Source organism: Acinetobacter pittii ANC 4050 (genome assembly GCF_000399685.1).
GTDB lineage: Bacteria > Pseudomonadota > Gammaproteobacteria > Pseudomonadales > Moraxellaceae > Acinetobacter > Acinetobacter pittii_E.
The window spans coordinates 1,671,870-1,727,818 of sequence record NZ_KB976987.1; the positions used below are offsets into that span (position 1 = coordinate 1,671,870).

General features: G+C 37.0%; 71 protein-coding genes (2 of these 71 cut by a window edge). 15 read left to right on the plus strand and 56 right to left on the minus strand.

What is annotated here, in order from left to right; genetic code table 11:
* The 11 genes from F931_RS11605 to F931_RS11660 form a co-directional block, all read right to left on the minus strand.
* Positions 1–1,562: the 5' portion of a TonB-dependent receptor gene (locus tag F931_RS11605; RefSeq protein WP_016141551.1), read on the minus strand. Its footprint begins 673 nt before the window's first position; only the first 1,562 of its 2,235 coding nucleotides appear in the window; the start codon lies at positions 1,560–1,562; its stop codon lies off the left edge, out of view.
* A gap of 298 nt (positions 1,563–1,860) precedes the next feature.
* Positions 1,861–2,406 carry a glycoside hydrolase family 108 protein gene (locus F931_RS11610; RefSeq protein ID WP_025470342.1) on the minus strand — a complete coding sequence of 182 codons (546 nt, stop codon included), beginning with the start codon at positions 2,404–2,406 and terminating at the stop codon, positions 1,861–1,863.
* 41 nt (positions 2,407–2,447) lie between these two features.
* Positions 2,448–2,837: a hypothetical protein gene (locus tag F931_RS11615; RefSeq protein ID WP_000433918.1), complete on the minus strand. Its 390-nt coding sequence runs from the start codon at positions 2,835–2,837 to the stop codon at positions 2,448–2,450.
* Positions 2,838–3,455: 618 nt separating this feature from the next.
* Positions 3,456–6,893: a host specificity factor TipJ family phage tail protein gene (locus F931_RS11625; RefSeq protein ID WP_016141554.1), complete on the minus strand. Its 3,438-nt coding sequence runs from the start codon at positions 6,891–6,893 to the stop codon at positions 3,456–3,458.
* Positions 6,886–7,248 (minus strand): hypothetical protein, encoded by a 363-nt coding sequence (locus tag F931_RS11630; RefSeq protein ID WP_016141555.1) that lies wholly within the window; start codon positions 7,246–7,248, stop codon positions 6,886–6,888. Before F931_RS11630 ends, F931_RS11625 begins: the two co-directional genes overlap by 8 nt.
* The gene (locus F931_RS11635) at positions 7,245–7,751 is read right to left on the minus strand and encodes a DUF1833 family protein (protein WP_016141556.1); all 507 of its coding nucleotides are present in this window, start codon (positions 7,749–7,751) and stop codon (positions 7,245–7,247) included. The genes F931_RS11630 and F931_RS11635 overlap by 4 nt, the downstream gene beginning before the upstream one ends.
* Entirely contained in the window at positions 7,751–8,149 is a 399-nt protein-coding gene (locus tag F931_RS11640; RefSeq protein ID WP_016141557.1) for a hypothetical protein, read from the minus strand. Before F931_RS11640 ends, F931_RS11635 begins: the two co-directional genes overlap by 1 nt.
* Before the next feature lie 90 nt (positions 8,150–8,239).
* Positions 8,240–8,827 (minus strand): hypothetical protein, encoded by a 588-nt coding sequence (locus F931_RS11645; RefSeq protein WP_016141558.1) that lies wholly within the window; start codon positions 8,825–8,827, stop codon positions 8,240–8,242.
* A 90-nt stretch (positions 8,828–8,917) separates the two neighbouring features.
* Positions 8,918–13,639: a tape measure protein gene (locus F931_RS11650; RefSeq protein ID WP_016141559.1), complete on the minus strand. Its 4,722-nt coding sequence runs from the start codon at positions 13,637–13,639 to the stop codon at positions 8,918–8,920.
* Between the two features lie 68 nt (positions 13,640–13,707).
* Entirely contained in the window at positions 13,708–14,553 is an 846-nt protein-coding gene (locus F931_RS11655) for a BRO-N domain-containing protein (RefSeq protein WP_016141560.1), read from the minus strand.
* 2 nt (positions 14,554–14,555) lie between these two features.
* Positions 14,556–14,759, minus strand: coding sequence for an Arc family DNA-binding protein (locus tag F931_RS11660; RefSeq protein WP_016141561.1), 204 nt, complete (start codon positions 14,757–14,759; stop codon positions 14,556–14,558).
* Positions 14,760–14,881: 122 nt separating this feature from the next.
* Between F931_RS11660 and F931_RS11665 the strand changes: the two genes are divergently transcribed.
* Positions 14,882–15,166 (plus strand): Arc family DNA-binding protein, encoded by a 285-nt coding sequence (locus tag F931_RS11665; protein WP_016141562.1) that lies wholly within the window; start codon positions 14,882–14,884, stop codon positions 15,164–15,166.
* Positions 15,167–15,232: 66 nt separating this feature from the next.
* On the opposite strand, the gene F931_RS11670 is transcribed toward F931_RS11665, so the two are convergent.
* The 21 genes from F931_RS11670 to F931_RS11765 form a co-directional block, all read right to left on the minus strand.
* Positions 15,233–15,685, minus strand: a complete 453-nt coding sequence (locus F931_RS11670) for a hypothetical protein (RefSeq protein WP_016141563.1) — start codon at positions 15,683–15,685, stop codon at positions 15,233–15,235.
* 1 nt (position 15,686) lies between these two features.
* Positions 15,687–16,370 (minus strand): hypothetical protein, encoded by a 684-nt coding sequence (locus tag F931_RS11675; protein WP_016141564.1) that lies wholly within the window; start codon positions 16,368–16,370, stop codon positions 15,687–15,689.
* An 89-nt stretch (positions 16,371–16,459) separates the two neighbouring features.
* Positions 16,460–17,167 (minus strand): hypothetical protein, encoded by a 708-nt coding sequence (locus F931_RS11680; RefSeq protein WP_016141565.1) that lies wholly within the window; start codon positions 17,165–17,167, stop codon positions 16,460–16,462.
* A gap of 89 nt (positions 17,168–17,256) precedes the next feature.
* Entirely contained in the window at positions 17,257–17,370 is a 114-nt protein-coding gene (locus F931_RS22685; RefSeq protein ID WP_080649487.1) for a hypothetical protein, read from the minus strand.
* Positions 17,371–17,631: 261 nt separating this feature from the next.
* Positions 17,632–18,147, minus strand: coding sequence for a hypothetical protein (locus F931_RS11685; protein ID WP_016141566.1), 516 nt, complete (start codon positions 18,145–18,147; stop codon positions 17,632–17,634).
* Between the two features lie 68 nt (positions 18,148–18,215).
* The gene (locus F931_RS11690; protein WP_016141567.1) at positions 18,216–19,133 is read right to left on the minus strand and encodes a phage tail tube protein; all 918 of its coding nucleotides are present in this window, start codon (positions 19,131–19,133) and stop codon (positions 18,216–18,218) included.
* A gap of 95 nt (positions 19,134–19,228) precedes the next feature.
* Complete coding sequence (locus tag F931_RS11695; protein ID WP_016141568.1) at positions 19,229–20,215, minus strand: phage tail fiber protein; 987 nt, start codon at positions 20,213–20,215, stop codon at positions 19,229–19,231.
* Positions 20,215–20,565 carry a hypothetical protein gene (locus tag F931_RS11700; RefSeq protein ID WP_016141569.1) on the minus strand — a complete coding sequence of 117 codons (351 nt, stop codon included), beginning with the start codon at positions 20,563–20,565 and terminating at the stop codon, positions 20,215–20,217. The genes F931_RS11695 and F931_RS11700 overlap by 1 nt, the downstream gene beginning before the upstream one ends.
* 101 nt (positions 20,566–20,666) lie before the next feature.
* Positions 20,667–21,188 (minus strand): SH3 domain-containing protein, encoded by a 522-nt coding sequence (locus F931_RS11705; RefSeq protein ID WP_016141570.1) that lies wholly within the window; start codon positions 21,186–21,188, stop codon positions 20,667–20,669.
* Between the two features lie 107 nt (positions 21,189–21,295).
* Complete coding sequence (locus tag F931_RS11710; protein ID WP_016141571.1) at positions 21,296–21,514, minus strand: hypothetical protein; 219 nt, start codon at positions 21,512–21,514, stop codon at positions 21,296–21,298.
* Position 21,515: 1 nt separating this feature from the next.
* Positions 21,516–21,914, minus strand: a complete 399-nt coding sequence (locus tag F931_RS11715; protein WP_016141572.1) for a hypothetical protein — start codon at positions 21,912–21,914, stop codon at positions 21,516–21,518.
* Position 21,915: 1 nt separating this feature from the next.
* Positions 21,916–22,284 (minus strand): HK97 gp10 family phage protein, encoded by a 369-nt coding sequence (locus tag F931_RS11720; RefSeq protein WP_016141573.1) that lies wholly within the window; start codon positions 22,282–22,284, stop codon positions 21,916–21,918.
* Positions 22,256–22,663: a hypothetical protein gene (locus F931_RS11725; protein ID WP_016141574.1), complete on the minus strand. Its 408-nt coding sequence runs from the start codon at positions 22,661–22,663 to the stop codon at positions 22,256–22,258. The genes F931_RS11720 and F931_RS11725 overlap by 29 nt, the downstream gene beginning before the upstream one ends.
* 124 nt (positions 22,664–22,787) lie before the next feature.
* Positions 22,788–23,141, minus strand: coding sequence for a hypothetical protein (locus F931_RS11730; protein WP_080649698.1), 354 nt, complete (start codon positions 23,139–23,141; stop codon positions 22,788–22,790).
* A 189-nt stretch (positions 23,142–23,330) separates the two neighbouring features.
* Positions 23,331–23,927, minus strand: coding sequence for a hypothetical protein (locus F931_RS11735; RefSeq protein WP_016141576.1), 597 nt, complete (start codon positions 23,925–23,927; stop codon positions 23,331–23,333).
* Positions 23,928–23,968: 41 nt separating this feature from the next.
* On the minus strand, positions 23,969–24,337 hold the full coding sequence (locus tag F931_RS11740) for a hypothetical protein (protein ID WP_016141577.1): 369 nt from the start codon (positions 24,335–24,337) through the stop codon (positions 23,969–23,971).
* Positions 24,337–24,717 (minus strand): hypothetical protein, encoded by a 381-nt coding sequence (locus F931_RS11745; RefSeq protein ID WP_016141578.1) that lies wholly within the window; start codon positions 24,715–24,717, stop codon positions 24,337–24,339. The genes F931_RS11740 and F931_RS11745 overlap by 1 nt, the downstream gene beginning before the upstream one ends.
* A gap of 3 nt (positions 24,718–24,720) precedes the next feature.
* Complete coding sequence (locus F931_RS11750; protein WP_016141579.1) at positions 24,721–25,047, minus strand: HeH/LEM domain-containing protein; 327 nt, start codon at positions 25,045–25,047, stop codon at positions 24,721–24,723.
* 42 nt (positions 25,048–25,089) lie between these two features.
* Entirely contained in the window at positions 25,090–26,040 is a 951-nt protein-coding gene (locus F931_RS11755) for a major capsid protein (protein ID WP_016141580.1), read from the minus strand.
* A gap of 13 nt (positions 26,041–26,053) precedes the next feature.
* A complete protein-coding gene (locus F931_RS11760) occupies positions 26,054–26,809 on the minus strand; it encodes a hypothetical protein (RefSeq protein ID WP_016141581.1) in 756 nt (251 codons plus the stop codon).
* A gap of 205 nt (positions 26,810–27,014) precedes the next feature.
* The gene (locus F931_RS11765; protein WP_016141582.1) at positions 27,015–27,791 is read right to left on the minus strand and encodes an AraC family transcriptional regulator; all 777 of its coding nucleotides are present in this window, start codon (positions 27,789–27,791) and stop codon (positions 27,015–27,017) included.
* A gap of 100 nt (positions 27,792–27,891) precedes the next feature.
* Between F931_RS11765 and F931_RS11770 the strand changes: the two genes are divergently transcribed.
* A complete protein-coding gene (locus F931_RS11770; protein ID WP_016141583.1) occupies positions 27,892–29,025 on the plus strand; it encodes a multidrug effflux MFS transporter in 1,134 nt (377 codons plus the stop codon).
* Between the two features lie 33 nt (positions 29,026–29,058).
* On the opposite strand, the gene F931_RS11775 is transcribed toward F931_RS11770, so the two are convergent.
* The 12 genes from F931_RS11775 to F931_RS11820 all read right to left on the minus strand — a co-directional run bounded on the left by F931_RS11775 (position 29,059) and on the right by F931_RS11820 (position 38,828).
* Positions 29,059–30,162: a minor capsid protein gene (locus tag F931_RS11775; RefSeq protein ID WP_016141584.1), complete on the minus strand. Its 1,104-nt coding sequence runs from the start codon at positions 30,160–30,162 to the stop codon at positions 29,059–29,061.
* A gap of 9 nt (positions 30,163–30,171) precedes the next feature.
* Positions 30,172–31,512 (minus strand): DUF4055 domain-containing protein, encoded by a 1,341-nt coding sequence (locus tag F931_RS11780; protein WP_016141585.1) that lies wholly within the window; start codon positions 31,510–31,512, stop codon positions 30,172–30,174.
* Positions 31,513–31,551: 39 nt separating this feature from the next.
* Positions 31,552–32,844 carry a terminase large subunit domain-containing protein gene (locus F931_RS11785; protein WP_016141586.1) on the minus strand — a complete coding sequence of 431 codons (1,293 nt, stop codon included), beginning with the start codon at positions 32,842–32,844 and terminating at the stop codon, positions 31,552–31,554.
* Positions 32,804–33,322 (minus strand): DUF2280 domain-containing protein, encoded by a 519-nt coding sequence (locus F931_RS11790; protein ID WP_016141587.1) that lies wholly within the window; start codon positions 33,320–33,322, stop codon positions 32,804–32,806. Before F931_RS11790 ends, F931_RS11785 begins: the two co-directional genes overlap by 41 nt.
* Positions 33,323–33,380: 58 nt before the next feature.
* On the minus strand, positions 33,381–34,022 hold the full coding sequence (locus F931_RS11795; RefSeq protein ID WP_016141588.1) for a putative metallopeptidase: 642 nt from the start codon (positions 34,020–34,022) through the stop codon (positions 33,381–33,383).
* The gene (locus tag F931_RS11800; RefSeq protein WP_016141589.1) at positions 33,982–34,419 is read right to left on the minus strand and encodes a hypothetical protein; all 438 of its coding nucleotides are present in this window, start codon (positions 34,417–34,419) and stop codon (positions 33,982–33,984) included. The genes F931_RS11795 and F931_RS11800 overlap by 41 nt, the downstream gene beginning before the upstream one ends.
* Before the next feature lie 51 nt (positions 34,420–34,470).
* Positions 34,471–34,734, minus strand: a complete 264-nt coding sequence (locus F931_RS11805) for a hypothetical protein (protein WP_016141590.1) — start codon at positions 34,732–34,734, stop codon at positions 34,471–34,473.
* 330 nt (positions 34,735–35,064) lie between these two features.
* Positions 35,065–35,217, minus strand: a complete 153-nt coding sequence (locus tag F931_RS22400; RefSeq protein WP_016141591.1) for a hypothetical protein — start codon at positions 35,215–35,217, stop codon at positions 35,065–35,067.
* 279 nt (positions 35,218–35,496) lie between these two features.
* On the minus strand, positions 35,497–35,688 hold the full coding sequence (locus F931_RS11810) for a hypothetical protein (protein ID WP_016141592.1): 192 nt from the start codon (positions 35,686–35,688) through the stop codon (positions 35,497–35,499).
* 29 nt (positions 35,689–35,717) lie between these two features.
* Complete coding sequence (locus tag F931_RS11815; RefSeq protein WP_025470343.1) at positions 35,718–36,146, minus strand: hypothetical protein; 429 nt, start codon at positions 36,144–36,146, stop codon at positions 35,718–35,720.
* Positions 36,147–36,773: 627 nt separating this feature from the next.
* Positions 36,774–38,006, minus strand: coding sequence for a PDDEXK family nuclease (locus tag F931_RS22060; RefSeq protein ID WP_016141594.1), 1,233 nt, complete (start codon positions 38,004–38,006; stop codon positions 36,774–36,776).
* A 174-nt stretch (positions 38,007–38,180) separates the two neighbouring features.
* Complete coding sequence (locus F931_RS11820; RefSeq protein WP_016141595.1) at positions 38,181–38,828, minus strand: hypothetical protein; 648 nt, start codon at positions 38,826–38,828, stop codon at positions 38,181–38,183.
* Between the two features lie 289 nt (positions 38,829–39,117).
* Between F931_RS11820 and F931_RS11825 the strand changes: the two genes are divergently transcribed.
* The 3 genes from F931_RS11825 to F931_RS11835 are packed head-to-tail and all read left to right on the plus strand — an operon-like array spanning position 39,118 to position 40,843.
* Positions 39,118–39,579 (plus strand): CC0125/CC1285 family lipoprotein, encoded by a 462-nt coding sequence (locus F931_RS11825; RefSeq protein WP_016141596.1) that lies wholly within the window; start codon positions 39,118–39,120, stop codon positions 39,577–39,579.
* Between the two features lie 41 nt (positions 39,580–39,620).
* Positions 39,621–40,031: a (deoxy)nucleoside triphosphate pyrophosphohydrolase gene (locus F931_RS11830; RefSeq protein WP_016141597.1), complete on the plus strand. Its 411-nt coding sequence runs from the start codon at positions 39,621–39,623 to the stop codon at positions 40,029–40,031.
* Entirely contained in the window at positions 40,025–40,843 is an 819-nt protein-coding gene (locus F931_RS11835) for an HNH endonuclease (protein ID WP_016141598.1), read from the plus strand. Before F931_RS11830 ends, F931_RS11835 begins: the two co-directional genes overlap by 7 nt.
* 27 nt (positions 40,844–40,870) lie before the next feature.
* Here the strand turns inward: F931_RS11835 and F931_RS11840 are convergent, their stop codons facing one another.
* Positions 40,871–41,620 (minus strand): hypothetical protein, encoded by a 750-nt coding sequence (locus F931_RS11840; protein WP_016141599.1) that lies wholly within the window; start codon positions 41,618–41,620, stop codon positions 40,871–40,873.
* Positions 41,621–42,152: 532 nt separating this feature from the next.
* Between F931_RS11840 and F931_RS11845 the strand changes: the two genes are divergently transcribed.
* Positions 42,153–42,587, plus strand: coding sequence for a hypothetical protein (locus tag F931_RS11845; protein ID WP_016141600.1), 435 nt, complete (start codon positions 42,153–42,155; stop codon positions 42,585–42,587).
* Between the two features lie 40 nt (positions 42,588–42,627).
* On the opposite strand, the gene F931_RS11850 is transcribed toward F931_RS11845, so the two are convergent.
* From F931_RS11850 to F931_RS11895, 10 genes are all read right to left on the minus strand, one after another.
* Positions 42,628–44,157 carry a protein kinase domain-containing protein gene (locus F931_RS11850; RefSeq protein ID WP_016141601.1) on the minus strand — a complete coding sequence of 510 codons (1,530 nt, stop codon included), beginning with the start codon at positions 44,155–44,157 and terminating at the stop codon, positions 42,628–42,630.
* A 209-nt stretch (positions 44,158–44,366) separates the two neighbouring features.
* Positions 44,367–45,869: an SEC-C domain-containing protein gene (locus F931_RS11855; protein WP_016141602.1), complete on the minus strand. Its 1,503-nt coding sequence runs from the start codon at positions 45,867–45,869 to the stop codon at positions 44,367–44,369.
* A gap of 49 nt (positions 45,870–45,918) precedes the next feature.
* Entirely contained in the window at positions 45,919–46,425 is a 507-nt protein-coding gene (locus F931_RS11860; protein ID WP_025470345.1) for a hypothetical protein, read from the minus strand.
* Positions 46,406–46,822, minus strand: coding sequence for a DUF559 domain-containing protein (locus F931_RS11865; RefSeq protein ID WP_016141604.1), 417 nt, complete (start codon positions 46,820–46,822; stop codon positions 46,406–46,408). The genes F931_RS11860 and F931_RS11865 overlap by 20 nt, the downstream gene beginning before the upstream one ends.
* Positions 46,823–46,888: 66 nt before the next feature.
* Entirely contained in the window at positions 46,889–47,854 is a 966-nt protein-coding gene (locus F931_RS11870; RefSeq protein ID WP_016141605.1) for a helix-turn-helix domain-containing protein, read from the minus strand.
* On the minus strand, positions 47,851–48,255 hold the full coding sequence (locus F931_RS11875; RefSeq protein WP_016141606.1) for an HNH endonuclease: 405 nt from the start codon (positions 48,253–48,255) through the stop codon (positions 47,851–47,853). Before F931_RS11875 ends, F931_RS11870 begins: the two co-directional genes overlap by 4 nt.
* 191 nt (positions 48,256–48,446) lie before the next feature.
* Positions 48,447–48,740 carry a hypothetical protein gene (locus F931_RS11880; protein ID WP_016141607.1) on the minus strand — a complete coding sequence of 98 codons (294 nt, stop codon included), beginning with the start codon at positions 48,738–48,740 and terminating at the stop codon, positions 48,447–48,449.
* A complete protein-coding gene (locus F931_RS11885) occupies positions 48,737–49,003 on the minus strand; it encodes a hypothetical protein (RefSeq protein ID WP_016141608.1) in 267 nt (88 codons plus the stop codon). The genes F931_RS11880 and F931_RS11885 overlap by 4 nt, the downstream gene beginning before the upstream one ends.
* 61 nt (positions 49,004–49,064) lie before the next feature.
* Positions 49,065–49,421, minus strand: a complete 357-nt coding sequence (locus tag F931_RS11890; RefSeq protein ID WP_016141609.1) for a hypothetical protein — start codon at positions 49,419–49,421, stop codon at positions 49,065–49,067.
* An 8-nt stretch (positions 49,422–49,429) separates the two neighbouring features.
* Positions 49,430–49,618 (minus strand): hypothetical protein, encoded by a 189-nt coding sequence (locus F931_RS11895; protein WP_016141610.1) that lies wholly within the window; start codon positions 49,616–49,618, stop codon positions 49,430–49,432.
* A 104-nt stretch (positions 49,619–49,722) separates the two neighbouring features.
* Here F931_RS11895 and F931_RS11900 point away from each other — a divergent pair, with 104 nt between their 5' ends.
* The 9 genes from F931_RS11900 to F931_RS11935 all read left to right on the plus strand — a co-directional run bounded on the left by F931_RS11900 (position 49,723) and on the right by F931_RS11935 (position 55,748).
* Positions 49,723–50,388, plus strand: a complete 666-nt coding sequence (locus F931_RS11900) for a LexA family protein (RefSeq protein ID WP_016141611.1) — start codon at positions 49,723–49,725, stop codon at positions 50,386–50,388.
* A gap of 48 nt (positions 50,389–50,436) precedes the next feature.
* The gene (locus tag F931_RS11905; RefSeq protein ID WP_016141612.1) at positions 50,437–51,390 is read left to right on the plus strand and encodes an ABC-three component system protein; all 954 of its coding nucleotides are present in this window, start codon (positions 50,437–50,439) and stop codon (positions 51,388–51,390) included.
* Entirely contained in the window at positions 51,359–51,619 is a 261-nt protein-coding gene (locus F931_RS11910; RefSeq protein ID WP_228681261.1) for an ABC-three component system middle component 6, read from the plus strand. Before F931_RS11905 ends, F931_RS11910 begins: the two co-directional genes overlap by 32 nt.
* The gene (locus tag F931_RS11915; protein WP_016141614.1) at positions 51,616–53,343 is read left to right on the plus strand and encodes a DUF2326 domain-containing protein; all 1,728 of its coding nucleotides are present in this window, start codon (positions 51,616–51,618) and stop codon (positions 53,341–53,343) included. The genes F931_RS11910 and F931_RS11915 overlap by 4 nt, the downstream gene beginning before the upstream one ends.
* 207 nt (positions 53,344–53,550) lie before the next feature.
* Complete coding sequence (locus F931_RS11920) at positions 53,551–53,739, plus strand: hypothetical protein (protein ID WP_000812655.1); 189 nt, start codon at positions 53,551–53,553, stop codon at positions 53,737–53,739.
* A 2-nt stretch (positions 53,740–53,741) separates the two neighbouring features.
* Positions 53,742–54,071: a hypothetical protein gene (locus F931_RS11925; protein WP_016141615.1), complete on the plus strand. Its 330-nt coding sequence runs from the start codon at positions 53,742–53,744 to the stop codon at positions 54,069–54,071.
* A gap of 11 nt (positions 54,072–54,082) precedes the next feature.
* Positions 54,083–55,201: an ATP-binding protein gene (locus F931_RS11930; RefSeq protein WP_016141616.1), complete on the plus strand. Its 1,119-nt coding sequence runs from the start codon at positions 54,083–54,085 to the stop codon at positions 55,199–55,201.
* On the plus strand, positions 55,201–55,344 hold the full coding sequence (locus tag F931_RS22480) for a hypothetical protein (RefSeq protein ID WP_016141617.1): 144 nt from the start codon (positions 55,201–55,203) through the stop codon (positions 55,342–55,344). Before F931_RS11930 ends, F931_RS22480 begins: the two co-directional genes overlap by 1 nt.
* A gap of 107 nt (positions 55,345–55,451) precedes the next feature.
* Positions 55,452–55,748: a hypothetical protein gene (locus F931_RS11935; RefSeq protein WP_016141618.1), complete on the plus strand. Its 297-nt coding sequence runs from the start codon at positions 55,452–55,454 to the stop codon at positions 55,746–55,748.
* An 18-nt stretch (positions 55,749–55,766) separates the two neighbouring features.
* Here the strand turns inward: F931_RS11935 and F931_RS11940 are convergent, their stop codons facing one another.
* Positions 55,767–55,949 carry the final stretch of a phospholipase D-like domain-containing protein gene (locus F931_RS11940; RefSeq protein ID WP_080649699.1) on the minus strand. Its footprint extends 696 nt past the window's final position, so 183 of the gene's 879 nt are visible here — the last part of the coding sequence; its start codon lies off the right edge, out of view; it ends in the stop codon at positions 55,767–55,769.

Here is a 55,949-nt window from a genome sequence, read left to right on the forward strand (position 1 = left end):
GGGTTAGCGGAAGTTGCATAACTTGCATAAATACTACCATTTTCAGTAGGCTTGAAAGTTACGCCTGCATTGTAAGTAACAAAATCTTTATTACTCTCGATTTTAGCGCCAGTTGCATTGGTAACTTGTTCGGTATCAAACTTATCCCAACGAACACCTAAATCAAGTAACCATTGAGGATTAAACTCAATATTATCCAATAAATAGACAGAAGTATTTTTTGTAGTCGTTGTCGTAGTTGCTTTATTGGCGATACGACCACCTAACCATGCATCTTTAGAATTAGGATTTGTTAATGAAGTACACCATGCATCATTAATAGCACAGTCACTATTAAAACCGCCCGTTGTAGAACCTTCATACCCTGGATATGTTGTCGAGTAGCTACCTTTATCTGACTCTTGATCACTGTATTCTGCACCGACATTAAAGCTATGCTTGATAGCTCCAGTATTAAACTTGCCTCTTAAAGATAATTGGTCAGTGAAAATATCAGTATCTGTAATTCGAGAGTTAATACGACGCCAAACTTTACCGTTCGCTACATTCCCTTTTGAATCATCTGGCTGAGTCCAAAGGTAATCATTTTTTGATTTGCTGTAGAGTACAGTGTTAGCAAGAGTAAGATTTTCATTTAAATCATGCTCTACCTTAAAAGTACCAATATGATTTTCTTGTTTTTGGAAATCACGACCTTTTAAACCATAGTAAATACCTTGTTTAACATCAACAGGCTTACCAACAGTTGCCTTTTTAGCCGTATCGTAATTATATGGAACACCTGAATCTGGAGTGTCATCAGATCTTAAGTAGTAATAACTTAAAGTTGTACGTGTTGGTGTATCCAATCCAAATGTAATACTAGGCGCGATACCTACACGCTTGTATTCAGCACCATCACTTTGACCCGCTTTTTCATTTTTATGCCCCATAAGGACAACGCGACCAGCAGTACCATTACCAAAGTCTTTATTACCATCTAACGTGATACGTTGATAATTATCAGTACCTGCTTGAACAGAGCCCTCTAAAGAGTCACCTTTTTTAGCAACTTTAGAAATCATGTTGATGCTACCACCAACAGAACCTGCACCGCCCATAGAAGAAGCAGACCCTTTAGTCACTTCAACTTGCTCGATAGCAAACATTTCACGGTTTTGTGATGATGAGTTACGAATACCATCAACGTACATTGAACTTTCAGAGTTGTAACCACGAATAAATGGGCGATCACCATTTGGGTTACCGCCTTCACCTGCGCCTAAAGTAATGCCTGGGACAGTACGAAGTGCATCACTTAATGTATTTACTTTCGTATCTTCAATAAGTTGCTTTGAAATTACTGAAACTGATTTTGGAGTATTTAATAAAGGTGCTATGAACTTAGTATTAGCTGATTTATCAACTTTAAGGCTCTGTGTAACTTCTGCATCTGCTTGCACATGAATCAATGGAAGTGGTACAGAGTTTTCCTGAGCAGCTATTGCAGTTGTAGCTACAATTGATAATGAAGACGCTATTGCTGATTTAGCAATCTTCTTACGAGACTTAATAAATTCCATATGTATTTTGTGTGTTCATGTAAATATTAGCGCGAATAATAATGATTATTGATTATTAAAACAATAATTTAATATAAAAATCCTATAACTCGCGTTCAGAAAAATTTAATAATCCATTGATTTTCATTAAAAATATTTAACAAAATTATTTTATTTTTCCTCAAAACTTGTTTTTATTATTATTTTTATATAGAAGCCCTTTTTTAAAGGGCTCTTATGTAGATCGAAACCGAAACATTGCTATTAATAGTATGAGCTGTGCATCCTGATAAAAGAATACATAACAATATTAAAGTTTTCATAAAGAAATCCGGTTAGCGACCCAACCATAGAAAAACTGTTCTTGTGAGGGATTACGTTCACAGATTTCAATGTAACGTTGGCCTTGCATGATATTAAGTACTCGCACTAATACTTTTTCACCGTCTTTCCCGCGTTTGGCCAAGTAAGTTTTAAGTGCATTTAATGTCGCTGGACCATAGATTCCATCTACTGATAGATCTGGCCACCCTGCTTTACCCTGGTTATTTAGTAAATTTAAAGCACGCTGTAAAAGTGGTTTTGCAAATCCAGTACCACAATTTACACCGGTATCTAAAAGCTCTTCAGCTACTGCTGAACTAATAGAATTAACCTTATCAAAACGCGGAGCCGTCCAATAATTCTTTCGGTAAATCACTTTGGCCGCATCTAAAGGCAGATTACGCATGTTACCTTTAAACCCGTTTGCACGTGCTACTGCTTCAGTAATGCCGTATTTGGTTGCACCTCCTCGATCTGCTGGGTTATTCACATACCCACCTTCGCGTTTAATCAACTCATCAAGATATTGTTCGATGTTCATTTCAATTTCCTCTGATAATAAAAAACCGCCCGAAGGCGGCATTAACTGTTCTCGATGTCTTTTCTGGCTTTTTTAAACTCTTTGATCACTTCAACGATCGTTTTACCTTCCTGTTTATCTATGAAATTAAAGATCCATCGGACTAAAGCCCAACCGGGTAATCCACATACAAAGAAGAAGCCTCCTAAGGCAATCATCCCCCATACATCAGTCACCCATTCGTGAAGACCCCACTTTACGATAATGAATGAGCCGCCAGCTAGACTTGATACGACTGTACAAATTAGACCTACGGCCCATTCCTGAGGTGATCGTGGCATACGTGTCATTAATACTACTGCTGCAACTAAAGCGACAGCTAAAGTCACCATAATTGCTGCACCATAAAATTTTAAAATTGCTGTTAAACCACTTGTTGAAACTGGTTCCATTTATATCTCCAGTAAAATAAGACAATAAAAAAACCCTCTACTTCTAAAGCAAAGGGTTTTTAAGGTTTCATAAATAAAGCCGCTAAATCAGAATGTATTCAAAAATGTAATACACGCTATTTGGTAGATTGGTATTAAAATAAAAAAGACTTGTCTACTTTACCTTAATATGAATTTGAAAAATATTTTTACTATTGCTTTGATATTTCTACTATCGGCATGTACTTCAAAGTCCTCTGTAATTTTCACAGAATTTCAAAATGAAAGTATTCTTACTATTAGACCAAGATCAGGTCATATATCTCTAACTTTGCGTTGTAATTTAATTTCTAAAAATCCAACACTTAAAATCTATAGTCCAGTAAATCTTGAAAAGAAATTTGCATTTTATACGGATGGAAAATATGAAGTATATTATTCGGGCATAAAAAATGATCGATATGTCTTTTCTCAAGAAAATAGTAAAAAAATTTTAAATAGCATGTACAAGTCAAAAACCTTGGTGATAAAAACCTCCTCTGGGGTTAAAACAAGTATTCAACTTGAAGGCATTAATAAAGTTATTAGAAAATACTTCACTCAATGCCTTTAAGCTTAGTTCTTCTTTCTTTCAAAGTATTAAAGGGTTTGTAAAATTTTCCCTCCATTGATCAATTGTGTTGTGAGTGGTGAAATTCCGACAATTGCGGCACCGCCTGCACCCGGTTGCCCTTCAGTTGTTCCATGGTAATTCCAGTTCCATGTTCCATCGTTGGTAGACTTGGTACCACGTTGGCCCCATCCACCACCATCACCCGACAATGGAGATCCATAACGATCATCATTTGGGGTTCTATATCCTTTACCTGGTATTTCAGCCTCAGCATCAGTCACTTTTACAACCAGTAAATATCCCCCATCAAGATACCAACGCCAGTCCTGAGTATCATTATAGATTGGCTGTCCTGTCATAACCCTGCCAAACGGCGCCCCAGCTCCACCAGGAACACCTTGCACTCCATAGCCGAGTTCAGTGTAAATACCACTAGGAGTTGCACCACCACCTGAACCGCCACGAGCCAGTGTCCCTCCATCAATGATCAGGTTTAACTTACTGTGCCGGTTCATTAGACCTGGTGCGCCTTGGAATCCGTCACGGCGAGTTTTAGTAAAGCTGTAATTTGGATCACTAGACCGACCACCATACGCTAAATGAGGAAGTCCACCATCACCACCACGCCCGACAACAGCTCCTTTAATCGTAAGATTTACGATAAGACCTGAAGGAAACTCCCCTGTATCAATCGCTGGTAATTCAGGTGCAGCTGGAACAATAAACTCTTTAGTTTCTGAATCATAAGTATGTTTATAAATCATTTTGGTTTCTGGCCGAAGTGAACTTGAACTCGATACCAAAGCGCCTGCTTCAACTACAAAACTAATCTCACCTGTCGTTGGCAAATCACCTCTTTGCATTTGATATAAACGCGCTAGATTAATATCTAACTGATCGTATCGAATGTAGATCGGCGAATCATCAACTGGTACATCAATAAAGTCCTTGTCATTGAGGTAGTAACGTACATCGTAATTCACTGCCGTAATGGTATTTGAGAATTGGTCAACCGGATCTTTCTTAGCAACCAAGTAAGGCAATGAACCCTTTGTATCGTCATTCACGACTGTATAAATCGTATTAACGAAATCATCAGGACTTAACTTTAATGCCCCGTTTGGTAAGCGACCTAAAACCACTTTGTTCTTAGCAGACCCAGCAGTGATAGGAATCAAGTCAACGCTACCATCTCCCATTTGTAGATAAATCACATAACTCTTACCTGCAATGAAATCGACATCATGGCTCAATGTAAGAATTAAGCCCTCTTGCTGCACTACCTCGCCGCTTTGATGAATTCCATTTCTATAATCAGCTACAGCGATGCGATCACGTAAAACCAGCAATTCAGACTCAGGTGCTGCATCAAAGGTGATAGATTTGCGCTGAAAACGGAGCTTGTTCCAAAGCCGGTACGCATTGAAATGCGCTTGCCACTTATTACGTACACCTACCGATTTCACCTCTTTAGGGTTCTTGGTTCCTTTATCCGGCAAGTAGATATTAATACGGCTATCATCGGTCGGATCCGTGTATTCATAGATCAACCCATCGTAATCATCCATTATACCAAAGGTCAGATCATGCTTATAACTATCAGGGATGATATTCCTGAAGTTGAACAGCAACACCGAGTTATCTGTTGGTCGTTCAAAGTAGATCTTGAGCTTACTGTTTTGTCGATATGCTGTACAAAACACTGCATCACAAAGGTTAGTAACTAGCTCTTCAAATGAAAGGTTTGTATCATCAATCGTAGTACAAAATTCTGCCGCTAACGGTGTGCCAAAATAATCGACAATATCGTTATAAGTACGGTAGATATTTTCTATATCAATCTCATCAATCGTACGGCGACCGATCTTGTCATCGAGCGCCATTGAGACCAGCGCATCAGCAAAGCTTGAGGTAGGAAATAGCTCAGTCGTCATCGCCCCATTTTTATAAGTGGGTAACATCCGCTGAAGATCAAAATTGATCTTGCGCGACTTAACTGCGAGCGCACCTGTAGTTGCATAAGTACGTGCACGAAAAACCGTTTCATATTCATATTTAGTGCTTTGCAGCGGGAATGCTCCGTAAAGTGCTTGCCACTTCACCTCATCAACTACACTTTCAACAGCCGGTGTAGGTGTTAAACGGCGTGCACGTACGCTGCAGCGTCCTTGGAATGTGACCATATCCAGCGTTGCGCCAATAGTCTGCCGTGACTTTGCTGAACCTTTCAGAATGATCTGTTTCAGCATTGGATTGCCAATGGCTACACCTGATTCATTCACCGGCGTGACCTCAACTTCAAGCGTAACGTTTACAGCTGCCTGATTGCCGCCTGCTGATACCGTATAAAGCCCATTACTGGCTACAAAGTTAAAAATGACACGGCTACGTTCAATGTTGTCCAGGATGAATGGACCAATCCATTTCTCACCAATCGATGCAAGCTTTGGAGATAAAGCAGCTGTTTGTTGGTTAGATAATTCTTTTAGCTTTAACCAGTTTGGATTAACTGCAGCAGGATTTGATAACGTCATGCGATCGTCAGCAACGGATAAGACGCTATAAGTACCGTTTAAATCGTATGTTTGCCCGTTATATGTAAAAGAAGCATTGGTGATTTCAACGCGGTCATTGCTGACAAACTTAGTCGTTAAATCGATATTATTAGCAGCCGCTCGTAGAATCTCGTTTGGATAAGCAAAAATAAGATAATTAATACCTTCTAGGCTTTGAGTATCTGCTGGACGTAATATCTGGCCATTCACTGAGTTTTGATGCTGAACACTTAATGGTGGTGTGGTAATTTCAGTACCAAGTGAAAAATAAGGCTGTCCAGAAACAATATCAACGCCTGGCCGGAAGACTTCTACTGATGCCCCTGCAATATCAACAATATTGGTTTCACCATCGTACGCGCCATTAATTTGATAGTGGCCACGACCAATACAGCCAACAATATGCTCAACTTCAACATTGTTTTCATAAACCTTGTAAGGCACAGCAATCAGATCAGGTGTATTCCATCCAGCACCATAGTTATCTGTAATTCGGCCGTTTACCCTCATCTTATTTTCACGATTTGAAAGTTCATTATTTGCAGATGAGGATTGGTTGTTATTCTGATTGGTTTGAGCAATCGATGGTGCGGGCATTAAAAATGCAACCGCCACGCTTAAAACAATAGAAACGATTGCCGCAATAAGTGCAGGCATACCTTTCGGATTTTCAATCACAATAAAAGTGCCCGGTAAGAAATCTAGCTGTTTTAAGTCATGAGCATTCTTAGGTGTAACTTCATTGGCAAACGAAATTTCTGCATGATCCATATTGCTTGATGTATGAAAAATACGGACATGCTCAGGCATAGATTCATATTTGGAAGTTAGCCATTGCCCTATGGTGTGAGCATATTCCACTGTCTTTTCTTCAGACAAAGGATCCTGTTTATAAATAATCTTAATCATAGTAACTGACCCGACTAAACCCCATTGCTCTGATAACGTCTTCAGCTAAATAAGTGACCCCACCTTCCATTAGATGCAGTACACGACCTAAACGAAAAAGCCCCACATGTGGGGGCTTATTTCTTTGTCTTGGATGGAAGGCGACAATGCAGCCCTCCTTGGGCATGGGCAGTGGATTTAAAAGTTTTAATCTTGATGGCAGGAAAGTAATTTTGCCTTTTGGTTGCATGAATAAATCCAAAGCCTCACTACGATCTATTCCGTAGAGATCCATTGCAGCTTCATGGGTAAAATGAACGCAGTTGTACTGCTCTTCATCGTATTGCTTATCAAGCAAATGATCATGACTTTTCATACAGCCCCCTTCAGACCACTAAAGCGATCCAGTGCAAAAATATCTCCAGTCTTCGCAGTATTTAATCGTGGTGATTCAGCCTTGAATGTCACAGCTTTATGATTCATTGATATGCCTGAAAGTTTCAGTCCTAACAAATAATGGATTGGTGTATTCAAGCTGTCTGAACTATAGAGCCGATAATTTACGGTAGGCTTAACGTCTGAATATTGCCCTTCAATTACCCTTTCAAACTCATCCGGCAAGACATCACCAAGTCCTGAAATTGAAACAGTTAAGGTCTGGTCCAGATCACCCAACATTCCAGATCTTTGGATAGACATGGGTAGATATTCATAAAAGACCTGTCCTGATCCTTCTTTATGCTGGACATAGACACCCTGATCATTGTTGCGAACAACCCGATATGTATTTAGAAAAGATGGATGTGATAACTCAATACACTCTAGTTGATAGATATCGACTTTGCGATTGAGAAAGAACTTGGCGTATTCGTTATCCATTACACCACCCAATCACTAATAAGGGCCTGATCAGCAGTAGCATTAGGCTGGTTTTGAATAACTTCCAGCTGGGCAGTTACCCGGTAAAGATTGCCATTCACTTCGTTGGTCTTAAACGAGTTCGGAATAAAATTACATTGGTATTGCTGGCGCGTCCCCTGGTCAATGACCAGATCCGCATAAAATGATGCTGGCTTGCTTTGGTAAACACGCCAGAAAGCCATCATCTTATTGAAATCGGTTTTACTTAAATTCCAGTTCACATCGACTATATGACTATTACGTTTTACATCGATGTAATAGCGTCCACGCCCTCCATCCATCTGCTGACGCTTTACATCATCACCCGGTGTTACGCCATAGCCATTTGTTTGAGGATTTAGCTTTAACTTGTACATAACTTTCCTTCAGGTAATAAAAAACCACCTCGAAAGGTGGTCTTATGAAACAAGGATTTGAGTTTAATTAATTACATAGATTATTTAACATTATGAAATTGGCTTAATTACAGTTTCTTTACCATCTTCAAAAATCTCCTTCACTATAAACTTGCAATAGGTTCCATCTTGAGATGGTTCAGTCAATAAAGGTGGATTCACAATATTTTTGATTTGTTTTAATCGGATCAATTCATAATTTCTATTTCTTTCCAACTGATAGTCCATTTTTACATCACAACTATACATAGTAGTTGATCCAATAACAGAGGTAAGTCTAAAAGTTAACTTCTTATTTGCGGGTACCTTAAACTCAAAAAATTCTTCACCGTTATTCAAAGCAATTGTAGGTTTAGGCATATTCAATGTTTTTGGCTCATGCATTGAGCCATACTTTGTTAAATTATTTGTTATCTGCTTCGTTATAAGGTTTTTAGAAATTTTTTCACCCTTATTATTTTGATAATTAATATAGAACTGCACCATGGGTATATTACTTCTATAAACCCTTAAATTAGCTGTATCACCGTCTATTTCATCTTGATACATATTCGTAGATCTTACGAGATTATTTACTGCAGGAATGGCACACCCAGCAAGCCCTAAAACTACTGCAGAAATTACAATTATTTTTTTCATGTCATGACCATATTTTTAAAACTAAAAGACTCTATCAAATTGAAATTTAGAAATTATGAAATGAAACCACCTCGGAAGGTGGTTTTTTATTTAACGATTTCTTCTTGCGGTTGTATTCTCAGTCAAAGACCGACTGATAGTTGAGTTCGGATTTTTAATATCCTCACTTACCAGTTTCGGTACCGCTTTTGGAAGCTGTTTATCCAGTTCATCTTTAACAATGATCCGCACTGTTTTCTCATCCAGTTGTTCAGCTTCAACAGTTGCCCCTTTTACCTGATTAACTACTTCAATCTTGAAATTGATAGTCGGTGAAGCAGGTTCGATTGAAGGCATAATCTCAGCTTGAGGACGTGAAGATTGTCCTAAGGTAAAGTCCTTCACATCATCAATATTTGAACGATCCTGAACTAAACCATTTGAAGAAAAGTAAACTTTCCCGTCATGGAATAAATCTGAATTAGCTGAATTAGGAGATTTAGCAGCACTTGTATTGCCTTTATAAATAATCTGGCCATCCTGAATCGGTTGATTAAAGATGTTCGAGATTTCTTTACTCTGGTTAAAAATCCTTGAGCTCTGACTAGCCCGATTGATGATATTTTCAAAAGAGGAATTATTTTGAGCATAGTTTGAAATAAATGAATCTGGACTTGTCGCCCTTCTCATCTGTTCAACCTTCTCAACACCACCCCATTTTTTAATATCATCTTGTGACCAGACAATTTCGCCTTTGTGCACAGCTCCAGCAAGATCATATTTCCTACCTTTACCTGTATAACCTCCGTCTGCATAACTCTTAGATGGATCTAATACAATCGAGCCTAAAATTCCACTGTCTCTGAAAATTGAAACCTCCTTAGACAATTCTTTCTGAGCATTCTGAACAGTACTGTTTGAAACTGAACTATTTAGAATTTTCGGATTAGAAATGTTAGAGATATTTGAAATTTCATTATTTTCAGTAAAAGCTTTTGAGCTTAAGAATGAACGATTAAAAACATTTTCGGTTGAAGTGTTGTTTTGAGCATGGTTATTGATAAATGCTTCAGGACCTGAGCTCTTACGCATGTTCTCAACTAAACCGACCCCACCCCAACGGCGAATATCCTCTTGGGACCAAACAACCTCTCCCTTATGGACAATACCCGCAGGTTCATATTTGCCACCAGATCCAGTAAAACCACCATCAGCAAAGCCTTGATCCTTAATTGCCCGTATGTTTGCAATAATGCTGGCACCTTGTGCAACGGCCCCGGCAATCAAAGGCAAGTTGTAAGGAAAACCAACTTTTGAAGCTGCAGCGATATTTTGTTGAATAGCAATACCGGCAGCTGCAATTGCATAAGCTTTATCTGCAGCAAACATGAGCTTGTAGGCTTTGGATTGTTCACCAAACATAGAACCAAACATTGATGTAACTGAACCCATCATTTGCCCACCAAGAGCAATTTGAGCGTTTAATCTATCTTGATGATACTTGTCTTCAATATCCTTAACGTTCTGAGCATAATCACTGTAAATTTGATTCCGTTGCTCTTGAGCAGCTTGAATAATGGCAGTCTTCTGATTTTCAAAATCCTGTTGCTGAATTAATCCAGCTTCCATTTGTGCATTCAAGCCATCTAGACCGTTTTGTTCGTCTAAATCAACTGCTGCATATTGGCTATCAGCTAATTCATTTGCAGCACCCAAGCGGCTAAACCGTTCCTGATCCTGTCTATAGAACTCACTGGTACCATTCATGTCAGCCTGAATACTGCCCCAGTTCTGAACAGCATTACTCACCTTATCGCGTGTCTCTTTGTCCTGAGTTGCTTTAGATAATGCGATTAGCTTTTGACGCTCTTCAATTGAAAGCTTTGTATTCTTAAGAATCTCCTCCCGTTCAAGTCTATACCGTTCCTGCATGGCTTGAGTTTCTGAAAGCAGAGATAAACGTGCTTGGAATAAGCGCTGCTCTTGGGCTAATTTCATCAGTCCTAATTCTTGCTGATATTGCTGTTCTAGCAACTCTACTGCTTGCTTTTGTTCAGATTTACTTAATTCAATGTCATGAGCTGCATTAAACTTTTTACGGTTAAAGGACTCTTCAAGTAACTGTTCCTCGGTTTTCTGGAATTCCTTGTAGTCCTCAAGTTTGCTTCTAATCGCTTGTTTGGCGATCGCAATATCATTATCTGCACGGCGCTGTAATTCTGCCTTGATTTCAGCAGTACGTTCTGGGGTAAAACCTGCTTTATCAACATCCTCCAATCTAACAGTTAAGTTATTCTGGATCCGCTGTACTTCAGTGGCCACTTCATTTTCAAGTGAACGCTGAGCATCTAACTGACGATCAAGTTGCGATTGAATATCACCCGAAGCTTTATCACTTCCCTTACTAGCACCACCTTTCACTTTGCTCTGCATTTTTGGCGATTGATGAAGAAGCTTAAGAGAAACACCATCCTCAAAGATCACTTCACTGACATAACCACCACCTTTGCTGTCATACCATGTCTTGATATCTTTGACGGCGACGTTAGTGGTGATCGGTGTACCTTCAGGCATTGAAAAATCAATACCCTTATGAAACGAAGAAGCCCCTTTAGTTGGAGCTTTTCGTGGACCATAATTTGAACTGATCTTATAGGAAGATAATGGTTTACCACCTGCCTGCAATCGGGCTAGGTGCTCATTTGATACTTTCTGACCAGACATTGAACCGCCATAGCGGACATCAAGATGAGGGCCTGTACCAATACCTGATTTACCCGATACACCTACAAGGCGTTTAGTAATTTTCTCCTGCTGCTCCAACTCCTTTGTCTGCTTACGTTTGGACTCAATTAGTTTCTCTTCGCGCTCCTGTTGTTCCTCAATAATTTTGAGGTTTCGCAAAGCACTGTCAATTTCATCTTTAGATAAAATTGCACTCATTCCTTTTGCTTTTTGCAGCTCTAGAATCGCGTTAGCCTGAGCAACTGTATATCCCGAATCAAGCAAACCTGATTTATAGATTGAATCAAGTACATTATCTCTTTGCTTATCCCGATAATCCTGTAAAGCCTTCGATGCTTTTTCTGCTTCAGTTGCTGTATTTCCAAGCGCATTCGCTTGTTGTTGATGTTGGAGTGCAGCGTTTTGCGCAGCATTCCCAGCTAATTTACTTTCAATACCAACATTCTTTAAACCTTCAACTAACTTAGTACCCTTTTGATAGCCTTCGTCATATTTTTCAACTTGTTGCTTAAGTGCATTATATAAGTCAGGTGGAATTTTCATTCCATTTAATCGTTCAATGGCTTCGGTATAGCTAATAGTACCCGTACGTGCATCATTAGAAATTTTCGCAAGTTCTGCATTACCAACCGCATAGTTTTGAATATTAATTAATGCAGCACCGACAGCAAGTTCAGTCTTTCTCAATTCCTTATTTTGAGCTTCCAATGCCTTGGTCATATCATCAATAGCGGACTGCTTTTCAACTCCTCTTAATTTTTTAAGTTCTTCAGCCGTTTTATTAGCAACCGCTGCTTGCTCCTCTAGCTTTTTATTAGCTTTTTCCGCTTGCTCTTGAAAATACATATAGCCTGCGGCTAAAGCGGAAATACCAATAGTAATAGCACCTATAGGACCTCCAATAAGTCCAAGAGCCCGACTGCCAATACCACCAGCTAATGACGTAGCAGCAGTCAGTCTGGTTTGTGCAGCAGTTTGTGCATTGGTTGCTGCTGTCACAGCGGCTTGAGCTTGGGTGTATCTTAAAGCAGCTGCAGTAGCTCCGTATTTAGCTTGAGTCTCAGCATTAGTTGCCTGAACATTAGCAAGGTGTGCTTTAGCTGTATTTAAAGTTGCTGCCGTTTCACTAAGTTCTGCTTGAGCCTTAGTTATAGAAGCTTGGCGACTAGCTAAAGTAGAAACTATTCCCTCTTTAACAGCTGCGCCTTTTAGTAAAATTGCACGGGTAATTAATCCGATACCAGCGATAAGTGCTGCGTCAGCCAGTAAGTTCAAATTACTTGAAAGTACCTGAATCGAACCAGAAAGTACTTGTGCGGCTCCTGAGCCTTTCCCAGCTTCTCCTACAAATTTGGTAATTTCATTATTTAAAAGAGTTAATGATTGTCCAATTGTGATATCAGTTTTACCAAATAATGCATCTACATCAGACTCCACATTTCTTAGAGCTTTCACAATTTCTTGTGATGTAATTTTTCCTTCAGCGGCTACTGAACGCAACTCTCCTACGGTAATCCCCATACCTTGTGCAATGGCCTTTGCTAATGCTGGGGTTTGTTCCATCACAGAGTTCAGCTCTTCACCGCGTAATGTGCCACTGGCAAGTGCTTGCCCAAATTGTACTAATGCTGCATCGGCGGCTTCCGCAGTTGCTCCACTAATGGCCACTGCTTTTGATACGGTTTCAGTTAAGCGAGCAGTATCATCCATAGTAAGATTTAATGTCTTGGCATTATCACTAAAGCGCTGATAAACCTGTAAAACTGAATCCCAAGCAGAATAGGTTCTTTGAGCAATCTGAAAAGTATCTTCAGTTGCTTTATTTAACTCAGCTTGATTGTTAGTAACCAACTTCAATCTATTCTGCAGGCCAGTATAGGCATCCATTTTTGATACGGCTGATCCAACTGTTAACAACCCTGCCATATAGCCAGCAAGTGCACGTGTAGAGACAGATAAGCCATCCATTGACTTGGAAGCATACTCACCTTTACGTTCAATACTATTGAGCTCATTGCCTAGATTACGCGCGTTACGTTCAGCATTTTGCGAATCAATAACAATGACCAGACGAGATTCTTGTGCCATTTTTACTTTTCTCCAGGCAATAAAAAACCCACTCATTGAGTGGGTTTTGTTTAAATTAAATAAAATTACTAAGCTGGGCAGTTAAACCAATTTGGTCGCGCTAGAAATCGATGTCCATTTGACATAGCTATCATTGAACAGTTTGCATCAATTAAAGGCTCATTTTGTACATTTCTAAAATCTAACAATCGAGAGATATCTCGTGCTGCTTCATTCGCTTTAACTACTAAGTGTGAATAATAAGCAAACTTCTTCATATCAAGCATTTTAACAGCTAGCAAAACTGGAATGATTTCATCATTTTCTATTATGACTGCTTCTGTAAGTTTGCGAACTAGCTCGTATGCTTCTTTATCAAAAAATGAACCTTGTGACTTCTTCTCTGCACTACTGTACATAGCAATCAAATGATGAACATATTCAACCGCTACGGGAATCATGTCATAAGGAATTTCATCAATACTATTTGTACCAAAACGTTGATTGATAATTTTCCATGCATCACTTGAATTTAGGTGTTTAGTCTTAGCCACAAGTAAAGCATGTGCATCATGTAGTGGAGTGCGTTCTGATTTGTGGGTTCTGGCAACTGGAGCACCAACTTCTTTATCAAGAATGTCTAACACCCATCTTCTGAACTGCTTTGCTACAGCAGTGCGAGCAAACATTGCAATTAAGTGGCAACCACGTAGGCTGAATATCCGCACGCCCAAATTGGGCGCCTGAGGATTATCAATTACCTGAGTCATTTTTTCAGTAAATTCATCTGAATTTCGGTTATATACTTTAGTTACTGCATCTACTTGTTTGTAATCTAAAGCTTTGGCTAATTCAGAAGAAGATAACCAAATTTGGTTATCACGTTGAATGGGTGAAAAATTTACATCATTGAATGTTAATGCTAGACTAGCCATTGTTAACTTACCTCTTGGTTGTTGACATCAATCAAGCCCGTCGCCTGCAAGTGTTGGGCTTTTTTGTTGTCTGTTGATTTCACTTTTAACTCTTCAAAATGTCTAACTAAATAGTTATTCAAAGAGCGTCCTTCTTTTTTTGCCTGTTCAATCAAAAAGGCTTTTATTTCCTCAGGCATTCTTGTGTTCAATTGCACAGCATTCATTTTGTCTCCTCTTGAGTATGAATCCACTTGATAGCATATTGCTAACATAGCAATATGCTAATATTGATGTCAACAACTTTTGATAGCATAATGCTAGCAACTTTTAATTTAGTTATTTTAAAATGGCTGACATTCAATTTAATCTACGAATTCCCGAGGAATTAAAAGAGAAGATTAAAGAGGCCGCAATTGATAGTGGTCGTTCTATTAATGCTGAGGCGCAAACTCGCCTTGAGCAAACTTTTTTCGATGAGAAGTCCAAAAAAGAAGGCATAGCAGAAATTAACAACATGTTTAAAACTTTAATAGATGAAAACAAAGCTCTTAAAGAACAAAATGAACTTTATAACGCTAAAATGTTGAAGTTGTTGGACAGCCTTATAGATGACCTAAAAAAAACTAAGTAAATTCAATATAATTTCCACTATATAAAAAAGCACCCTATGGTGCTTTCTTAATGTTTTATCAATTTATTAATAACCAATAAATAACTTATCAACTCTATCTTCTATTTTCCAATTATTTGGTAATGCAGAATTTCCATTCTTTAGTAGACTCAAGTATTCTTTTGCTATTTGAAGCTTACAAAGAGCCTCCTTAGTAAAGCCTTCATAACTAAGATTTTGGTAAATTTCACAAAACTTAATAGCCCTGGTGTATATATTTCGATCTTTTGTTAATAAGTCTCGGGTATTGGCATTTCCATTATTGTACTGTTGCTTAAACTCAATATTAGCTTTTTCTAGAAAATCATTTGAAGCATCTAACAGACAACTATTATATGCTGCTGAGAATTTTGAATTCTCAGGATCTTTTAAACAAGTAACTAAAGAATTTCTAACAAGCTTTTTAGATTGAATGTAACTTTCAGCACTTACATAGCAACTTGAGAGCAAAACCAAACATAATAAAATAACTCTTTTCATCTCAATCAACCTTATTAAAGTTTCTAATCACTTTGTATTTAATATCTTGGTTTGTTGCTTCAATAATTTCTAGAAGTGCGCCTTTATATCCAATCTCTTTTGATTGACTTAGATCATACTCAACATTGTTATTAAATACTGGGCGAGCTATATTGCTTGAAAACTCACGATAACCAATATTGATTTTATTCCCAACTTTCCCACTATAAATTAGAGTTTGCTGGAATGAGTCTTCATTAACTGAACCCTCTGCTTTAAAACTCACACCTATCGCGTCTCCACAAGACTTAGTATTGTAAATGGTTACAACACATAGCCAACCTTTCTTATTAATCATGAATACACTAGGTGGGTCGGATAGTAGTTTTGCTCTAGCTCCTTCAGTATTTTTCTTAAGTTCCCGCAGTGAATAATACTTATTGTCTTTGTCCTGACCTACCTGAGCATATTTACCAGCGAATACTTTATATTGCATATTCAGATCATAATTTGAATCAATCACCAGAACATCTTGCTCTACAGCTCTTCCCTGAGAAACCAATGAATCCCCAACATATGCTGTATTAATGGAACCAATCGGTGGCTTACTAATATTGGCAGTTTTAGGAATATAATTACCGATTTGAGGAGTAGTACACCCAACTAATCCCAGACCCACTAAACCAGCAGCTAACATTTCCTTCATGATTTAACCATTTGTTATAAAGTGCACTAACTTTAACAAAGTGGTTACTAAATGTCACATAAGTAAAAAACCATCCAAGGGTAGTTTAATCATTTAGCATTATTAAAATTTTTCAAAATTTTATATTTAATCTGCTGATTATTGGCATCTATTACCTCTAGCATTGCGCCCTTATATCCGATTTGTTTTGTATCATTCAAATCATATTCAACGTTGTTACTAAATGCAGGTCTAGCATAATCACTTGAAAACTCTCTATAGCCAATATTAATTTTATTTCCAACCCTACCATTGTAAATTAAGCTTTGTTGGAACGAATCCTTGGCATGGATTTTTACTTTTGTGATGTATGCATTTTTATTATTATTACAGTGATCAGCTCCGAAAGGTGGTAATGCACAAAGTTTATTATTTTCCTTTAAAGCTATGCTATACAATGAATCTATAGTATTTCTTCTCAGAACTGCACCACCTTCGGGTAGAAATGAATTATTACCTAGAAAAATTTGGACATTATCATTAAAACCAATTTTTTCATATTTACCTGCGGTTAAAATTAAATATTTATCAATTTGAAAATCCTTGGGTATAACTAAAACTTCTTTTTCAACAACTTTACCTTGTTGTAACATTGTCTCTCCCACTGTAGCAGTTACAATTTCCCCAATTTCAGGATAACTTAGGTCCGTAGATTTATAGTTCTGTTGAGTATAGTTGTATTTTACCGGAGTAGCGCAGCCTACTAATCCAGTAAGTAAAAGACTACTTAAAAAATAAAATTTATTAATCTTTTTCATGAAGAAATCCAATTTCAATAATGAATAAAATTTAACAGTTCAGAAAAGTAAAAACCACCCAAAGGTGGTAGCTCCAAACTATTTCCCACTTATTTTGGATTAATAAAGTAGAAATAAACCACCAAAACCATTAATAAAATAATTGCAAGGTTGAGATAGGTGCCTACCGTATTAAAACTTTTGAAGAACTTTAGTATGTTCATAGGTGCTCTATTATTTTTGCTTGGTTGAAATTTTCTTATGAGCTTCCTCAATAAATAGATTATCTAAAGCAAAAATACAGTCAGTAAAGATATGAGTATCAACAGGTAAATCATTGTTTTCAGCGTAGACATTGATAGCCTGCTGGTCTAATGACAGTGGGATGCCCTGTTCATATCTCCGAGATCTAATAATCGTGCTAAAGGCTGCAAGAATTGAATCAGCTGCATAAGAATATTCTGGAGTTTCCGGAATACGGCCACCTAAGAATTTAATTTGTTCGATTTCGTGCGGCGTTTTCGACGCATACGATTTTTGGTATTTGTAGAGCTCGATGACTTTCCCAGAATCATCGCCTTATCCTTATCAGCTTCTTCCTGAATTTTTTGAGCATGTTCTTTCACGAATAACCAGATTTGAATACCGATATCACCCATATTCAGTAATTTTGAAGCATTTCCCGGTGTATAAGGCATTTCAGTTTCTACAGTCTTTCCTTCAACAACTTGTGCAAATACCACGCCTTTCCAGTCCTCAATTAAGTGAGCTGCGCAAGCATCCATCAAAAGCTCATGGTACAGCTTTGCTGATGGATCGTTCGCCATCACGTCATAACCTTTAGATGAGATTTGATTACCTGCACGCTCAACGGCTACCTGAAAAGGCTTATATGCGATACCACGGACTTTAAACTCTGCCTGCACTTGACCATCTGCGCCCTTAAATTCACACCATTTAGACACTTCTGAGCTTTGAATAATTCCGACTTTTAAAGCCATACCTACCTCTAAAATTTAAGAAATAAAAAGCCCATGGGACTCCATGGGCTTTATTGATTTAAATTGAATTACACAAGAGCCCGTACAATCGTTGGTGCTGTACGAACTTGAGCAAAGTTAATATCTACTGTGATGATGTCATCACCTCCACCATCCGGGTGATTGGCTTCCATTACCTCTAATTGAGGGAAGTTAAGTGAGTACTTACTACCTTTACTGTCTTTAATATCGAAAGACAAAGTGAATACATCTCGAGTTTTAATAGCATCAATCCAACCAGCTGCAGTGGCCGAGAACATAAATGATGCATTTGCTTCGATATCCATCATCTTCTCAATGTAGAACTCTGGCGTGTACTTACCTGAACCAATACAACGAATTGCTTCCAGATTATTATTGAATGAAAGCGTCAGAGATTGCATGCAGGCTTTACCTTGAATCGACTGGCCATTTACAAGCAAGTTTTCAACATTTGGCATGCTAACCAATGGTCGAGTTGAAGCAGCAATAGGATTAACAACGGGGTTAACTTGCTGACGAGTAAAAGAACTACCAACAAGTCCGAAATTGCCAGTAATTTTACCTGTAGTCTGTATCGTGATTTCGCCTGTATTGACCTGAACACCACGGTAAATAAAAACCTGACCAATATCTTCAAAGACTTTGACTAAAGTTAATGATTTACGTACGGTCCCACCAAAACTTAAAGAGCTTCCCGCCCAGTTATTAAATGCAAGTGCACTTAAGAATAAGTCGAATGTTCCAACTGACAATTCAAACTCTAACTGACCTGCTACTTCTGCCTCAGTGACTACACCTCCCTGACGAAAGCGGGAGTTAACAACTTCGCTACTCTCTTCAGTAGAGACGTTTTCTGATAAGCCATCTGAAACACGGCGAACTGTGTACCAGACAGGATTTGCAGGAGTAGTTCCCAAAACTGCTTCTTCACAAGCATATAATCGAATTTTTGAACCTGAACTCATTTATGGTTCTCCAAAATTTAGGCATAAAAAAACCCGCTTCGTCAGCAGGGTCGCTATTAAAATTGGCGTAAAAAAACCGCTAAATTAGCGGATTATTAAAGCGATTCATCTGTCTCTGAGATTGCTGGTGGTTCAACTCCATTCATGGCCGCAGCAACTGCTTCAGATAAGTTGGTAGGCTGAAACTGAACTGGTGTCTCGCTCATTGTTTCTTCAAATTCTGGCTTAGGCTCTTCATGTAAACGAATATCGATCCAACGGCCTTCTGGAATATCAAGAGGACTACTTAGGTCCGCAACAACTGCTGCAAGCTCAATATCAAACTTACGCTTATAAGTCTTAATTGAAATATCACCGTTCTCTAGGGTTTCATAAGCAACAGCAACAACAGTATTTCCATTGGCATCTTTAGGAACTTCCACGTACCAGCCTTCTTGAGCAAAACCAAGTGAGCCCTTAATGAGGTAATTGCCGACTCCCAACAACTCAAATGTTATTGGCTGCTTTTCCGCCTCTGTATTCAATTCGATATGATCATTAAATAACTTAACAATTGGTGAAGCTGATTTAATGAATCCATTGCCATCAACAGTCGTATTTTTCTGCGTCCACATTTTATAAAGTGAATATGCACCTGAATTAACATTCGAGTGTCTTACCCGATAGTAAATTTCATGACTACTTGGTGCGGCTAAAATCTGAGCGTGTACTCCAGCACCTCGGGTCATGGTCAATCCACAACAATATGCAGGGATTGACTCTGAAGCTGTAGTATTAGACCAAGCAAAACCATTGCCTGCTGGGTAATCCGTCGCATCGGTTTCTGTTAATGCATAAGCACTAGAGCCAGCAGCCATAACACCACCAAGACCGAATGCTCCAACTTCCATTACATTACCAGCGCTTGTTCCGACCGTTCGTGATGCCGGATTACTTGTAGGAATATTTTGAATTTGAGAGAAATTTGGTGTTAAGTTTGGAATACCGGAAGCAAACGGCAACATAAACTGACGCTTACCTTGCGCTGAGTTATATGGGAAAGGTCGATGATCCCAACTAAACTTGAATAATAGATTGGCCATTACGCAGTTACTCCATCAATCACTTGGAATATCAAAGTCTCGGTATGCTGTGTAGTACCACTCACCACTGCTTTAATATCCATTTGAACTAATCCCAAAGGCCAAGCCGCAGTACTTGTTCCAGACTTCACATTCAGCCAACCTTTCTGAGTGCTCTGACTTAATGCAGCACAAGTTAATGTACCCACAGCAGTGCCTTCCAAAGTTTTGACCTGAGATGTAAAGGTGTAACCCGTCAGATCAATTGCACGGCGTACATCATCAGGTGGGTATTGCAGCGCGTCATCCATATCAACGAGCTGCAAATTTAAGTTGAATGTGTCACCACGCTTAAAAACGAAATTGCTCATAAGTGATTCCTATAGACATAAAAAAACCACCGATGAGGTGGTAGTGAATAAGATGTAAAAAAACCTCTCAAAATGGAGGTTTTCAGTATTTAATAAATTTGTTAGTACCTTGGTTTATATCTCTTATTACCTCCACTCGTAATACAATAATGCCCACCTCTTGGTCCCACACAATAATCCACTACAGCACATGAACAATCACTGTCGTAATAGGTTTTTTTCTGTTTTCTTTCAGAATGATGAGGATTAGATTTTAAGGCCTGATAATTATTTGATGTAGTTGATCGAGACTTTTGCTTAAAACAACCATCCGTTTCACATAATAGTTTTGTTGATACCCACTGAGGTGACGAGGAACTTAATGAGATACGTACCCAGTTTCCTTTTTTCTCATAAATATCAACTTTTTCACCACGTCCAAGTTTTGCTACAACACTACCATTAGGCTTATCTCTAATATTAAGTGTATTGGTATTGATATATTTGGATTCTATAACCTCTTCAACTGAATTTTGTGCTTCCCCAGAGTTTGAATTGTTTCTTGAAGTATTGTCATTTCCAGAACCAAAAATCCCTAAAGCAACTAATCCAGCGGCACCCCAGCCTAAAGTAGATTTTTTCATGTTTTACCATTTGTTATAAATTTCTATTACTGTAACAGAATGTAATCACAAATGATAATATGCTAAGTCATTAAAAATAACCAACTTCCAGTAGCTCTTTCTTGAACTCAAAACTCATTATCTAGATCAACACTAACTCCAGTAACGATATTATGTTTGGGTCCATTTATGCACTGAACGTTGGCCAAACGGATATTCACATCAGATACACATAGCTTATTTTCGCTTTGCCATTTGCTCAACTCTACAGACATAACATCCTCAAGATGTCGTTCCAGTTCTTGCCGTTTAATTTCGATTTCTTCTAATGTCAGCATACATAACATATCAATTCACCTTAAACCCAATGCTCACATTATACTGAATGAAGTCGGCATCTTTACCCGCATAAATGGATTGTCCATTCAAACATTCTAAATGTTCGATTGAGAAATACTCAAAATGTGCCAACAAAGCATCGCTAAGAACCGTTAAAGCCTTTTCTCCAGTATGTAATCGATCGAAACATTGAATCATGATATTACCGGTACGACGTGTACAAGGATTATCAGCAATACCAGACATATAGCTGGGTCCACCTGCAATCGTTAAGCGACACCACAAGCCTTCCTTTGGTACCTTGAATCCTGGTGCATTTGGATACTGAATTCTGTCCTGGGCAATACCTGTAAAGCTTTGCATGCGGTCAATAATAGCTTGTCTAGTTTGCTCTAAAGTCATTGCCATTCTAACCACCATACTTTTGAGAAATATAAGTAAACGTAGTGCTGTAAATACCTTGCGGTGCTTGATCAGACCAGCCATTTTCTAAGCGTTCAGCATATGGCTGGTTGTTCTGTATGTAGACCAAATTACCCAGCTTAAACTTCACAGCTTGAATTGCAGCATCCTGAACGGCGTTTGTTTCTGGTCCTCGTACGCCATACTCACCTGAACCGATAGAGACTATATGTGAGGCCCGATAAGCACCAGTATCAACAGGACTTGAAACGACTAGTGATTGCACAATCTCCATGGTAATTTTCTTTACCTTATCTTCTACTGTCTTAGCCACATCAAAACTAAAACTAGTCGGCTTTTTCCCCTTCCATCCCATGCTTTACCTCGCTTTCTCCGTACATTTCGAAAAGGTCTTGAGCGATTGCTTGAATTGAGTAAGCTTCAAATTCTGAGCTAGGCTCTTTTTCACCCATGAGCTTTTTAACCTTCTGCCAAACATGAACAGCTTCATGCAAAAGCAGTCCATAGACTTCTATGGGATTTCTTTCTGACGTATCGCCAAGCTGGACAATTGCATAAGCGCCATCAAAATAATAATCAACCTGAGCAGCTGCGCCTTCAACGGAAAGAAACTGATTTACATGATTCATATCATCGAAAAGCAGATCCATATGTATTTGATTTCGTGCCAGCGTGTAATGCACATGTTGAAATGGTGAGATGCGCCATAAGGGAATGTAATCTGTACTTATCATCTAAACTCCTAACTTGCACCCATTAAAAAACCCACCGAAGTGGGTTTAAGCTTATATCCATAAATTAATACTACAATTTAGTTTCCTAATACATTTTGGTTCCGTATCCGCCTTGCTCGAAACTTTAATATTTAATCGATATCCATATACCGGAAACAAAACTAAATATTAGATAAATAAATGCAGCAATAATTACGGAAATAAAGACTATGATAATCCCGTCAGAAATATAATCTCTATTGGCATCATTCTCAGGATTTTCCTTGGGATTAAGTATCATTGGGGTATTTAAAGATTTTTTCGCCTCATAGAATCCCCAGCCTATACCCAGCAACACAATTAGTATCGCAAAACCAACTCCAAGATCATAAATAACCTCTTCAGCAGCATATTTATCATTTGAAGCTGAAACACATTTATCAAAGTATTTTTTTTCAGTTTCAGAAAGCGTAGAGATGGCTTTTTGATCTTTAAACAGATCTTTAAAATGAATATTACATGTCTCAATAAATTCTTCTTTATCGTCAGTTCCATCGCCCTCGTAATTGCTTGTACGAGAAATATAAAGTGTGCTATGGGTAGTTGTAGCCATATAATTTCATTAAATTTATAAAAGGATATTTAATTAATAGAAAATCAGTCAATTCAGCTATCTTTTTTCAGTAGCCTAACTATCTTCAAACTGAGTAATATTGCATATAAAGGGCCCACCTTCATCAAACTCCTCACCATTTAACAAGATATTAAAACTCCCACTGAAAGTACTGAGTGCTCGTACAGATCCTTTCTTTTCTTTTAATTCTAAATCACGACTTAATTTATCTATTACAATGCTGAAGCTTGGAGAGATAAGTGAAGTAATTTCTTTACAATATTTAATAGCTTCATCTTTAGATGCTTGATAATTTCCTGAATGTTTTGAATACACATAAAGATCTCTCCATATTTTTTCATCAAAACTCTGTGATAGATAAAAATTTAACCATTTTTTGTCATTTTTATGCTCATAATAGTAATCTGAACTTACAAGATTAAATCTTATAGACATTGGACGACCATAAGTTGATGTCTTCATCTCGGGGTATTTTGTTTTTATTTCTTTTGCATAATTTAAAAATAAGCGAGATTTGTAATCCTTGATTTCAGAAATTTCTTTATACGCATCTGAGATATTAGTGGGAGTTAATTCTTGCTTCACTGGATTATTAACAGATGAACAACCTGATAATAAAATTATACTCCATAGTAAAAATTTCTTATTCATAAGAACTCCTATATTTCAAGCCTAATTATATAGAATCTTTCCTATATTTTCCTCAACTGGCATTTCCAAATAGTTTCTGCTGGATCCTGTTGAATATGAATAACTCTAAATGAGCCTAAGGCTGTTACCCATTCATCATCAATCTTTGGGGCCATGGTCACTTCATTTTGAAGCACAGTTGCTTTCTTATCTGTAGCCAGTACTCCAAGCGTTTGTATTTCATATTGACTGTATGAGCCGAATAGTACGCCACGGCCAGAATAATTTTCTTTAACTTCAAGATAAGTTTCAGTCTTAGGATCCCAATTCTTTTTAAATGCCCGTTCACACGTAAATATATGAACAGCGTCAGCTAAATCTTCATTAAACGCTTCAGCAATATCAGCTCGTAATTCTTCACGTAGGCCCATTAGATTTTCCTCACAAAAAATACGGATTTTCTTTTGCTATAAGGCTTGATCAAATCAAGAATGAATTGCTCGATCGCACTAAGCTTTACTGATCCGTCTTGATATTCCTTTTCGGTCTCAACAGTATCGGCTTTTACTTTCTTACGCTTTAATGCTTGTTCCTGCCCTTGGTATATCTCCCCTTTCATAATGCCTTTGATGACTTGATAAGAGGCAGTTTTTAAAGGCCTAGGAACTTCGGTTACATCTTCATAAGGTTTAACATTACGTGCTAATAAATAAGCTTCTGACATCTGAAGGTATTGAGCCTTATCACTGGCAGATAAAGCATCAAAGCCTTCAACATGTTCTATCGCTTCTTGTTCAGTGATAAAGCTCATGAATTATTCCTTTGGAAGTAGCGCTAATAACTCGTCTTTCTTAGCACCTGATTCAAATGAAATACCCTTTTCAGTTAATACAGCACGAAGCTCATCAACTTTAAGCCCTGTGTAGTTGATTGGTTGGACTTCACTTGGTTTTTGATCACCTTCTGGAATTTGGTTTCCTTCATCAGATTCAAGCTCAGCAATACGTGCTTTCATTGCCTCAGGATTATTCTGAAAAGCAATAAACTCACCTTTCAGTGTTGCCAGTTGTTCTTCGAGTTCAGTTACTTTTGCGTGTGTCATTTGACGTTCTCTCATGCGGTTAAATGCAGATAGGCCCATTGATTTATCTCCAAAAGAAAAGGCGGATAATTCCGCCCGTCTTTATTTAACTTTGTGCTTGAACGCCACAATACGAATCTGCTTTGGATCGTAGACGCGTTCCCAGTTGGTATCAGTTGAAAGACCTGCATTATTCGGTGCGACACCCATTGCACCAGCCCACTTGATACCACGAGGATGCAAGACAAAGTGACGGCGGTTAATGAGAATATCCGCACCTGCAAGACTGTCTCGGTCAGTCTCAACGCCTACAGGAGCACCGATATCCTGAAAGCCTATAGCGCCTTGCCCGAACAGGAATGATGTGAATACATCACCATCAACTGGCATACCGTCATCGACAATCACACGGCGGTCCATGAAAGTTTTATAGAGCACCACGCCATCTGCATCACGTACGGTTTCAATCAAGCCCTGTTTGGCTAGTGCAGCCATGGTCGCCGAATGCATGGCAATAGCCGTTAATTTATCGACTGCATCCCCTAGCTTGTAAGACGCATCAATAAATGAAACACCATCAATAACTGCCGCGGCTCCAGTACCAGCAGAGATGTCATGTGTATTGCTTGCCATACTTGCTGAACCGAACACTCCTTTAAGAGTATTCACGGTAAAGCCTTGGAATTCACGTGCCCAGTAATCAGCCACCAGATCACCAACTGCGCCAAGTGGGTCATCCCCAGATAAAGCTTTTGCGAGATCATTGGCACCCCAAGCCTTACCACGTGCATGTAAAATGGCAATATCCTGACCCGCGGCAATGTTGTTTACAGTTAAAGGTGTCGCATCTGAAAGTACTTCAGATTCCCCGTCTAAATCGTTCCAGAATGGGATATTTACGGTAGATCCGCCTTGTGTACCGAATGCAACTTCGACATCCAGCTCCCCTACAATTCCCGACTGCCATAAAGCAGATTTCTTGGCAGTTTTATTTAAAACGTACTGAGTAAATAACTCGGGTACGATTACATCAGCAATTTTTGTCTCAGCCATTAGGCTTTACTCCTTAAAGATTAATATCGTGTTTTGCAGCCAGCTCTTTAGCTAGCTGCGGATTTTCATTTCGTAATTGGGCAAGTTTGGTCAGGTTCACCGAACCATCTGGTTTTGTGATATCGACCTGTCCTTTTGTATTGGTGCTACCAGGTGAACCAGTTCCATTTGCTTTAGGCCAGAAATAAGGCTTTTGTTCACGTAAGGTTTCCACCCATTCTTTTGGTGATAACGGCGTCTTACCGTCTTTACCAATGATTACTTCACCTTGTGTATCGACTGCTACGGCCTTACCGTTTTCATCGAGTACAAATTTAGAATGGGCAAGGAATGCAATATCTGCGGTTGCTTCCGGCAAAGCCTCTAGTTCTAGAGCAGCCTGTACAATTTGACTCTGAACCACTGACTGCTTGAACTTGTTGGCATAAGCTTCTGCTTTATCAGCCCGTTCTTTTTCGGCATTGAGTAACTTCTCATGCTGTTCACGCATCTTCTCGGTGCGCTTCTGGATGACTTCTTCAATCTTGCCTTCAGCAATCAGTTTTGATTCTTCGTCCTGATTGGATTTATCAAGTAGAACTTTGATTGCATCCAAATCCAGCCCATCAACTTTGCCTTTTAATGAAGTTAATTCATCTTTAAGGGCCTTCTTATCGTTGATAAGCTCCGAATTTTTTTCCTTGAGGCCTTTGACGGCTTCATCTACTGCAGCTTGAATCGCCGCTTTAACTTCAGGGTTTTCCAAATCAATCTTGTTTTCATCAGACATAAATAATCTCCTAGAGATACCGCTTAGCGGGTTTACTTGTGGAACCTTCTGCTTAGCTTCAGGCAATAAAAAAGCGTCCCTAAGGACGCTTCGCTTGATCTTTAAAACTGTTTCTCTAAATATAGCTATACAGCTTTATTTTTAAATAATTTATTACGCATCTTCATCACTCATATTTAGTGAATAGTGAAAGCCAAAAAACTTACTAATTTTCAGTATTAACATTATTAAAGTAGCGGGTCGGAGTTGTGCCGATATGCTGACGAAAAAAAATGATAAATGCACTATCACTAGTAAAGTCAAGTTGCTGAGCTACCTGACTTATTCGCTGGCCTTCTGCTAACATTTCCATAGCCTTTAACAGTCGCCATTGCTGTCTCCAGCTTTGATAGTTCATCCCAGTATCTCGAATAAATATTCGACTAATTGTGCGTTCACACCCTCCCACCATTTGAGCTAGTTGGCCTAAACGTGGAGGTAACTCGCCCATACGAACTCTGTCTAGCCATAAATCAAGGCGTGCGTCTGAAGGATATAATAATTGCCAGTTTTCACTTCGTGCTGCCTGTATTTCCTCACAAAAGACCGAGATTAGACTCATCTGTTGTTCTGCTTTCATTCCCCATGGCCAGAATGCCATTCTTTCTATAACTTCAAAAAATAAGGAATTCACCTCAAAAATTTTTAATGGTAGCTCTGGTAGTGGCAGTTTGGGTGAAAAGTACAAGGATCGATAAGCTAACACGCCACGCATTATGGCACGATGAGTAGTACCACCTGGTATCCAGACTGCACGGCGTGGAGGAAGCAAGCAAACCGTTTTATCTAATTCAATTGTGATACTCCCAACGGCCGAAAAAAGTAGCTGATGACGAAGATGCCTGTGCAGACCTGAATCGTGTGTGCCCATATCAGATGCAATACCAACTACAAGTTCTTCAAAAATATCTGGATCAAAAACTGTGTCATGAGCAATTTTCACTATTTGTCCAATAATTAATATATTGAGTCCTAATAATTGTAATCAGACATTCATGTTTTAACAATAATGCCCTCTAATCCCTTTATTATTAAGACGTAGCATGAACTGTAATAGACGACCTCCATTGTGGCTATTAACTCTCCTAATTATGTTTCCCCAACTTGTTGAAACTATTTATAGTCCGACATTGCCATACATCTCCAATTCATTTGGTGTGAGTAATGAGCAAGCAGCACAAACTCTTTCAGTTTATTTTATTGCCTTTGCTATAGGGGTAGCATTATGGGGATGGTTAAGTGATCATATTGGTCGACGTCCAGCCATGCTATCAGGTCTTATCTGTTATGGTGTTGGGTGCTTGTTAGCAATCACAGCCACAGATTTCAAAATATTACTATTGGCCCGAATGATTTCTGCTCTAGGTGCTGCTGCTGGTTCTATCGTGGTTCAGACCATGCTTCGAGACACCTATGAATCAATACAACTTGCTAGAGTATTTTCTATTATGGGGGCTGCACTAGCGATAAGCCCAGTTTTCGGACTTGTGACCGGAGGATGGTTAGTAAGCTTTTTGGGTTATATGGGTGTATTTATTACATTGGCGCTATTAGCCATACTTTTATTAGTACTTACCATCATCATTCTTCCCGAAACTCATCCTGCTCAGATAAATAACTCTCGAATAACTAAATTAGCTGTACGCATGGTTCGAGACGGTACACTCTGGAAAAATGCGTTACTGATCGCGCTATTTAATACGATGATTTTTAGTTACTACAGCCTAGCTCCATTTCTTTTTAATAAAATAGGCTGGAATTCAAAAACATATGGTTGGACAGGATTATTATTAGCGATTGCTTCGCTCATTAGCAGTTTACTCAATCGGAAACTATTAGCTTCAAATATTAGCCCAGAAAGATTAGTACAGCACGCCTGTAACATAGCAATCATATGTGGCCTTATTGCTTGGTCATTGCAAACGACAGCATGGATTTTAATTCCTGTCACCGGAATTGTAATTGCTTATGGTATTGCAATTCCGAATGTACTTAGTCAATCCTTACATCACTATCGTGAACAAGCAGGTGCGGCAGGTGCTTTATTTGGCCTAACTTACTATTTACTGTTAGGAAGCATGTTAGGTCTTGTAGGCCTAGTGCAGCAATTAGGTCTTGTTTTGACAGTATGTGCTTTAGCAACCTTAACATGCAGGCCAACATTAGAACGAGATTAGTAGAAACAAATGACTAAATACTGTCTTATATATTCATATGCCCAATTCCTTGAATTTCCTCTCATCTAATATTCTCAACTCATCCAAGTTATATAAACGTCCCTCCGGGTCAAAGAATTTATCAAAAGCAAACCTACCTTCTTTGTAGAGCTTAAAACGCTTTGGCCCCAACCACTCTCTTTGAAAGAAATCATCTGTTTTCTCAAAGAACTCCTTGAATGTTGTATTCGCATCTAGCTGGCCAATCAACTGATCACGCTCATCTTTGGGGATATCTTTCACTCTTCGCTCATCCATCACAAAAGGACGTTGTCCGACCAATTGTCCATCTTTCTCAACTGGAACTAAAATACTACGGCAATTTGGATGTAACGGCGGCACACGTTTAGCAGGGTCGTTTATTTCCCAAACTGAACCATCCAAAGATGCACAAAGTTTTGAAGTCCTTCCATCCAGCGTTGCAACCAATCGAACATATTCAAAACCAATCTGGTTAAAGCTATTAAGATAAGCTTGATTCGCGACATGGCTACGTACAGTCCTCACAGTACGATCGATATCAGATTTAGAAGTCCTTAATAGACCATCCTCAAAATTAAGACGCTTGGTACCACGAATACGCTGAACAATTTCTTGATTCGTTTTACCTGAGCTAATTCCATCACGAATAGTATATTCAACTTTCTGGCGAGCTGTTTCAGCAATCTTGGAAAGTAGATCATCAACTAATGCTCCGCCAACTAAAGGAACCTTTCTAGCTGCTGAATATAGCTTTTCACCGTTTGGCTTTTTAATCTTGCCACCGTATAGCTTAGCTGTGTAATTCGCTTCATATACAGCCAATGCTGTAGCAGATACGGCGAAGGCTTCTGGCAATGAAGTATTTATTGCAGCAAACCATTGAGAGATTAAATCCCGAATCTCTTTTAGGCTTGTCGTGGTGTACTGGCCACCAGCAAGAGCAGCCTTTTCTGAATCATTTAACTCATCTAATAAATCCCGAAGCTTTGCCAGCATTGCAGTCGACTCATCATTAAAGATCTTTAGTAACTCATTCACTGAATGAGAAGAAGCCCGATACAAATATGCCTGATGTTGTGTAAGTACTTCGATCAACGTTTTATCTTTTGAAGTCATTTAACACCTCTACAACGGCAAACTATCTCGCTCACCTTCAACCCGTTTCAACTCTTCTTGAAAATCATGAGCTGGTAGCTTTCCAGTAGCGATATATTCCCAATACGTCTGGAATGAATTCTTTCCAGCAATAGCACCTTCATAAAGTTGTTTAGCAAGATTGATGTCGTATTGCTGAACAATAAACTCAGGCTCCACTGTAAAAGAGTATTTTGATGGGTCCAGCTTTAACCATTGGGCAGCATATTTGATTGCCTGCTCAATAGCAGCAGCTGCACACGTCACAATACTATGTAGACTTGCTTGCTGGTCATCCTGACGGGCACGGCGCGCTTCACCTGACTCTTGTGTATTGGTATCAATGACTTTTGCACCGGCTTCTAATGCTGCGTTCTTTTGAGCATCCATTTCCTGTTTAGTTAGCTCAATGCCACTACCTGATATTTCCAAATAACCACACTGAGATTCGCTAGGTAAACTCCAGACAGCCATCACACCAGTGACACTAATGTCCTCATCACCTTCTAAGCCGTTAATCCAAGGCTGAGGGTGTGCGGTATGGTGAAGTGATTGAAAGTAATCCGCACTAAGCTGGTAACTTTTAAGCGCGGCTTTTGCCATAGTTAAAAGCGGAATAGTTCCAACATCTGGAGAATTGTCTGTGGTGCCACAGAAAACAAACGGTGTAAACGAAAGCTGATTACCGCCAAGATCCGGAGTTTTATCTTCTTGAGTAGAGCCATCAAATAAACGGACAGTTAAAGCACCTTCCTGCATAGCTAAAACGCGGTGGACCGTCTTTGTATTATGGCCAAACTCATCTTCACTATTATCAAACTGCTCCTCGAGCACTAATAGTTTTAGATCCTTACGGCCACCAATGCTGTTTTCCTTCCAGTTAATGATAGATAAGGCATCATATAGAGCGAAGTAAGGCACGCCGTTAGCATCAACATCGACAAGCAAACCACAGCGACCATATTCCAGTAACTCTAGGCAAATACGAATAAAAAGTTGTTTTAACCCAAATCCGTCATTGGTTGCATTCTCTATAAGCCCTTTTAATAAAGTACTTTCAATTACAATATTAGGTTCAAGCTTAGAAACCAGACCAATCATCGTACGCAATGAGTCTTGAACCCATAATGGATACTGAGCACGACTGAGATAAGCTTTATAAATCTCTCCAGTGGTATCTCCCTGCTTTTCAGCCTCAATCATCCCTGCAGATTTAGGAAGATACTTGGTTTGTGCCTGTTTAATCTGCTCTTCGCCAGCAACGGCGTCACGCATAACCAACCAGCTTTTTTGTGCAGCAATATACTGCGGATGTTTATCAGTAACTGCCATAAAAACACCAATAAAAAAGCACCTGTAAAGGTGCGTTGTTTAACGAGAAAAACCAGCGATTGTGCGCCGTTTAAATACTTTCTGAATGATGATTGGGAATCGCTTAGCTAACGGGTAACCTCCAGCATCACCCACATGGTCCAAGCCAGCGCTTTTATCTGGCATTCCAAAGTCATCATAAACCTGCTGTTCTAAAGTTGCGGTAAAGTTTGGACATTTGTTTGTGTTCACTTTTAGGTGTCGTTCACCGTCCGCATTAAGGATCTGGGCATTCACAGCATTAATTCGATCTTTAATGCCTGGGTTGACGCCATTCACTTCAACCTTAAAACCATTTTTCTTTAAAATTGCATGATCAGATTCACTGAAGTTTTTTGATGATGTTGCCTGACCTGAGGCATCTGGAATAACGGTAATATCATGATCTGGAAAGCGTTCATTAATCAATTGACACATGGTCGGTGTGTCTCTCACTCCAACCAGCTCATCCAGCGCTCTTGGCTTGCCTTCTCTTATGACATAAACCACCGCTGCCATTTTTAGAACGTTAAAGTCCATTCCAATTAGTAACGGCTCACCTTCCTTAATTTCTTCATCAGTATGATTTAGTATCCGGTCAAAATCTGGATATACAGCACCACTCGTTAAGTTGACAAACTGCCCCCTTAGATAAGCTGAAATCAATCGAGGAGGATATGACTCATAAAGCGATGAAATATAATCATCTGGAAGGTTAGCTTCATTGTCATAGGTTGAAGCCTGAATCATTCCATAAAGCTTACGTTTAGCCTCTGATTTATTTGCCTCTTTAACGAATTGTTCGTAGGTAAATTTAAAGCCTTCAGGTGTTGTAGCCACATCAATACCGTTGAGCAAACCAGCTTGCTTGTAACGCATACGTGCGATGATCTTACGCCAAGCCTGTTGTGCTTTGACTTTGGCCATGACATCTAGCTCATCAATCAAGGCATGACCGATTTTAAAACCTACAATTGTTGCTGGTTTCTCCATAGATCGACAGATGATAGTCGTTCGATACTGTCGGCCATAATAGATATCCACCTCTTTATTGGTTTCATAGACCTTGGTTTTAAGTCCCCAATCGAAAGCTACCTCATCAATTGTTGGAAAGAAAATATCCCGAATCTGGGGGTAAGTAGGAGCAAAATAACCTAAAGGTACCTTGGGAAACTCCCAAGCTTTATTACACAAACTAGAGCAACCCACCCAAGTCTTACCAGATCCAAAGCCCGCCACAAATGCACGAAACTTTTTCTCCATCTGTAAAAAATTAGCCTGAGGTACATTCAGCGTCGGATTGATGTTCGGCATCTTTTTTACTCGCATCTACAACTTGAATGGTTACTTTTACTGGTGTTGGATCGTCAGCACCTTCGCCGTCACCATTTCTGATTTTTTCGATCTCAAGCTGCTTTAATTCAAGATCCAGCAATTGCGCTGAATGACCATGCATTTCATCCTTCACCTGCTTAATGATGTTTTGCTTAATGACCTTGTTCTTGGTTGTGTCATACATCTTCTGCAGTTCATTAATACGAAATGACTTATTGGCCAGAGGAATATCAAAAATATTGTTCCTAAATTCCTCACGTGTCTTTTCAAACAGTAACTTAAATTTCTTACTTAGATTTTTTCCAGCGGCTTTAGTTGGATCGTAAAGTTGTACCTGTTTACGATCAATTTCAATGTTAAATTCTTGCTTGACAGCATCTGCAACCTGTTGAGGGGTATCCATGCATGCAAGAGCTTGAACAATATAAATTTTCACTTGTTCTTTTAATGCAGCCATACCCCTACCTTTGTCTAGCTACGTCTAGCAAAATAGACAAAAAAATGAGCCAGAAGGCTCAATTGATTACACAGTTTCCGCAGCATTTTGATATATCTAAATCAGAAACAAACGGCGGGTTTTTAGCGACTTCAATAAGCCGCTTAACGTTTTCATTTGCACCCCAACGTTTAACAACACCGATAAACTCTTCCACATCGTGACCAGCTAAATAGTGCTTTGGTAAGCCAGTATGATCACTATAAATAATCTCACCGTCTTCATCACGCTCAACGCCAATGTGGTAGAGCTCATGCTCAAGCAAAGCACAAAACTCACTATCATTGGCTTTATCGCAAAAGGTAGCGTCGATAGTGATTAAGTATGTTGGCACAAATCCGAACCAATCGCGCATTTGCTGTTCTTGTCGAGCTTTCTTCCACCCGCCTTGGTTGAACATCACCTTTTCGCATTGGCCTAGTACTATGCGTTTTTTAGCTACACATGCAGATGATGCCCATGCACAAGCTAGAAACTCTTCATTATCATGAAGCAGCTCAGCAATATGGTCGTGATCAGGGTTATGTAATGGTCCACCAATAGTTAAAAAGTTTTTAATTACCCAGTTCATTAAATCAGGTGCGGGAGCTAATCTAATTGCCTCATCCTCTTCGGCTTTATCAATCAACTCCTGTGGAGGAAATGGTCTGATCTGATCCATCTTCAATTCTCGCTAATTCACTTTTAATCCAGTTGATTGCATAACCTGATTCAATTTGGTGGGGCTCTAGACGTTCGAATTTATATCCCTTATCCAAAGCAAGATCATATTTACCCATTGCATTTGCAATTTTTCGCCCACCTCGACCAACTGACCAAGGACTGCCAGCAATTTCTATAAGAAGATTCAACTTCACAATATAAAAATCGAACCGCCAATTCTTGGTAGATTCAAATTGAAATTTTCGTCGATAGCCAATTAGATTTTCTTCTAGCTCTTGAAATAAGGTTTCTTCTGCCTCTAAATAATTTTGTTTAGCTTTAGGTAATGGTCTGCTTTTTGGTTTTGTTTTAGGTTCTTTTTTTCTTGTTAGCCAAAAGTAATCTTTACAATCCATAATTAACCCATAAAAAAACCGCCAATAGGCGGCTTTTCAAAATATCAGTAGTTAAAAACTAACCTTTACAGAAAAACTTATAGATGAAGATTCCCTAATATCTACTTCAAAACCTAATTTATGAAGCTTACTAATGATGTTATCTATATTCTCTTGTGTAATATTTCCCCTTAAGAAATTCAAATAAACAGGATTAATCCCTTTTTTTGAACTAGATTCTACTTGCTGAAGAATATCTTCATAAATATTTTGATGACTTTTTTTCCCCTGCTTTAAATTTACTCGTGCCTGTTCAGCATTAAATTTATTAGCCACAAATATCTCCAAAATTATTTTGTCAAGTATTAGAGTTTATACAAGCAACCTGCTATTCAGTTGTTATGGAGGATCCCATTTTCAGCAGGCTAGAAGCTTATTTCTAAAATACAAACATTCATATTGTTTGTATTTTTATAATATATCTCTCTTATTTCTTTCGGAAAATTTAATATTTGTGCTGATTATTTAATAATGTATATGACTTTACGTAAATTTAATCATTTTTTAATATAATTTTAAGGTATTGGTTTTTTTAAAGTCACAACAACGTAGTCTCATCAACAAAACTCCTAAAAGTACCCCCGAAGAAGCTTTTTTATTAAATATTTAGTCATATCTATAAGCATTTTCACCAACAATATAACTCTGACGGTTATAGGTTGATTGTTTGCTTGAATCTATTTCACTTACTTCAAAATATGTTCCTTCACGGTTATTTACAACTTCACCGTCCAAATCACCGCCAATACAAATATACATTGTAAGCTTCCATAAAATTATGAATGGCAGCCTAGCACATAAAATAAAAAGCCCCGCCAATAATCAATATTTAGCGGGGCTTTTAGTGCCGTAATCCGTTCGGCAAGTTAAAAACTGACATTAAAAAGCCCATCCCTCCAAAAGAGAAATGGGCCACAAAAAATAAAAACTTTCAGCGCAGTATTTGATATGAATCATATATGGATATTCATATATATGCAACTACAAATTCATATTTAAAATTTCTATGAAAATGCTCCTATTTGAGGAACTATTAAATTAAAAATTTATATCAATATTGTCTAGAATAGATGATGCAAAATCAGCTATATCTTTCCCGATTTCTACAATTAAATCTGTTACTTCAACAGGACCAGGATTCACAGAATTAAGTACCGAGTTTTCCTGCTTTTGCTCACTATCAGCATCTAATTGCTCTATATTTTCAATTGGATCATTTTGATTTTTCATAAATTTAAGCCAATAAAATTTAATTGAGATTACTTGTCTAATAGGTACATAAGGGTTCGATCAACTTTTCTCTCTTTTCTTTTTTGCTCAAGTTCCTGCTGATATTCTTCTTCTGAAATTACTTTTCTATTAAGTGTAGATTCAATGTATGGTGAATAACCCCTATTATTAGCAAACTTATTTTCCCTGTAATATTGTGATTTATCATAATCAGTCATATTCGCCGTTTGGAATAGAATGTCATTAGCTCGCTCTGCCCTTTTAAAAACTTGATTTGTACGATCTATTTTTTGTTGATTTGATAACTCAAAAAAATCAACTTTCTCACGACTGTTATTATTTTGGATCCCTTCATCCTTAGCAATTAAGATAGAAGGTTTTTTTTCGAAAAAATCATCAGCACTGTACACTGGGCTAATAATCAATGAACTTATAAAAAATAATAATATTCTGCCCATAAAATTCATGTGCCCATTACAAATATTGGAATACGTAAATTTTATATAACTTTAATAAAAAATCTATTGCTTCGTATCTTATTCTTTTGGTTTTTCCTTTACTCCTAACTAAACTCGTTTAGCTTTCGGTAATGGAGTATCTTTACAACGGGGAGCGGTAGAAATCAGCTTTAAGGGTCATAAAGATATCCATTAAAGAGCCTTTAGAAAAGGCTAAGTATTTTGATTAAAGGATTCTAAAAATTCCGTAATTTGATAAATATCACCAAACTGCAAAGTAACACTCGCCCCTTCCTCATTGTCCTTTGTTGGTCCGAAGTAAAAAATTACCTATGAGGTTTCATTTAAAATCTTGGCGTAGTTGATATTATCTGTATTTATGTAGATATCGTCGTACATAATAAACATTTTTATGTTCCATCTTATTTTAAAGTCTTTAATATAACCCTACACCTTAATTTTTCAATATTTAAAACAAAAAAGCCCATCTTTCGATGAACTTTTAAATATCTTGCGTGATCTTCATTTACACTTCGACCACTATAACGCAAAAATAGCATTTACCCTGTACAGGGTCAAGTTTTGTATTTAATGCATTTAGTTTTGATTAAGTAAAATTTAATAGATCTACGAGTTAGTGCCTAATTGATCAATCAAGTCTTTCCCAAGTTGCCTAGTGTTCTTTTTACCACCCTTACTATTTAAATGGCTTATTCCTATAGAAGAGGCCAACTCTAGTAATACTCCATAAGCCGATACTTTCTCGCCATTTTTATAAACTAGAATAGTGGTATCTTCCAACTGTTCTATCAAATAATCACCATATTCAACTGAACGTTTCAACTGATCCTTTGAAGTGTTAATAATTTCATAGTTAAAGCTGGCTGCAATTTCTATCAACTGATAAATATTACCTTTGCCCCATTGATTGGAAATAACATATATGTCTCCATTACTCATCTGTAACTGATGTTCTTTCTCAATAAAATAACGGTCATATCTTTGCTCATCCAATTGGTTAAGTTTAACCAGCAATCTATCCAGATTCGGATATTCATTAAACTCTGCTCTAAGATCTTCGATATTCTTATTTTCGATTTCATCAAACCGGCATTTAATAATTTCCAGAGCCAGGTAACGTTTATTCAGAGTTTTACCATTGAACATGAAGCTTGAGTAATCCCTTGCATTCGTAAGCTTGGCTTCTCTTCTTTCTTCTGATTTTTTCTGTGCCTTAATCTGATAATCCTTTGCTTCCGGTAAAGGGATGATTTGTTGAATATCAACTAGAATTTGAGAATTGTGAGTATATGGCTGCATTCTTATACAGGTAATATCCAGATCTCGCTCATTAAGCCAGATCACTGAAGTGGTCAATTCTTTTGAAAAGTTTGATGAGACAAGAATGATTCTCACATCATCCGCAAAATTACTTTCATCCAGATTATCAACATCTACAAAATTTGAAATTTCTTCACGTGCATTGTTGTGATCAAAAGATGGATAGCCATTATTTATTTTATATCGACGATAAATATCTATTGCTATATCCAGAGTCATTGTGGAAACCATTGATGCATACCGTAGAGCCTGAAGCTCCATATGGTCACCAGTGTCTGTACGCTTCAGCTCTATAATTACAAGATTTGCATTTTTATCAATTGCCAGTAAATCAATTCTTCTCTTTGAGCCATCCCATTCAGCATACTCTTCAGCAATAACAAGACAGTCCTCAGCGATTACTCCGATATTTTTTTTAAGTGCCTGCTGAAGATGCAATCTTTCCAGAATAGCTTCTTCTTTAAAAGAGGTGGTCTCAACTGCATTTAGTTCATTATTATTTAAAGTAAATATTGGCATGGAATTCAATCTCTGCAAAAGATTTTGCCTTTATACAGCATATGTCATTCAACTCATAGAAAAATAAAAGCCCTGCCAATAGGTTATATTTAGCAGGGCATCAAATACTCTAATTTGTTAGCTAATTAACATATTTGAGTTTCTTAATAACTTTTAGTCTTTTGAATTAATTTTTTAGATTAACTCTAAGTTCGAACAGGTACTAAGAATTTCCTTAACATCTTGCTTTTCAATTTCATGGACTAAACATATTTTTTTTGCTAAACCATTAAGTGAGGTGCCCATTAATATTCCAATTTCACTCTCGATTCCTAACCAAAATCTATCGTGAAATTCATCAGTTTTTTGAATTTCAACATCAATACCAAATTGATAAAATATTTTATCCTTAAAAATTCGTATATTCTCCTCAATTTTACTTTTATTTTTATTACCCAAATTTTCTCTAGATATAATTTTTAAGAAAAAAGGATTTAAATTAGATTTTTCAAAAATTTTTATAAAGAGATCTATTGTCTCTATCCCTCCATCAAAAAAATAAGGATCAATTATCAATAGCTGTTTTTCATTTTTTAATTTTGAAAACTCAGAAGCCAACTTTTCAACTAGTTCATTCTTATCATTGGGCCCAACCAGCATTTCCATGCTTGTTACAAGATCATTCCCTTCTAAAATTGATAAAAAAATATCTTTATAGAAGAAGTCAGCTGAAATTACTCTTATATTTTTATCATTACAAGAATTCTTAATTTCCTCAATGATATGGAAATCTTGATTGCAATCAGGAACTTCTATAGTAAATATATAATCAATAGTGCGCATAAATTTAAGTTTATAAATAAATTGACAATAGGTTAGTATAAATTAAGCATTTAATTAACATTAAATTTTGAAATAAATTATTTTAAAAATATCAATTGAATTTTTATATTTTCAAAGAGTCAATTAAAATTAACGCAATAAGAGCACTTGGCTTGATTAAGTTCAAGTAGTCTTAAAGATTCAAAATCTCTGATACATGTATTTATGATCTTTAGATATACTGAACAGGAAATTTGAATGAAGCTAAAAATAACTCTCTTCTTCAACTCAAATAAAGAGAACCCCATAGATGAATAAAATTTTCCTATCCATTCTTTTATTATCCTTATCAGGATGTGCTGTTTTAATTCCCCCAGCTTATAACCCGGGGGCGGTAATGTCTCATTTCAGAGAAGGACAAGCGAGTAAAGATTCTTTCTATGTAAGTTATAAAGGTGATCGTGGTAGCTCACCAGAACAAGCAAGAGATTTTGTTGTTCTACGCGGTGCTGAGTTAGTTATGCAAAATGATTTTCGCTACTTTAAGATTCCCAAAATGAATCAAGGTACTCTTGTGACCTCAAACTACCAAATCGCATCAGGTGTAAGAAATGATACCTATCAACCTATGGTTGAAGCTCAAATCGTAGGAGTCAAAGATCCTGGAGCAGATACTGAAGTATTAGATGCCATTAAGGTAGCGAAGGCCTTAAGAATTAAATATCGACTCAACTATAAATTGACGCCATTAGAGCTAAAATATAGCCATTAATTTCTTGATGAAGAATAGTTAGATAACTATTTTAAGCGCTTATGAAATCTCTCGAAGTCGTTGCCGCAGTCATCCAACACCAGGATAAAATTTTATGTGCCCTGAAAGGTGAACATAAGTACCCCTATTTATCGAATAAGTATGAATTCCCGGGCGGTAAAGTCGAAGCTGAAGAAACACTCGAGCAAGCACTCATTCGAGAAGTTAAAGAAGAGCTCAATCTTAATATAGAAGTAACAGCGTATCTATTAACTGTAGAGCACGCCTACCCCAACTTTAATATCGAACTGACCACTTTTATGTGCGTGACTAAGACTATTGAAGAATTGGCTTTAAGTGAGCACCAGGATGTACAATGGTGCACTATCGATGAATTAGAACAGCTCGACTGGGCTGCTGCTGATATCCCCATCGTGAAATACTTACTTGATAATAAGACTGCAGCATGTTGAAAGATTTTAGACAATTAAAACCAGGTACCATTTTAAATAACGCAGAATTATGCAAATATTTCCTTTGCTCACCTCAGGGCGGAATGCGTAGATCTAAAAAGACCAACACCCTCATCATTGTTTCAAACCATGTAGAGTCCATCTATGAAGATAGATGGATTGGTGATGAGTTGCATTACACTGGCATGGGCCAAGTCGGTGACCAGGAATTAAAAAGTCAAAATAGAACATTAGCTGAAAGTCATACGAACGGCGTGTCTGTCCATCTTTTTGAAGTATTTGTCGATAAAGAATATATCTATCAAGGTCCTGTTACTCTCGTAGCAGATCCCTATCAAAAGATCCAACCTGATGCCAATAAACAAGATCGGTTAGTCTGGATATTCCCTGTTAAATTATCTGATTCAAATACGGCGATTAGTGTAGAGACCATAGAGCGTACTAGTCAGAAAAAGCAGCGCAAGTATAAGAAGAAATCGATTGAGCAGTTGATGGCAGATGCCCATGCTACAGCACAAACGCAAGTCAGCTACCGTAATACCAAAACAAAATACTTTATTCGTTCCGATGCTATTGCCCAGCTTGCAAAGCGTTTAGCTAATGGCATTTGCCAGCTCTGTGAACAGCCTGCTCCTTTTAAAGACCAAAATGGTGAGCCCTACTTAGAAACTCACCATATTGAATGGTTAGCGCACGGCGGGCCAGACACAGTCGAAAATACTGTTGCACTTTGCCCGAATTGTCATAAGAAAATGCATATCGTGAATGCTGAAGTTGATATATTAAGGTTAAAAAATAATATAGAACTGTAAAAATGAGAGTCTTTTATTACTGCAATACTATTTAATAAATGTGTATTGCAGAATTTCATTAAGAGTTTTAAAGAATTCTCTGATTGGGGTAGAAATTATCTCGTCTTCGAACTTTTGACAGTGATCTAATATTTCTGGCTTATTTGATAATTTATGTTTCAAATAATGAGATGATGGATCTAGTAAGTACATATATTTGTATATAACAATTTCCTTGCTTTCCCCATTCTCCAAAGGCGAAGGACTAGCCGAACCTATCCAACATGTAAATAAGATAAACTCAGCATTTTCAATTTCATTAATTAATTCTAGTAAATTATCATTATGCTTATACAGAGTTTTCAACTCATTTTTTGAGCTATCAAAATAGATTCCATCAATTTCTAATATAGACATTATTTCTCGTCTGATTAACTCTGCCTTTTCCACCCATTCCTTTAATATTTTTTTAAAAGTGGTCTCATCCTTTTCAAGTAAAAGATAAAGATTTCTACTATAAAGACGATAGTCTAGAGTTACTTTATTAAACTCAGAGACTTTTTTCTTAATATTTTCTAGAGCATTTATTTTTGACTGATCGAATAGCTGAATTTTCCAACTCCGAAATCCATAAAAAATAGAAATAGGAGCTAATAAAGTTGCTGACCAAACCAATAAGTTTGTGGCAGTTGACTTATCTATCTTAAAAACATCAAAGATTGCATATAAAGCAATGCAAATTGTTAATATTATTGCATAAATAGCCAGTAAATCTGCTAATAAACTTTTTCTATCCATGAGCTCTTTTCAATTTTAAAATATTAAAAAAACCCGCTCAGCGAGGTAGTTCAATGGGTTACTATAGCTTCGTCCTCTATAACACAAATATGCCAAAATCCGTTTAAACTTTCAATATTCAATGACTTATAGCGTATGAAAATTCAAAATCTAAAGGGTTAGAAATAACTTGTATTTGCGCGAGAAAGTTTTTAATTTTACGTTTTATATATCTTGGCCTCATTACGACATCAATCTCAAACTCGTAGTCAGTAATTCTCTCGTAGTTCACCCTTTTCACTCCAATTAAGCTACACAAATAATCGTGTATTACATTAAAATTTTGTTCCTGCCTATCTATATCCGTGCCCCTGAATGCCAATAACAACGTGACACTTTTCTCAACTTTAGCCATAATTTTGAATAGTTCTTCAATCTTTTATCAGAATCTATTAAATTATACATCATGCAACTAACACAAATATTCCCTTGTACTAAAATACTTTAGTGATAATATTCTTTCATCTTAAACTCTAAAATATACAAAAACATCATGGACTTAAGCTTTACTATTGGCTTACCCGCTACAAGTTTTAAAGGTTTGCATCACAATCAAATCATAGAAGGTAGTTTTGAAAGTGGGAAATTTGAAGGTCATCGCTTTTTTAACGGGAATTGGGTACAAGCAAAACTCTTAAATCACTATCAAGAATATGAGCGCACTCTAAAGAATGGAATGAGAAAGAATCAACGTGTAAAGATTCTTTTAGAATTTTATGAATGGATTCCTGCGTATGGTTCAGGAGCAACAAAAGAACACTATGGCATTAATTCATTTAACAACAAAGTTCAGCTATTCCGTGTAGCAGGATTCGATGATGAGTTCATTAAAATATTAAATGACTACTCACCTATCGAATGCCCTTTTCTTCGACAATGGAAGTACTTGTTCAATTTTGATAGAAAACCATTGGTAGCATTAGAGTAAAATTATTCGAAATAAAAAAAGCACCTTAAGGTGCTTCTTTTTAATCCCACATTGTAAATTCTGATGAGTGATATTTACGAATTTTTCTTAAATATAGATTCATATCATCTTCTGTTAACTCATCATTCTGTCGAACGGTTCTTAGTAATTCAGCAGCAATATCATTACCACCACATGCAGGTCCTGCTAATTTAGGACATACAAGAAATGCGAACGGTTTTAAAAATCGATGCCTTTCTTCAAAAATATGATCAGTTAAATCTATTACTTGACCATCAGGTAGTTCAAAATACTTATTTTGAAAAAGCGAGGGATCGTAATATTTACCATCAAATAAAATTGCAATATCTTTGTAGTAATTGGATTTTTCTCTAGGTTTTATGTTTCCATCTCTATCATAAATATCAAACATTTCTGAAGGTTTAGTTAACACAATAAAAAAGTTATTATATAGCCTAGAATCATGTTTATAAAAAATAATTTTTTCGACTTCTATTTCATAAAATTTACTAAATAAAAATTTATTATTATCAATTTTAACTAGCCCCTTAAAATCTAAATCATCTCCATTTAAATCCACCCACCAAAACTCTTCATATATCAAAAATTCATTTAAATTTTTATAAAAACTTTCAAACCTATTTAAAGTATCTATAGTTTCTATACTCTTTATAAATGGAACTGTTTTTGTAATTGCATTATTTAAATCATAAGTTCTTTGATAAACATCTCTCTTATTAGAAAGAATATCATTAAAAAATGAGAATATATCATCAATGCATTGAAAGCGTTGTTTAGGATTATTAAATATACAATTATGTACAACTTTATCTAAAGCTTTTAAATGCGGATCAGAAGAATCATCTACGAATGGTGTTCTAGTACCTTTTGAAGCTTGACCTGCGTACCACCAATGTATGACCTGACCGAATGAATAAATATCATAACTTGGATTTGCAACATACCCTCTAATAGTCGATTCTTCTGGACTAAAAGAAAAATTGGCCAAACGCTCTGTTGGGGAAGTACTTGATAGTTTTGTAACAAATTCCTCATCAAAATGAGCAATTCCGAAATCACCTATTACATATTCACCTATTTCATCATCGTAAAAAATATTTTCTGGTTTTATATCTCTATGAATAACACCAAAATTATGAAGATGTTTCAATCCACTTCCAATTTGCTTTAGAATTTTTAGCCCATCATAATCTGGAACAGCTTTATCTTTTAAACTTGAACTATATTTTTTCATTATGATGTAAGAAATTTCAATTTTATTCCCTGCTTCACTTGGATATTCAAAGCTATCCAAGTGGTACTGTCTGACAACATTTTTATGGGGTGGTAATTGAATTAAAGAAAAATATTCATCTACAAATCTTTTAAGCTTTCTGGTGCTCAATGATTGCTCAGTTAAAAATTTCACTGCAAATTCCTTTTCTCCATTTTTTTGTTTAAAGAAAAGTACATTAGAATTTCCGCCGCTTTTTACCCCAACTTGAATTAGCTTGAACTCGCCTACTTTAGAAATTAAATCGTTAGTCTTAAAATATTCGTATAAATTCATAAGTAAATTATCATATTTAGATTTTCGATTAAAATAATTGAAAATAGAATTAAAATCAAATACTAATAACCAATAAAGTCATACTGAAAATGTAATACCGCCAAGCCACTCTTCTCCTCATATCGTTTGTATGAACCTGTTTCCTTAGTACATAAAAAACTACCACCCGATGAGAGTTTTAAAGATTAAAAAGCACTGAGAGATGCTTTTTATGTGTATCTACTATGAGTGAGCTCATCTTTATGTAGACAGCATTTTTTATATTTTAATGCAGAGCCACAATGACACTTTTCATTTCTTCCCCATTTAATTTTCAATTTAGCATTATGGTCTTTTGATGAATCACTATAGTCTGTAAACTCACTGAGTATGGAATAATCTTTAATTATTTTTTTCGCTAAAATTGTGTCTTTATAATCAAGCGGCTTTGAGTAATCATAAGTATATATTGCTTCAGATTGTATTTCACTATCTTGTGGTTGCATTATGACAACGACTATCTCCTTTGCTTTTGACTGTCTATACTTCAAAGCTAATGAATATTGCCATGCTACTATTGGCCGTTTTTGATTAAAGTCCTCTATGCTTTCACTTTCTGAAAATGGCAATATTACTAAAATATAAAATTTAGACTTATTTATAGGAGACTGTAAACATCTTGCTGATCTTCGGTTATCTGGAACATTCTGAATTTTATCCAAAAATGCTTGGCTTAGATATGCTCTAGATGATCTGTTTTCAGATGCAAGCGATCGAGCAGCTCTTTCATGCATACTAAAAGGACTATCTTTTCCTTCACCAACTTTAGCTGTAATAATACTGTCGGAAATACTAGCAACCAATTTATTCCAAGATGCTCCCATTTCCTTTATAAACTGATGTTTTTTATAATCAAAATTTTTATAACTATTCCAATATCCCTCACTAATAACTAATAATTGGTTATCTTCTTTGGGATATTCAAATGTATTTACACCATAAGAAAATTTCTCATTATTTAAATAATATCCTAGTAAATCCTCTTCACCAGGAACATTTAGTAAATTATATTTTCTAACTAGATTTTCTTTAGTTTTTAAATAGTTTAAAAAATCAGATATTGTTCCCAATTCATTTATGACTAAATCTATAGAAAATTCATCAAAAATATGTACAAAGGTTTTACTTTTATTAACGTCACAGAGAACAAAAGGCTTTTTTAGACACTCACTTTCTTCTAATGGATAAAAATGAATAAAAGTACCCGTACTTCCTTCTTGATAAGTATCAAAATATTTTCTAGCAGGCACTAAGGTGTTTTTTGTAAGAGCAACTAGATGAAACTCTAAGTTTTTATTATCTAAATTAATGGGAAAAGGAATTGTGCAAAAATTATCCAGAAATATTCTTTGTGGATTGTTTTTTATCCAAGACTCCGCAGCATGCAATTGACGTACTGAATCTGTAATAGATTTTGTGTACCATCTCTTCCAAGCTACATCTAAACTTTTTTCTTCATTGAACTTTATTTCCTTGTCAGAAAATATAATTACTTTATTTCCAAAAACGACTAAGGCATCACATATCTCTTTACCTTGCTTATTTTTAGCAGCCCCTTCATCACTGTATGGGCCAATATAACTCCACAAAGATAAAAAAGTAGTATTCAAAAGCTTAGATAGTTGTCTCTCGCTTTCATTCACACCTTCATTTTTTAATATAGGTTCTAACATTATGCCCACAATATTTTATATTTTAAATTAATATATACAATAACTTAAATTAATATTCAATAAACCCATACCGGCAATGCAACACTGCCAGCCCACATTTCACATCACTACGTGCATCTGACTGTGAACGATCTTCTCTTACCATCTCAGGCCATGACTGCCCACGGAAGTAACGGTCAATAATCGCGTCCATCCATTCATCCATAACTTCACTCTGCCCCATTAAATCCAATATTAAACGCTGTACTGCACGGGCTTCATTGTCATCAATCTGGCACTGGGTTTTAGATTTAGTTTTACGAAACGGATCTGATTCACTCACAAAGTAATTGGCGATGATTTCTCGTTGTTTCTTCTTACCTAATCGTTTTAAACGGCGCTGCTTTTCAACTTGTACCATCGCTGATGCAATTGGGTTGCTATATGCTCCAGAAGGAATACCGGTAAAACTCTTTTGATCTAACCATGCACCGAACTGATATAACCAGCCTTCTAAATCGAACCTAGACCAGTCCACTGAGTGCATAACATGCTTCTTATCGATCATTAGTGTCATTCATTCCCCCAACCATTTTCTCTATCTGCTGAATTGCTAAACCTGACTTCACTTGCTCTGTACTGAACCGTAAAACTGTAAAACCCATCATTGCCGCCGAGTTATATTTCTCCATATCCCCGATGTAACCTTTACCCCTTGTGTGACGTCCACCACTCCAGATCCCGCCCTCTACCTCTACCAAAATCTTTGTCCCCGTAATTAAAAAATCTGCTCTCCATTTGCGTTTCGGATGGAATTTATATTCCTGCTCAAAACTGATCTTGCATGCTCTTAGGTGTGTTGCCAATACCGTCTCGCCTTCACTTGGCTGTCTGGTACCTTGCTTTGCTGAACGGCGCTTCGTTGTCTTCACTGGAAATAATTCACGGTATTCAGCTAAACTCATGCTAGACATGAATACCCCTTTCAAAAGCGTAGAGATCACCTTCCAAGAGCGCTACGTTGACATCGTAGAGGTCTATCATGCTGCCCCCTGCAATGTGCCTTTGAACCCAACTTGCTTGAGATACGGCTCCCATTGTTTGGCCTGAGCAGGATCGCTAAGTTTTACGGCAATACGTGCTGCGAGTTGATCGTAACTTTCCCCTGCAGCTGCAAACTGGCTTGCGAACTCAGGATGTTGTGAAAGTTTTTGAGCGAAGGTATGAACCTGTTTATCGCTCAACAGGTGCGGTGCGCTCGGCGAGCACCGAACCTGCGACCCTGAATTTCGGAAAGCTGCCTGTTCACGTGCTTGGTATTTTCCACATGCGTTGATTAACCAATCTGCAAAGTGGTAATTCATGAGTTCATCACAAAGATTCTTCTCGGCGTTGTAGAGTTCAAAAGCTCGTAACTCCCGATCGAACCATGTCGCGTTTTTGATCTGCTCGTAAGTTTCCTGATCAGTTGCCAAACGAATTTCTTCACCAAGTTTTTTCAAACTCAACCATGTTTTTTTATTTTTAGATTCATCTGATAGATTCTTTGGTAGATTCCGTGTCCCAACGTTGGGACTGTTTAATGGGATCGTTGGTACTCTTTCCTCGGAACAATGGGACTGTTCCGTTGTTGGTACTGTTCCAACATTGGTACCCTTTAAATCGGTACTTTCCTGCGGTAAGTATCCCGTTGTTGGGACTCTTTTATTTTCACGCCCTAACACGTCAATTAATTTATAGATTTTTACCTGTTTGGTTTTACCCGTGCGTTCACCCGTATCGGCGATAAGACCATCTTCAATTAGTTCGGCAATAATCTTCATTACCGTTTTACGGTCAAGATTAGTGTCGTCTTCTAGGCGTTTAACACTCGGATAGCATGTATGTTCTTCACCGGCACGATCGGCTAGTGACAACAGGACGAGTCGTTTAAGTGGCTTTAGACTGCCGCCCTTACGATCGCTGAACTGGACTTCCCAAGCCCATTTAGTGGCATCTAGACTCATTCACCCTCCTCATCTGATTCATCATACTTAGTACCCTTTGATGAATTGCATGACTTACACATTGTTTGGAGGTTTTCTATTGTTGATACACCGCCCAAAATCTCTGGTTTAATATGATCAAGTGTTAAATTCTTCTGAATGCCACATGTAACGCACTTAAACCCGTCTCGCTCGTAAACCTCAAGGCGAAGTTTTAGACCGATTTTCTTTTTCATATATTTTTGTGAGTACTCTTCAGTTTTTCGCCCAAAAAAATCTCGTCCAAATTGAGCCTTATGTACAACTTCTAAAATCATGTTTGCACATAAGTTGCATAAAATAACCTCAGGGTTAATTTTGCTGTAATAATCGACCGCATACTCTTCGTAGCAATATTGGCAAATTTCAAAATCTTCTTTCATGTTGTAGCTCCTATAAAATTAGCTTTAATTACAACATGAAAGTTCTGTCGGATATATTTACTCATGATGGTTGGACCTCTTGATTTTTATTCTTTTCACACTTGCCTCAAACATCATCACGGTCTTTATATTGTTACCCTCAGGGTCTTTGAACTGACCTTGTGAAGCCCAAATAGTTGCATCCAGACTCATTACTCACCAACCTTAGGCTTTACATATCCGCCCATGTATTCAATCTTTTGAGCCTTATACAAACTCGTTTCAATTTCCCCAGCCAAATACAAAGTAATGCGGCCACGGCGAGCAAGTTCTTGTCTAAACTCTTCGCGTGTTAAGGCTGCATTCTTTTCGTTGTATCCACGCTTACGGAGATTCGCTTTATTTCGTTCAAGCATTTTATTTAGAAGGTTAAGAGCTGGCTCGTACCATGACTGGATGCCTTCACGCTGCTTATGTTCAGGAAGGTGTTTAAATTGCTGATTCATGGCACCTCCGCCCGTGCTAATTCTTCTGCAGTTAATCGACGTTTTGCTTCTAACTCAGCAATTGATGCCGATCTAAAGAATTGAACTGGTAGAGCTAACTGCTTACCGCACGCTGACTTAACAAAAAGTCGTTTAGATGTGCTGTAGTAAAATCCAAATACTTCAAAAATTTCGTTATGATCCAGTTCATTAACAACCACCATGTCACCCACTACAAATTCTTCTGAGTTGAGTTCGATTGGCTGTTCTGATAAATTGCTCATGTTCTAATCTCGCTATAGATTTGGATGCCTAACCACTCCTGTTACCGCAGGTAGTGGTTTTTTAATATCCAAGTTTTTCTTTTTGTCCACTGATTTCGTCATGGAAAAGGTCATCCACCGTTTCAATACGGTTCATCCAGCTTTTAGACATAACCAAAAGTGCAGCTACTCTTTCTTTATCAATGCTTTGATAATCCTTAGGAACCACCTTTAATCCAAGTAGACTCAATAGCTCGCAAAATATTTCAATTTCATTCAATCCATTGTTTTTCCTATCAGTTTTAAGTCGAGTGATTGTGCTTGGATCAACCTTTAGTTGTTCAGCAATCTCTTTCTGATTACCTGAATCAAGTCCATGCAATATGCGGGATGCATCATTTCTGGCACTTGCAGAGAGTTCAATTGATAATTTGCTCATGGTGGTTCCTAAGCGGTTAATACTTCTAGGTCTGCTTTAAGCTTTCCATTGGTTTTGACTTGTAAAACTGCTTGAGTTCTAGCTGGTATTCCATTATTCGCCCACTTCCATAGGGTCACAGTGGAATATCCAGTTTTTTTAGCTAACTCTTTTTTATTTTTACAGTCGTGATAATTCATTAAGTCAGTAAGATTCATGCTTACACCAAGTTAACTATAGTTAATAAATTCAATTTACCATTTGTTAACCATGGTTTCAATACGGTGTATTAACATTAGTTAATATTCTTGGAAATATTGTTATGTCTTTACACCAGCGCATTAAGCAAAAATTGGATGAGAAAAAGCTAAAAGCTGCCGACCTCGCACGGGCAACTAAGAAGTCACCAGTTGCTGCTAAAAAATGGCTTGATGGTGTAAGTGTTCCAACCGCTGATAATTTAAAAGTTATTGCAAAATTCTTAGAAGTTTCTGATGATTGGTTATTATATGGTGGCAAAGAAGAACCAAAAATCGATAATAATATTTCCAAGAAAGCAGCAACATTAGCTCCTGTTCTTTCATGGGTTCAAGCAGGAACCTTTACTAATGTGCAATCTGTGGATCTTTCCCAAGTTGAGGAGTGGATTCCCCTTCCTGATGAATGTACTAATTGTTTTTATTTAAAAGTTCAGGGTGTGAGTAATCAACCAGATTTTCTAGAGGGAGACTACATTCTTGTTGATCCAGATGTTTACTATAGTGACATGCAATCTGGGGACATGGTTGTGGTGAGAAGATTTGAAGATGCAACTTTTAAAAAGCTTGTTATCGAAACAGATGGCTCTCGCTATCTACAAGCTCTAAATCCTAAATTTGAACCAAATATTATTCCTTTGGATGAACATTGCCATTTCGTAGGCCAAGTAGTTGACTGCATGCGATATACATACAGAGCAAAAAGAAGATCAAAAATAAATCCTATTTAAGTTTAAGTTAAACAAATAAGATAATTTTTAAAGCATAAGGGGTAAATAATGGGAAATTCTATAGCAATATTAAGACTTTATTTCAAGCTTAAAGTTTATCAAACTTCTGGCATGGAATTTCAAGTTTTTTTTTCAACAATTATGAATCACTTAGATTCAGATTTTGTTCCTATAAAACCCCATGGAAAATGGGGTGATGGAGGAAATGATGGATGTAATGCAAAATTAAAACATTATTATCAAATTTATGCGCCATTAGCATCTACTACCACTAGTCCAATTAATGAGTTTAAAAAAGCTGAAACAGATTATGGGAAATTAATTAAAAAATGGGGAAAAGTTAATGGCTATTTTTTTGTCTTGAATGATAAATTTACAAATGTACCAGCCCCACTTCAACTAGACTTTCAAAATTTTATTGAAAACAACAAAATTCCAGAAGGTCGAATCATTTGTTCACTCCAATTACAAAAGCTATTCATGAAATTGGATGACGATACTAAATTTGATGTGCTTGGTATGTATTACATAGATGAGAACTCCACATCTGACTTTGAACCAACCATAGTAGGAGAACTAATAAATTATCTTCTTGATAATAACGATAATATTTTTAATTTTTTAAAAGGGGAAGCTCCAAATTTCGATGAAAAAATTGTTTTCAATAACCTCTCCCCTTTTTTGGCTGCAAGATTAATAAGTAATTATGCTGAGGTTTACAAAATTGATGATTTTTTAGAAATACAAGGTGAGGAACTAGCACAAAGTTTATCTATAACAATCAATAAGATATACAAGGAAATCAACTCAACCATTCCTAATGAGGAAGCGGATAGGAGCTCTTTAATTTATTTTGCTCTGATAGAAGCATTGATTCCCAAATGTGCAAATAAAGATAAAGTTTCAAAAAGAAGTTATACTTCTTTAGCTGAAGTTATTATTGCAAAATATTTTTCAACATGTGATGTATATGAAGATCCAAACAGCCCTAGTACCCCATAAGCATGTAAGATTTGCTGGTTCTTTAATTGGAATAGCTGGCTATGTTCGTCAATTTTTTGATGATCCTATTTCAATCGAAGGGTTGTGGGCTAGAATTGAATCTGATCAAAACTCAATTTTTAAAATAAACTTTACTCAATTAATTTTTGCTTTAGATATCCTTATGTTTATTCAAGAAATTTACTTAAATGAGCATGGAATGATCTGTAAAAATGTGATGAAAAAATGAAATTAATAAAATTATCTTGCAATCAACCAGAGTTTCGAACAATTGTTTTCAATCCAGAAGGGCTAACCGTGATTCTGGGTACTAAAAGCGATAATAAGGAATCTTCAGTAAATGGTGTTGGAAAAACTCAATCTTTGAGGTTAATTAATTTTTGCTTTGGTGCGAAAAGTACAAACTCACTAGCAAAAACTCTGTCACATGCTGTACCTACTTGGATATTTAAATTAGATTTCGAAATAAATGGTATTAAACATACAATTGAAAGATCAGGTAACTCTAAAGTTATACGTTTAGATAATACAGACATAAAATTATCAAAACTTCAAGAATGGCTTGATTTATCTGGTGTTTTTCCTAAAGTTAATCAATTTAAATTTTTATCATTTAGATCTCTCTTTAAAAGATTTACTAGAACTGAAAGATCAGATTGTTTAAATCCCCTATTGATTGAAAAAGAAAGTGATTACTCTTCTTTAATAAATAATGCTTTTTTATTAGGTTTAGATTTAAATTTAATTAATGAAAAATATAGTTTAAAGGAAAAAGTAAAAGCCAACTCTGCAACACAAAAATTATTAAAACAAGATTCTTATCTTAGTGAGGTTGTCAAAACTGGTGCTAATCCAACGGCAAGAAAAGAAGTTTTAGAAAAGCGAATTCCGCAATTAGAAAAAAATTTAGAAAATTATTCAATTGCTGAAGATTATCATCAAATTGAGAAAGATATTGAAATATTAACTGAAAATTCAAGATCTATTCAAAGAGAAATAAGTGCTTTAAATTTTAAAATTGCTAGTATAAATAAGAGTATTGAGCAAACACCAGACATTAGCAATAAAGATCTGCTAGACCTTTATAGTGGTTTAAAGCATCTTTTTAAAGAAGAAGCTTTAGCACATTTCTCTGCTGTTCAGAAATTTCATGATGATTTAACAGTTAATAGAAAAACGAAACTTGAAAAGGAAAAAATAGGAATTTTTACTCAAATAGAAGAACTAAATAAAAATTATAATAACTTAGCACTTGAAAGAGATCAGAAATTAGCTTTTCTTAAAGATAAACATGCTCTCGATGAGTATATTGCAATTGCAAAAGAATTATCCTCACTTCAAGAGGAATTAAGTCATCTAAAAAAATATCTAACTATTAGTGATGATATTAAACAACAAAACTTAAGTATTAAAGGTCAAATAATCAGTTCAATTTCACATGCTCTTGAATATTTAAAAACTGATCCTCTAGCAGATTTGAGTTTAAAATTTCAAGAAATTACTTCTCAATTATATCCTAAATATAGTTCAGGAATTTACATCACATTAAATGATAGTGAAAATAACACTTTGATGTATGATTTAGCAATTGAACTCCAAACTGATAGCTCTGATGGTGTAGCAAATGCTAAAATCATTGCTTATGACTGGTTAGTATTTATGCATGGATTTCATAATATGAATTTATTATGGCATGACAACCGTTTCTTTGCAGATATTGATCCAAGTGAATTAGCAAAATGGTTTAAATACGTTATGGATGAGCTTAGAGGATCTAAAAAGCAATATGTAACCTCAATAAATATTAATAACTATGAAGATATTAAAACTTATTTAAGTAATGAATTAAAAGAAGAGTTTGAAAGTAAAGTTGTCATTAAACTCTTAAGTGACAAACCAAAACATAAACTATTCGGAATAGATTTCGATAAACAGAGAATATCCGCCAAATAACTTTCTAAGTTAGACGTTTTAAACCCACCCTCAAGGTGGGTTTTCTTTCAATTAATGAAAAATTGAATTCTAGTTAATAAAAACATTAACTTTTGTTAACTATTTTCTTGACTACAAAATTAACTATAGTTAACATTTATCTCGTAGATAACAAAAAGCCCCGAAACTTTGGACGGAGACGGGGCTTTGCATAACTGCGAGGTAAGTATGAAACAAAACCCTATTCCTAGTCAAACCACATCACGCTTATATCAACATCCTACGGTTGAAGAACAGCGCCCTTCTCGTTTCGCTACCATTAAAGCGAACGTCATCGATTTTCTTATATTCATTGCCCTTTCATTCGTTCTTTGGGTGATTGCTGTAGCCGCTGCATCTTGGATGATGGGAGGCTAATCATGAATGCTCAATTCAAACCACATCCAGATGGTGTTAGAGCCTATATGGGTCATGACCGCTTAACGGGTCTTTACTCTGTGCGTATCGGCTGGACTGTTTATGCAGCTAATGCAAACTGCAGTGTGCTGTACACCGTAAAAGGTGAAGTGAAGACTCCTTTAAATGTTGAAGAGTTTAAGGCGAAGCGCCCTAAAGTTTATACAGCCTTACTGAATGAGATTAGCTTCCAGCGCAAAAAAGCACTAGCAGTTGCCCTAGAACTTAGCAACATCCCTTCATATGACCGCAAAGCTTATAAAAAGAAGCGCGGCTTTACGGGTTCAAAATAAGGATAAGAAAAATGGCTCTACCTATTATTACTGCTGACCAAACATTATTAGTTCAAGCAATTATTGTGTATCTCTATGCTGATCCTGGCTTAGGTAAAACTTCGATAGGTTTTACTGCAGATAAAGCAATTTCATTCGACTTTGACCGTGGTGCTCACCGTACTGGTGAATTGCGTCGCGGTGCGGTTGTACAGGTTCAGCAATGGAGTGATGTAGCAAACCTAACTCCACAGGATTTAGCACCTTATAACACTGTAGTTATCGACACTGTAGGTGCAATGCTTGAGTGCATTAAAACCCACTTATTGCTCACGGCTAATAACCGTCAAAAAGATGGCTCTTTAAAGTTAAAAGCTCAAGGATTGGCTAACCAAACATTTAAGCAGTACATCAATACTTTGATCAGTCTTGGTAAAGATGTTGTATTCATTGCTCATGCTTCTGAAGATCAAAACGGCGATCAAATAATTTATCGTCCGGATCTAGGCGGTAAAAACCGTAATGAGCTTTACCGTATTGCCGACATCATGGGTTATCTAACAACTGTGACTACAGGCGAAGGTAAAAATGCCCGTGTCATTAGTTTCAAGCCGTCTCCTACTCACCATGCAAAAAACTCAGGTGCACTGGGCGGCGAAACTGGTGAGGTGTGGGTTCCTGATCTTAAATCTAATCCAACCTTCTTGGCTGATCTTATTACTCAAGCCAAAGACCACATTAACACTTTAACGCCAGCACAACTTGCAGCAGCTAAAGCTCAAGAAGAGCTAGAAAACTGGAAACAAAGCTGTGAAGAAGCTGAACATGCGGGTGATCTAAATCAATTAACTGAATCGCTTGATAAAGAACACATGTATTACCAGAACATGCGTCAAACAATGTTAATGCGTGCTAAGGCATTGAACTGCCAATATGACAAAGAAAAGAACTCATGGATTAGCCCACCCGAATTTAATGGAATCAGTGATAAGCAACGTGATCAATTACAAGCTTTTATAGATGAGCGTGGTTTAGACGTTAAAACCGTGTGTGAATACTTAGGAATAGATTCACTCATGCAAATCGAAGTAGCGAAACTACCAGCCGTTCAAGTTGAAATTGAAAAGCTTGCTAAGGGAGAAATTGCCTAATGAGCTTCCGTTACTCATCCTCAGCCCGAACACTGATTGTGTTCGGCAACCTAATGAACCATTACTACGACAATGTAAACCCGTCTCAAATCGACAACTTGATTGATGAGGCGAAATTTAAAGAAGCGACTTGGAGAAAGTAAAAAAATTTAAAGCTGCAATGTTCTACATGAGTGACTGTATTGCTGACCCTCTGCGGTCACTCTTGAGAACATTGCAGTACTTAGGAGTAACTAGATAGGTATAAGATATGGGAAAATATATAGTCGTTGTTGAAGCAGAAAAACCACCTCAGGTATTCATTCATGAAATTATTCCTAATGTTGGGAAAGTCATTGAAATGAAAGCTGAGGAAATACCGAACCGCGTTACAGCAGCATGGTTAATGGAACGTTATAGCCTGTCTCGTAAATTGATTATTGATGAGCTTCGTCCATTTAATAAAGGAACTGATGGGAAACACCTTTACGATCCAAATGAAGTTATGCCCGTTCTTGAAAATCTTAATCGGCAAAGACAGCAACGGCAGTCGAGAAGGAAGAATTAAAGGGCGCTCAAAGCGCCTTTACTTTCGCTCAATATCTTTTATTAATTTAAGAAATTCTTGTGCATATGCCTCCCCTTGCTCACGTTGCTCTATCACAGAAATATTTTCATTATTAAAGTTTGCTTTATTGGTCCAGTTAAAGGAGCCGGTTATTACTTTTTTTAGATCAATAATGCAGAATTTGTGATGCATAGTATTTTT

What these genes read in the sequence shown, in the direction of transcription:
- F931_RS11680 (WP_016141565.1), bottom strand. Translation starts at nt 17,167, where the DNA reads ATGAAAAAGATTAATAAATTTTATTTTTTAAGTAGTCTTTTACTTACT.
- F931_RS11860 (WP_025470345.1), bottom strand. Translation starts at nt 46,425, where the DNA reads ATGACACTAATGATCGATAAGAAGCATGTTATGCACTCAGTGGACTGG.
- F931_RS11740 (WP_016141577.1), bottom strand. Translation starts at nt 24,337, where the DNA reads ATGGGCCTACGTGAAGAATTACGAGCTGATATTGCTGAAGCGTTTAAT.
- F931_RS11920 (WP_000812655.1), top strand. Translation starts at nt 53,551, where the DNA reads ATGAAACAAAACCCTATTCCTAGTCAAACCACATCACGCTTATATCAA.
- F931_RS11750 (WP_016141579.1), bottom strand. Translation starts at nt 25,047, where the DNA reads ATGGGCCTATCTGCATTTAACCGCATGAGAGAACGTCAAATGACACAC.
- F931_RS11870 (WP_016141605.1), bottom strand. Translation starts at nt 47,854, where the DNA reads ATGAGTCTAGATGCCACTAAATGGGCTTGGGAAGTCCAGTTCAGCGAT.
- F931_RS11845 (WP_016141600.1), top strand. Translation starts at nt 42,153, where the DNA reads ATGGACTTAAGCTTTACTATTGGCTTACCCGCTACAAGTTTTAAAGGT.
- F931_RS11775 (WP_016141584.1), bottom strand. Translation starts at nt 30,162, where the DNA reads ATGACTTCAAAAGATAAAACGTTGATCGAAGTACTTACACAACATCAG.
- F931_RS11930 (WP_016141616.1), top strand. Translation starts at nt 54,083, where the DNA reads ATGGCTCTACCTATTATTACTGCTGACCAAACATTATTAGTTCAAGCA.
- F931_RS22685 (WP_080649487.1), bottom strand. Translation starts at nt 17,370, where the DNA reads ATGAACATACTAAAGTTCTTCAAAAGTTTTAATACGGTAGGCACCTAT.
- F931_RS11645 (WP_016141558.1), bottom strand. Translation starts at nt 8,827, where the DNA reads ATGAAAAAAATAATTGTAATTTCTGCAGTAGTTTTAGGGCTTGCTGGG.
- F931_RS11850 (WP_016141601.1), bottom strand. Translation starts at nt 44,157, where the DNA reads ATGAATTTATACGAATATTTTAAGACTAACGATTTAATTTCTAAAGTA.
- F931_RS11660 (WP_016141561.1), bottom strand. Translation starts at nt 14,759, where the DNA reads ATGAATGCTGTGCAATTGAACACAAGAATGCCTGAGGAAATAAAAGCC.
- F931_RS11880 (WP_016141607.1), bottom strand. Translation starts at nt 48,740, where the DNA reads ATGAATCAGCAATTTAAACACCTTCCTGAACATAAGCAGCGTGAAGGC.
- F931_RS11900 (WP_016141611.1), top strand. Translation starts at nt 49,723, where the DNA reads ATGTCTTTACACCAGCGCATTAAGCAAAAATTGGATGAGAAAAAGCTA.
- F931_RS22480 (WP_016141617.1), top strand. Translation starts at nt 55,201, where the DNA reads ATGAGCTTCCGTTACTCATCCTCAGCCCGAACACTGATTGTGTTCGGC.
- F931_RS11720 (WP_016141573.1), bottom strand. Translation starts at nt 22,284, where the DNA reads ATGGGATGGAAGGGGAAAAAGCCGACTAGTTTTAGTTTTGATGTGGCT.
- F931_RS11865 (WP_016141604.1), bottom strand. Translation starts at nt 46,822, where the DNA reads ATGTCTAGCATGAGTTTAGCTGAATACCGTGAATTATTTCCAGTGAAG.
- F931_RS11725 (WP_016141574.1), bottom strand. Translation starts at nt 22,663, where the DNA reads ATGATAAGTACAGATTACATTCCCTTATGGCGCATCTCACCATTTCAA.
- F931_RS11770 (WP_016141583.1), top strand. Translation starts at nt 27,892, where the DNA reads ATGAACTGTAATAGACGACCTCCATTGTGGCTATTAACTCTCCTAATT.
- F931_RS11735 (WP_016141576.1), bottom strand. Translation starts at nt 23,927, where the DNA reads ATGAATAAGAAATTTTTACTATGGAGTATAATTTTATTATCAGGTTGT.
- F931_RS11705 (WP_016141570.1), bottom strand. Translation starts at nt 21,188, where the DNA reads ATGAAAAAATCTACTTTAGGCTGGGGTGCCGCTGGATTAGTTGCTTTA.
- F931_RS11780 (WP_016141585.1), bottom strand. Translation starts at nt 31,512, where the DNA reads ATGGCAGTTACTGATAAACATCCGCAGTATATTGCTGCACAAAAAAGC.
- F931_RS11905 (WP_016141612.1), top strand. Translation starts at nt 50,437, where the DNA reads ATGGGAAATTCTATAGCAATATTAAGACTTTATTTCAAGCTTAAAGTT.
- F931_RS11810 (WP_016141592.1), bottom strand. Translation starts at nt 35,688, where the DNA reads ATGAAAAATCAAAATGATCCAATTGAAAATATAGAGCAATTAGATGCT.
- F931_RS11625 (WP_016141554.1), bottom strand. Translation starts at nt 6,893, where the DNA reads ATGATTAAGATTATTTATAAACAGGATCCTTTGTCTGAAGAAAAGACA.
- F931_RS11875 (WP_016141606.1), bottom strand. Translation starts at nt 48,255, where the DNA reads ATGAAAGAAGATTTTGAAATTTGCCAATATTGCTACGAAGAGTATGCG.
- F931_RS11610 (WP_025470342.1), bottom strand. Translation starts at nt 2,406, where the DNA reads ATGAACATCGAACAATATCTTGATGAGTTGATTAAACGCGAAGGTGGG.
- F931_RS11820 (WP_016141595.1), bottom strand. Translation starts at nt 38,828, where the DNA reads ATGCGCACTATTGATTATATATTTACTATAGAAGTTCCTGATTGCAAT.
- F931_RS11615 (WP_000433918.1), bottom strand. Translation starts at nt 2,837, where the DNA reads ATGGAACCAGTTTCAACAAGTGGTTTAACAGCAATTTTAAAATTTTAT.
- F931_RS11635 (WP_016141556.1), bottom strand. Translation starts at nt 7,751, where the DNA reads ATGGATAACGAATACGCCAAGTTCTTTCTCAATCGCAAAGTCGATATC.
- F931_RS11885 (WP_016141608.1), bottom strand. Translation starts at nt 49,003, where the DNA reads ATGAGCAATTTATCAGAACAGCCAATCGAACTCAACTCAGAAGAATTT.
- F931_RS11935 (WP_016141618.1), top strand. Translation starts at nt 55,452, where the DNA reads ATGGGAAAATATATAGTCGTTGTTGAAGCAGAAAAACCACCTCAGGTA.
- F931_RS11895 (WP_016141610.1), bottom strand. Translation starts at nt 49,618, where the DNA reads ATGAATCTTACTGACTTAATGAATTATCACGACTGTAAAAATAAAAAA.
- F931_RS11670 (WP_016141563.1), bottom strand. Translation starts at nt 15,685, where the DNA reads ATGAAAAGAGTTATTTTATTATGTTTGGTTTTGCTCTCAAGTTGCTAT.
- F931_RS11825 (WP_016141596.1), top strand. Translation starts at nt 39,118, where the DNA reads ATGAATAAAATTTTCCTATCCATTCTTTTATTATCCTTATCAGGATGT.
- F931_RS11915 (WP_016141614.1), top strand. Translation starts at nt 51,616, where the DNA reads ATGAAATTAATAAAATTATCTTGCAATCAACCAGAGTTTCGAACAATT.
- F931_RS11835 (WP_016141598.1), top strand. Translation starts at nt 40,025, where the DNA reads ATGTTGAAAGATTTTAGACAATTAAAACCAGGTACCATTTTAAATAAC.
- F931_RS11790 (WP_016141587.1), bottom strand. Translation starts at nt 33,322, where the DNA reads ATGGCTGCATTAAAAGAACAAGTGAAAATTTATATTGTTCAAGCTCTT.
- F931_RS11855 (WP_016141602.1), bottom strand. Translation starts at nt 45,869, where the DNA reads ATGTTAGAACCTATATTAAAAAATGAAGGTGTGAATGAAAGCGAGAGA.
- F931_RS22060 (WP_016141594.1), bottom strand. Translation starts at nt 38,006, where the DNA reads ATGCCAATATTTACTTTAAATAATAATGAACTAAATGCAGTTGAGACC.
- F931_RS11650 (WP_016141559.1), bottom strand. Translation starts at nt 13,639, where the DNA reads ATGGCACAAGAATCTCGTCTGGTCATTGTTATTGATTCGCAAAATGCT.
- F931_RS11755 (WP_016141580.1), bottom strand. Translation starts at nt 26,040, where the DNA reads ATGGCTGAGACAAAAATTGCTGATGTAATCGTACCCGAGTTATTTACT.
- F931_RS11710 (WP_016141571.1), bottom strand. Translation starts at nt 21,514, where the DNA reads ATGTTATGTATGCTGACATTAGAAGAAATCGAAATTAAACGGCAAGAA.
- F931_RS11665 (WP_016141562.1), top strand. Translation starts at nt 14,882, where the DNA reads ATGGCTGACATTCAATTTAATCTACGAATTCCCGAGGAATTAAAAGAG.
- F931_RS11815 (WP_025470343.1), bottom strand. Translation starts at nt 36,146, where the DNA reads ATGGGCAGAATATTATTATTTTTTATAAGTTCATTGATTATTAGCCCA.
- F931_RS11695 (WP_016141568.1), bottom strand. Translation starts at nt 20,215, where the DNA reads ATGGCCAATCTATTATTCAAGTTTAGTTGGGATCATCGACCTTTCCCA.
- F931_RS11640 (WP_016141557.1), bottom strand. Translation starts at nt 8,149, where the DNA reads ATGTACAAGTTAAAGCTAAATCCTCAAACAAATGGCTATGGCGTAACA.
- F931_RS11690 (WP_016141567.1), bottom strand. Translation starts at nt 19,133, where the DNA reads ATGAGTTCAGGTTCAAAAATTCGATTATATGCTTGTGAAGAAGCAGTT.
- F931_RS11715 (WP_016141572.1), bottom strand. Translation starts at nt 21,914, where the DNA reads ATGGCAATGACTTTAGAGCAAACTAGACAAGCTATTATTGACCGCATG.
- F931_RS11675 (WP_016141564.1), bottom strand. Translation starts at nt 16,370, where the DNA reads ATGAAGGAAATGTTAGCTGCTGGTTTAGTGGGTCTGGGATTAGTTGGG.
- F931_RS11925 (WP_016141615.1), top strand. Translation starts at nt 53,742, where the DNA reads ATGAATGCTCAATTCAAACCACATCCAGATGGTGTTAGAGCCTATATG.
- F931_RS11760 (WP_016141581.1), bottom strand. Translation starts at nt 26,809, where the DNA reads ATGTCTGATGAAAACAAGATTGATTTGGAAAACCCTGAAGTTAAAGCG.
- F931_RS11840 (WP_016141599.1), bottom strand. Translation starts at nt 41,620, where the DNA reads ATGGATAGAAAAAGTTTATTAGCAGATTTACTGGCTATTTATGCAATA.
- F931_RS11890 (WP_016141609.1), bottom strand. Translation starts at nt 49,421, where the DNA reads ATGAGCAAATTATCAATTGAACTCTCTGCAAGTGCCAGAAATGATGCA.
- F931_RS11745 (WP_016141578.1), bottom strand. Translation starts at nt 24,717, where the DNA reads ATGAGCTTTATCACTGAACAAGAAGCGATAGAACATGTTGAAGGCTTT.
- F931_RS11655 (WP_016141560.1), bottom strand. Translation starts at nt 14,553, where the DNA reads ATGGCTAGTCTAGCATTAACATTCAATGATGTAAATTTTTCACCCATT.
- F931_RS11685 (WP_016141566.1), bottom strand. Translation starts at nt 18,147, where the DNA reads ATGGCTTTAAAAGTCGGAATTATTCAAAGCTCAGAAGTGTCTAAATGG.
- F931_RS11795 (WP_016141588.1), bottom strand. Translation starts at nt 34,022, where the DNA reads ATGGATCAGATCAGACCATTTCCTCCACAGGAGTTGATTGATAAAGCC.
- F931_RS22400 (WP_016141591.1), bottom strand. Translation starts at nt 35,217, where the DNA reads ATGTATATTTGTATTGGCGGTGATTTGGACGGTGAAGTTGTAAATAAC.
- F931_RS11830 (WP_016141597.1), top strand. Translation starts at nt 39,621, where the DNA reads ATGAAATCTCTCGAAGTCGTTGCCGCAGTCATCCAACACCAGGATAAA.
- F931_RS11910 (WP_228681261.1), top strand. Translation starts at nt 51,359, where the DNA reads ATGAAGATCCAAACAGCCCTAGTACCCCATAAGCATGTAAGATTTGCT.
- F931_RS11700 (WP_016141569.1), bottom strand. Translation starts at nt 20,565, where the DNA reads ATGAGCAATTTCGTTTTTAAGCGTGGTGACACATTCAACTTAAATTTG.
- F931_RS11800 (WP_016141589.1), bottom strand. Translation starts at nt 34,419, where the DNA reads ATGGATTGTAAAGATTACTTTTGGCTAACAAGAAAAAAAGAACCTAAA.
- F931_RS11630 (WP_016141555.1), bottom strand. Translation starts at nt 7,248, where the DNA reads ATGAAAAGTCATGATCATTTGCTTGATAAGCAATACGATGAAGAGCAG.
- F931_RS11785 (WP_016141586.1), bottom strand. Translation starts at nt 32,844, where the DNA reads ATGCCGAACATCAATCCGACGCTGAATGTACCTCAGGCTAATTTTTTA.